This window comes from Sphingobium sp. 22B, assembly GCF_001580035.1.
GTDB classification, from domain to species: Bacteria; Pseudomonadota; Alphaproteobacteria; order Sphingomonadales; family Sphingomonadaceae; genus Sphingobium; species Sphingobium fuliginis.
In genome coordinates this window covers 55,610-99,404 of sequence record NZ_LTAB01000014.1, presented here as the reverse complement: position 1 = coordinate 99,404, position 43,795 = coordinate 55,610, and the positions used below count along the sequence as shown (strand labels likewise).

The following is a 43,795-nucleotide window of genomic DNA, read 5'->3' as shown; positions in this document are numbered from 1 at the left end:
GGGCGGGAAGGGCGGGGCATGGGAAGCGCCTAGGGCAAAATGCCGGGGAAAGTAAGTTTTGTTGGCGGCTGGCGCATATTTGCCGGTCGCGGGGATCACGCGCGCCAGGCTCGTCCCGACGCCGGCGCAGCAACGCGGTTCACCGGGCCGGCCATCGACCTTCGCCATCCCGCCCGACCACCAAAAGAAAAACGCCCCATCCTTCCAGGCGGGGCGCTCATCCTTCTTTCAGGAAAATGCCCTCAGAACGGCACTTCATCGTCCAGGTCATTGTCGAAATTGGGCCCGCCAGCGCCGCCGCGTCCGCCGCCGGAAGAGCGGCCGGAACCGCCGCCAAAGCCGCCGCCGCCGAAATCGTCATAATCGCCGCCGCCAAAGCCGCTCGAACCGCCGCTCCAGTCGCCGCCGCCCTGCGAGCGGCCGCCACCGCCGAAGCCGCCTCCCTGACTGCCGCCGCCCGGCGCGCCGTCCAGCATGGTCAGCACCGCGCCCGGCCCCTGCAGCACCACTTCGGTGGTATAGCGGTCATTGCCCGACTGGTCCTGCCATTTGCGGGTGCGCAGCTGGCCTTCCAGATAGACTTTCGATCCCTTGCGCAGGAAGCGTTCCGCCACGCCCGCCAGCCCCTCGGAGAAGATGGCGACGCTGTGCCATTCGGTGCGTTCCTTGCGCTCGCCCGACATGCGGTCCTTCCAGCTTTCGGAGGTCGCGATCCGCAGGTTGCACACCTTGCCGCCATTCTGAAAGCTCTTCACCTCCGGGTCCGCGCCCAGATTGCCCACCAGAATAACCTTGTTGACCGAACCCGCCATGTTTCCTCCGATACTTTAGCTGGCCCTTATAGCCCTGCTGCGGTGGCGGTCCAGTAGGTAAGGCCCGCCGCGACATAGGCCAGCATGAACAGATAGCCGATCATGAACAGCGGCCATTTCCAGCCGTTGGTCTCGCGTCGCGTCACCGCGATGGTGGAGATGCATTGGGGCGCGAAGACGAACCAGGCGAGGAAGGCGAGCGCAGTCGGCAGCGGCCAATTGTCCTTCAGCCGGTCGCCCAGGCTGCGTTCCAGCTTCGCTTCATCCTCGTCGGCGTCCAGCGAATAGACGGTGGCGAGCGCGGACACGGCCACTTCGCGCGCCGCCATGGCCGGGATCAGCGCGAGCGAGATGTCGCGGTTGAAGCCGATCGGCGCGAGCACCAGGTTGAGCCCGTTGGCGACACGTCCCGCGACCGAATAGTTGACCTGGCTGATGCCGCTATCTTCCGGCGCCTTGGGAAAGCTCAGCAGCACCCAGAGGATCACCGTCGAGGTGAAGATGATCGTGCCCGCGCGCTTGAGGAAGATCACCGCGCGCTGCCAAAGGCCGAGCAATATGTCCTGTGGGCGCGGCCATTGATATTTGGGCATCTCCATCAGGAAGCCGCCGCTCGCGCCCTTGGTGACGGTGCGGCGCAGCATCAGCGCGGCCAGCATCGCGCCGACGATGCCGGAGATGTAGAGGCAGAACAGCACCAGCCCCTGCAAACCGATGCCGAGCGCCACCGTTCGGGCCGGGATGAAGGCGCCGATGATCACCGCATAGACCGGCAGCCGCGCCGAACAGGTCATCAGCGGCGCGATCAATATGGTGGTCAGCCGGTCCTTCGGGTCCGCGATGGTGCGGGTCGCCATGATCCCCGGCACCGCGCAGGCGAAGGAGGAGAGCAGCGGGATGAAGGCCCGCCCAGACAGCCCCACCTTGGCCATCAGCCCGTCCATCAGGAAGGCGGCGCGGACCATATAGCCGGTCGCCTCCAGCATCAGGATGAAGAAGAAGAGGATCAGGATCTGCGGCAGGAACACGATGACCGATCCAACGCCGTTCAGCACCCCGTCGACCAGGAAGGAACGCAGCAGCCCATCGGGCAGCGCGGCCGTCACGGCGTCGCTGGCGCTGGCGACAAAGCCCTCGATCATGGCGATCGGCGCTTCGGACCAGGCATAGACCGCCTGGAACATGATGAAGAGCAGCGCGAGCAGCAGGATCAGCCCCGCCACGGGATGCAGCGCCACCCGGTCGACCGCCGCGGTCAGCCGGCGGGAGGGGGTTTCGCGCACGATGGCCGCGCGGGCAATCCGGCGCGCTTCCCGGCGCAGCCCTTCGAAATCGCGCTGTTCGGCGGAAGCGCGGACCTTGCCTGCGCTGCCGTCGAGCATCGATTCAAGCTCGCCGCGCAGATGATCCAGGCCGCGCTTGCGCACCGCCACGGTGGAGATCACCGGCACGCCCAGTTCACGGGAGAGGATATGGGCGTCCAGTTCCAGCCCGTCGCGGGTGGCGAGGTCGACCATGTTGAGCGCCACGATGGTCGGCAGGCCAAGCGCGATCAGTTCCAGCGCGAAGCGGAGATGATTGTCGAGATTGGACGCGTCGACCACCACGACCAGCGCGTCAGGCAGGCGCTCGCCCGCCTGCCTGCCCAATATGACGTCGCGCGTCACCTGTTCGTCGGGACTGGTGGGGTTGAGGCTGTAGGTGCCGGGCAGGTCGACCAGTTCGATCGGGCGGCCGTCCGACAGGGAAAAGCGGCCCGCCTTGCGCTCCACGGTGACGCCGGGATAATTGCCCAGCTTCTGCCGCGCCCCGGTCAGGGCGTTGAACAGGGCGCTCTTGCCGGCATTGGGATTGCCGACCAGCGCGATCAGCGGCAGGTTCGTCACAGGTCGCTGTCCGAGGGGCCGGTGCGGACCGTGATGGCGGCGGCATGGTTGCGGCGCATGGCGATGGTCATGCGGCCGACCTTGCAGGCGATAGGCCCGCGGCCCAGCAACCCGCCATGGTGCAGCGCTTCCACGCTCGCGCCCTCGCACAGGCCGAATTCACGCAGCCTTTGCCCGTCGGACGCGGACAGCGCGTTCCAGTCGATCAGGTCCACATAAGCGGGTTGGCGCAGCGGCAGGTCGGTCAGGCGCAAGGGTAAGGCACTCGTCATTTACTTCTGCGAGTGACTATCAATACCGATTGGAAAAGGCCAGCGCGAATCGGTGCGGCGGCGCGGCAGATTATATGGCCGGGTAGCGCAGCCGCCCGATGAAGCGGGCGAAGCTCAGCCGTTCGCCGCCGCCAATGCCCTTCCACTGGGCCTTGGCGCGCTCGAAGCGCATCACGCCTTCGATCCGCCGCGCCAGGAAAGCGCGGGTCTCCGCCCAGTCATCGCTCTCATCATCGACGAAGACCAGCAGGGTCGCGGCATAAACCCCCGCCAGCGTCAGGCGCTTGCTGTAATGATTGAGGTCCGTCGACTCGTCGCCCGCGGCGCGCCACATCACGTCCGCCGCGCGCCAGCCGAGTTTGGCGGCGCGGGCCGCGTTGCGGGGCATGGCCATGACCGCCTGCGCCCGGCGCAGCGCTTCCCGGTCGCGCGCGAGCAGGGTCAGGCGGCTTTCCACCAGCCGCGTTATGCGCTGGCGGATCGACAGGGCCGCCAGCTTCTCAGCCGGCAGCGCCTCCAGCATCCGCGCATCGATGCTTTCGAACCAGGCATCGATCATGTCCATCGCGCCCCCTGGAAAGGCCAGCGCGGCGATGTCGGCATCGATGCCGCACTGCTTCGCCGCCATGGCCACCGCTTCCCGGCGCCAGCCGTCGAAGGCGGCATGGCGGGGCAGGATCGGGGCGAGCGCGGCCCGCACTTCGTCGAGCGTCATGTCTTGATGCGTCGGGGTCATGGCCCGCTATTACGCCCCGCCGCGCAGGCGTACAAGCGCGCGGACGCATTAGCCGAGATGAAGGCGGGGAAAGCAAAACTTGGCGGCATGGCGGCGGCCAGGGTCTTGAAGCGGCTCGCCAGGCATCCTAGCTGGCTTTGGCAGGCAAGTCCCGTTGCAATCTGCAACTTTGAAAAGGGAGTATTTCATGGCGAATCTGTTCGAACCGGTACAGCTCGGGGCGATCCATGCCCCCAATCGCGTGCTGATGGCGCCGCTCACGCGCGGCCGCGCGACCCGCGATCATGTGCCGACGCCGATCATGGCGGACTATTATCGCCAGCGCGCTTCGGCGGGCCTCATCATCAGCGAGGCGACGGGCATTTCGCGGCAGGGGCTGGGATGGCCCTTCGCGCCGGGGCTGTGGTCGGAAGAGCAGGTTGAGGCGTGGCGGCCGGTGACGGAGGCCGTGCATGAGGCAGGCGGCCGGATCGTCGCGCAACTCTGGCATATGGGGCGCGTGGTGCACAGCAGCGTGACTGGCGAGCAGCCGGTCTCGGCCAGCGCCACCGCGGGACCGGGCGACGCGCACACCTATGAGGGCAAGAAGCCCTATGAACAGGCGCGGCCTTTGGCCATAGACGAAATTCCGGGCGTGATCGCGGATTATGTCCGCGCTGCCAAAAACGCCATCGCGGCCGGTTTCGACGGTGTGCAGATCCATGCCGCGAACGGCTATCTGATCGACCAGTTCCTGCGCGACGGCAGCAACCATCGCGACGATATTTATGGCGGTTCGATCGAAAATCGCGTGCGCCTGCTGCGGGAGGTGACGCAGGCGGTGGCCGACGGCATCGGTGCGGACCGCGTGTCGGTGCGGCTGTCCCCCAATGGCGAGACGCAGGGCGTCGACGACAGCAATCCTTCCGCCCTGTTCGCGGCGGCCGCGGACGTGCTGCAGCAGATCGGCATCGCCTTCCTTGAACTGCGGGAGCCGGGGCCGGACGGGTCCTTCGGCCGGACCGACGTGCCGCGCCAGTCGCCGGTCATCCGCCGGCATTTTTCCGGGCCGCTGATCCTGAACAGCGATTACGACCTGGAGCGGGCGCAGCGGGATCTGGACAGCGGCCTGGCCGACGGCGTGAGCTTCGGGCGCGCTTTCCTGGCCAATCCGGACCTGCCCAAGCGCCTGCGGATCAATGCGCCGCTCAATGGCGCGAACATGGCGACCTTCTACAGCCAGGGCGAGGAAGGCTATGTCGACTATCCGGCGCTGGAGGAAGCGGCCTGAATAGAGGTCTGGGGGGCGGGTGGAAAGTGGACACTCCCCCCTCACGCCTTAGGGGAGGGGGCTGGATCGGCCAACTTCGGCCTCCCGTCCTGGCCCGCCGCAACCCCGAACCGCATAAAGAAAGGGGCCGCCCGGCAGCAGCCCCTTTGCACACCTAAATCCGGCGTCTCAGGCGCTGAATCTCTCCCGCAGCGCCAGCATGGCAATGGCCGCCTTCGCCGCTTCGCCGCCCTTGTCCTTCTCGTCCCGCCTGGCGCGGGTCAGCGCCTGGGCTTCGTTCTCGACCGTCAATATGCCGTTGCCGATCGGGATGCCGTCCATGCTGAGCGCCATCAGGCCGCGCGCGCTTTCGTTCGACACGACTTCGAAATGATAGGTTTCGCCCCGGATCACCACGCCGATGGCGATGAAGCCGTCATAACGCCCGGTTTCCGCCGCCAGCGCCACCGCGCCGGGAATCTCCAGCGCGCCGGGAACCGTCACCACCTCATATTTATGCCCCTCATCCTCCAGCGCGGCGACCGCGCCCTCGATCAGCAGGTCGTTGAGATGGTCGTAGAAGCGCGCTTCGACGATCAGGAATTTTGCCATGGATAGGTTCCTTAAAGCTCGATCGACCGCTGCCCAACCACGGCCAGGTCATAGCCGTCAAGCGCGATCAGGCTGTGGTGCGTGTTGCTGAGCAGGATCATGTCATGGACGCCGAGTTCGGCCAGAATCTGCGCGCCCACGCCATAGTCGCGCAATTCGTCCATGCCGGAGTCGGGCTGGCCCGCATGATGGCGCAGGCTGCGGCTCATGAAATCGCCCGGCGCCTGGGCGGCGAGGACGACGACGATGCCGGCCCCCTGCCGGGCGATGATCTCCATCGACTTGGCAAGCAGGCCGTTGCGCGGCCCGGTCGATCCATAGACGTCGTCCAGCAGCGAAAGCTGGTGCATGCGCACCAGCGTCGGTTCTTCGGGGGAGACATGGCCCTTCTGCAGCACCAGCTGCTCGGTCTGGGTCGCCTTGTTGTAGAAGCTGATCGCCTTCCAGTCGCCGCCCCACTGGCTGTTGAAGACGGTTTCGGCGCGGCGTTCGACCATATGATCATGCCGCCGGCGATAGGCGATCAGGTCGCGGATCGTGCCGATCTTCATCCTGTGCTTCTGGGCGAAGGGGATGAGGTCGTCCAGCCGCGCCATGGTGCCGTCGTCCTTCATCACCTCGCAGATGACGCCCGACGGATTGAGCCCGGCCAGACGGGCGACGTCCACCGCCGCCTCGGTATGGCCGGTGCGGACCAGCACGCCGCCATCCTTCGCCACCAGCGGGAAGACATGACCGGGCGTCACGATGTCTTCGGGCCCCTTCGACCCGTCGATCGCGACGGAGATGGTGCGGGCGCGGTCGGCGGCGCTGATGCCGGTGGTCACGCCCTCGCGCGCCTCGATCGACACGGTGAAGGCGGTTTCGTGGCGGGTGCCGTTGTTGCGGCTCATCAGTCCCAGGCCCAGATGGTCGACCCGCTCCTTGCTCAACGCCAGGCAGATGAGGCCGCGGCCATGGGTGGCCATGAAGTTGATCGCGTCCGGCGTCGCCATCTGCGCGGGAATGACCAGGTCGCCCTCATTTTCCCGGTCCTCGTCATCGACCAGGATGAACATGCGGCCGTTGCGGGCCTCATTGATGATCTCCTCGGGAGAGGCGAGCGCGGTGCCGCCCTCCCGCTTGGCGAGATAGCTTTCCAGCTTGCCCAGCGTTTCCGCCGTCGGATTCCAGTCCGCCTCGCCCAGCTTGCGCAGGGAATTGGCATGGAGACCCGCCGCGCGGGCAAGGCCGGATCGCGACATGCCGCCCTCCGTAACCAGCGAACGGACCGTATCGATAAGGGCTGACGACATGCTGAAGACTCCTTCCCACGGCGGGATCGAGCGGCATATCACATCAAGATGTGATTATGGCAAGCAATAATCACATTGAGCGAGAGCGAAGGCTCTGCATCCGGTCGAGATAGCGCGCCAGCACATCGATCTCCAGATTGAAGGCGCGGCCCGGCGTCAGGCTGTCCAGCGTCGTCGCGGCGGCCGTGTGCGGGATGATGTTCAGGCCGAAATGGACGGAGCCGTCCGCCTGATCCTCCACCGTGTTGACGGTCAGCGAGATGCCGTCGACGGTGATCGAACCCTTGGCCGCCAATGCGGAGGCCAGCGCGGCGGGCGCGGCGATGACAAGGCGGGTCGAATCGCCCTCATGCGCGGCGGACACCAAAGTGCCGATGCCGTCGACATGGCCAGTGACGATATGGCCGCCCAACTCATCCCCGACCTTGAGTGCGCGTTCCAGGTTGAGGCGGCCGCCCTGGTCCCACAGGCCCGGCGCCGTGCGGGCGACGGTTTCGGCCGACAGGTCGACCGCGAACCAGTCGGCGCCCTTCTCCACCACCGTCAGGCAGGCGCCCGAACAGGCGATGGACGCGCCGATGGCGACCGATTCCATGTCATAGGCGCAGCCGATCACCAGCCGCAGGTCGCCGCGCTGTTCATGGGTACGGATGGTGCCGATGTCGGTGATGATGCCGGTGAACATGAGGAGCGCCTTGCTTGTGTTCCGTTGGCCGCGCCCGGAAGGGGTGGGGCTTTCGGGGTGATCTAGGCGTTCCGGCTGCGGAGGTAAACCTCCAGCCGATCATCGCCCAGCCGCCGCTCGTCGTCGAGCCGCCAGCGGCCATGCGCGCCAGCCAGATCGGTCAGGCCGATGTCGCCCATCCCGGCAAGCCCGGCGCCGATCAGGATCGGCGCGCGATAGAGCAGCAGGCGGTCGACCAGATCGGCGCGCAGGAAGGCGGCGGCGGTCTGTGCCCCCCCCTCGACCAGCAGATGGTCGACATGCGGCAGGGCGGCGATGTCTTCCGGCGCGGCAATGCTATCCCACCCCTCAGGCGCGTCGCCATGGCTGAGCAGCACGCGCCGCGGCGAGCGGTCCTCCAGGCCGGCCAGGCGCACATCCAGCCGGGGCGCGTCGGTGCGCAGCGTGCCGCCGCCAACCAATATGGCGTCATGCCGTGCCCGTTCCACATGGGCATGGGCACGGGCGTCCGGACCGGTGATCCAGCGGCTGGACCCATCGGCCAGCGCGATGCGGCCGTCGAGCGACAGACCCAGCTTGAGCGTCACGGCCGGGCGGCCCAATGTCTGGCGCAGCACGAAACCGCGCATCGCAGCGGCGGCTTCCTGCGCCATCAGCCCCATTTCGACCACGATGCCGCGCTTGCGCAGCCAGGCGGCGCCCTGCCCGTCGGTGCGCGGATCGGGATCGCGCAGGGCGATGACGACGCGGCGGACCCCTGCCCGCGCCATCAGGTCGGCACAGCGCGGACCGCGCGGGGAAAGGTGGAAACAGGGCTCCAGCGTCACATAGGCGGTGGCGCCGCGGGCGCGGTCCATGGCCTCCTCAAGCGCCTGCGCCTCGGCATGGGGGCGACCGCCCTTCTGCGTCCAGCCGCGCCCGACCACATGCCCGTCCTTCACGATCAGGCAGCCGACATTGGGATTGGGCGTGGAAAGGCCGCGTCCCCGTTCGGAAAGTGCGATGGCGGCGGCCATGAAGCGCCGATCCTGAGCGGGATCGGCGGGGGGCAGGACGCTTTTGGATCGGGCGCTCAGGGCTGGGCCGCCCCGCTCTGGGCTGCTCCGGGGACGGATTTCTCCGCAGCCTCGGCCTTGGCCAGCCGGGCGTCGAGCTGGGCGTTGATCTGCTTCAATGCTTCCTTGCGGCGGGCGGTGTTGCGGGCCTCGTCCTTCTTCCAGTCGATGCCGAAAATATCGGCCACGCCCTGCATTTCCTTCTGCTTCTTCTCGATCGCCGCCTCCCGCTTGGCGAGGTCGATCTTCTGCTGGAGGATGATCGCCGCGTCGGACCGGCTGGAGTCCCAGCTCTGGACATAGAAGATCTGGTTGCGCGTCGGCATGGTGTTGGTGTTGGCGTCGACGATGAAGGCCCAGATGATGACCCAGGTGACCGCGACGGACAGGCCGAGCAGCGGCCATTTATGAGGCCGGTTCTCACGAAAATAGCTCCACAGGTCGCTCATCGCGCTCTTGGGAGACACCGGACGGGGGAAGATCGCCATCGCGCCGATATAGGGTAAGGCGGGGCCGGATGCAAAAGCGCTGTTGCTGTCCGTCATGATTTCCGGCCCCTTCCTGTTGGATTTCAGACGTCTGCCAGGCGGAAATGGACGGTCAGCACCTTGGTCGAACTGACCGGCACGCCATCCCGAGTCGCCGGGCGGAAGCGCCATTTGCGCAGGGCATGGCGCTGGGTGGCGATCCAGAAGGCCTCGTCCGCCGCCGACAGCCGCTCTATGTCGGTGACGCGCCCGTCGGGGCCGATGGTGACGCGGACCACCACCTTGCCCTCCATCCCCTGCCGGATCATCGCACCGGGATAGTCGGGCTGGAACGCGGCCAGCGCGCGGGGATCGATGGTGGCATCGGCCAGCACCGGTTCGGGCGTCGGCGGGACTATGGGCGGCATGATCGTGCCCGTGCCGGAATCGCCGGCGGCCATGCCATCATCGGCCTTCGTCGTGAAGCCCGTCGTCGGCGGCGGGACGACGGGCTTGTCCACCACGGTCGGATGGGATTTGGTTCGGGGCAGGGGTTTGGAGTCGTTTTCCGGCTGCTGCTGTTCCGGGGGCGGCGGCGTATCGTCCACCGGATAGGTCAGCAGCGGCGGTGGATCGCGGAAGACATCGACCACTTCCTTGGGCATCAGCAGATAGGCCCCGACCACCAGCGCATGGACGGCGATCGCCCCGCCTATGCCGAAGGAAGATCGGTTGCCGCCGCTATAGCCGGAAACCTGAGCCTGCCCACCTGCTGTCCGCAACGTCATCAGTCGCATATCGCACCCTCCTGTCATGCGATCCTTCCCGGATCGACATGTCATGTTACAACATATTTCCATGATATGTTGCAACATTAATTTTTGGGCATTCTCAATGCTGACCGCCCAAGGTGCTGCTTCAAATTGCCCGAGAGCGCTTGCCGGATTTTGGTAATTGGCGAGAAGAGGCGAATTGGGCGGATTGACCCAACCCGCCCCGCGCTGCAGATCAGAAGGAAAAGTTCAGCGAGAAGGACGCGACATTGTCATTGCTGTCGTCGGCGTCCGGGCGGAAGCCGTGCTGGTGCAGATAGCCGATCTCCGCATTCACATTCTTCGCCACGGGGGTGGTGATGGCGATCAGGTTGCGCATCCGCTCCTCTCCCTGAACCCGCTGGAAATTGGTGGTGTTGAAGTCGATGAAGCTCTCATGGCTGAGGAGCAGCGCGGTCCTGCCGCCTTCCCTGAACGGCAGCACATATTTGACATAGGGACGCAGCCGCCAGGCGGTGCCGTCGATCCCCTCGCGCCAGCGCTCCTCCAGCCGGAGGCGCGCGCTGAGCTGGCCGGGTCCGATCTTCACGATATTGTCGAAGGTGACCTGCTGGCGCCCGCGATGCTCCATCACGGAAAAATGGCCGGCGTCATATTGCGGGTCATGGGTATAGCCCGCCCAGACCGTCACCTTCTTGCCGATCCTGTAGCCGACCAGCGAATTCATCTCGACCTCGTACAGCCCGTCGCGATCGTTGCTGAACCGGGCGACGACCTCTTGCGAAAAGCGCCAATGATCGCTCAGCTTTACCGTCGCGTTCGCCGTGGTCCAGAGCTGTTCGTCCTCGCTGGCATGCGCCACGGCCGGGACGGCCAGCAGGGCAAGCGCGGGCAGCAGCTTGTGGGTCAGTCGCATGAAGTCAATCTCCCCTCGCCATCGTGGCGGACGCGGGCGAACTATGACCGATGCGTTACATTCATGTGACTATCTCATTTCTAATTTATGACAATCTCGCCCGACGCCGAACCGTTCGGCCCGCTATAGCGCGCGGTTCGACGTCGCAGGCCCGGTTTCAGGCCGGATTATGGTCCTTCAAAAAGGCGTCGAGCCGTTGGAGGAATTCCAGCCGATCGGCCTGGCGGGAAAAGAAATGGTCGGCCAAAGGCTGTTCGACATAAATATAGTCGCGTCCGGCGACCTTGCCTGCCGCCTTCAGCTTCTCCGCCATTTCGCGCGACTGATTCACCTGCACCCGCCGGTCCTTCCTGCCATGCATCAGCAGGATCGGCGTTGAGAATTGCGCGGCGAAATTGATCGGAGAAACGGCGGCGAAATCGGGCGCCTGCTCCTTCATCCAGTCCTTGCGCGAACCATGATTGAGGAAGCGGCGGTCATAGCGCATCATGGCCGAGAGGTCCGACACGCCGGCATAGGAGACCGCGCAGCGATAGCGCGCGCCGTCGCGCTGTGCGCCGCGCATCGCCGCATAGCCGCCATAGGAGGCGCCGACGATGCAGACGCGCTTCGCATCGGCAATCCCTTCCTTCACCGCCCAGTCGACCGCGTCGTTGAGGTCGTCCTGCATGGCAAGGCCCCACTGCCCCTCGCCCTTGTCCGCAAAGGCGGTGCCATAGCCGGAGGAGCCGCGATAATTGGGTTGCAGCACCGCATAGCCGCGATAGGCCAGGAACTGCACCCACCAGTCCCATTCCTCGCTGTCCCGGGCGAAGGGGCCGCCATGCGGCATCAGGATCAACGGCAGACCCTTGGGGTCCTTGCCCGCCGGCACGGTCAGCACCGCCGCGATCTCCAGCCCGTCGCGCGCCTTGTAACGGATCGTCCTGACCGGGGAGAGATGGACGCCGGGCCCGAAATTTTCGCTGATCTTCGACAGGATGCTCATCGCGCCGGCGGCGGTGTCGTAATAATAATAGGTGCCCGGCTGGTCCGCGCTGCCGACATGAACGATCATGCGCTGATGATCCCGGCTGGTGGACACGATCCGGGCGCGGCGATGGGCGCCCACCGCCTTGTCGATGTCGGCCTGGATCTTCGCCAACCCCTCGTCGAACCAGTGCACCCCCGGTCCTTCGGCGGTATAGCGCACCCCGGCGAGGCCGGTGCCGGCGGTGTCGCGTTCGATCCCGTCTATGTCGAAGCCGGGCGCGGCGAAAATCTTCTTGCCCAGTTCCAGCCTTGTCAGGTCATATTCGTACAGCGCGTCAGTACCCTCATGATCGTCGCTGGCAATCGCCTTGCCCGGATCGGCCGTGAACAGCAGCGGCACGACCATGGATTCGTCGCGGCGGCGATTCGCCCGGTCGATCGTGCGGAAACCGGACCGGCCGTCGACGCGATAGAGCAGCTTCGACATGCGCGTCGCATCGTCATAGCCCACACCCATGCGCACCGTGCCGGTCGCATCGGCATACCAGGACATGACATTCTGGCGCGACTGCACCACCGGGCGCATCTTGCCGGTGGCGACATCCACCTCGTCCACCTGCGGCCAGAAGCCGAGTTCACTGCCGAAGATGGACGATTGATAGGCGAGCAGGATGCGCGGCGTGCCATCGCGGGCGACCCAGATGACGTCATCGCCATTCTGCGCCGCCACATTCTTGGCCAGCAGGTTGATCTTCGACCCGTCGCGCTTGATGCTGACGACGCGGCTGATCGACCAGGGCATCCCCTGGACGTTGGCTTCGCTGCCTATGCCCGCGATCAGCCAGTCGTCATTGACCCAACGCCACCAGTTGAGATCGTTTTCCCCCAGTTGCAGGGTGCGGATACGGTTGGGCTCTTCGATGATGGAGGCGATCATCAGCAGCAGTTCGCCATTGCGCGACACCCTGGCGGCGAGGCGCATCCCATCGGGCGAGAGTTGCGGTTCCACCATCATCGGCAGTTCGGCAAAGGCCTCGATCGGCCATTCCTTGCGCGGTACAGGCGCCGTTTGCGCACTGGCCGACACGCAAAGCTGCGCGAGCGCCATGCCCGCGACGACAGAAAGCCCCCTCAATCTTACCCCCATAATATAATGGCCCCGCCTTTCTATAGGGCGGAGCCATTTTCCTGTCTTTCCCTTTTTTAACGGGGCATTACGCGCCGTGCGCCAGGGCGGCCAGCAGCAGCAGGGCGACGATGTTGGTGATCTTGATCATCGGATTGACCGCGGGGCCAGCCGTGTCCTTGTAGGGATCGCCCACCGTATCGCCGGTCACGGCCGCCTTATGGGCTTCGCTGCCCTTGCCGCCATGATGGCCGTCCTCGATATATTTCTTCGCATTGTCCCAGGCCCCGCCGCCGGAGGTCATGGACAGCGCGACGAACAGGCCGGAGACGATGACGCCCAGCAGCAACGCGCCCAGCGCCGCGAAGCCGTTGGGCGTGCCAGCCACCGCGGAGATCGCGAAATAGACGAAAATCGGCGCCAGCACCGGCAGCAGGCTGGGCACGATCATCTCCTTGATCGCGGCGCGGGTGACGAGGTCCACCGTACGGGCATAATCGGGACGCGAGGTGCCCTCCATGATCCCCTTGTTGGTGGCGAACTGGTCGCGCACGTCCTTGACCACGTCGCCCGCCGCGCGGCCCACCGCCGTCATGCCCATCGCGCCGAACAGATAGGGCAGCAGCGCGCCCAGCAGCAGGCCGACGATGACATAGGGGTTGGAGAGGCTGAAATCGACCGGCTCGGTCAGGCCGAGAGCCGAGTTGTAGAATTTCAGATCCTCCGTATAGGCGCCGAACAGCACCAGCGCGGCCAGGCCCGCCGATCCGATGGCATAGCCCTTCGTCACCGCCTTCGTGGTGTTGCCCACGGCGTCGAGCGCATCGGTCTTGACCCGCACGCTGTCGTCGAGATGCGACATTTCCGCGATGCCGCCCGCATTGTCGGTGACGGGGCCATAGGCATCCAGCGCCACCACCATCCCGGCAAGCGCCAGCATCGCGGTCGCGGCGAAGGCGATGCCGATCAGGCCCGCAAGCTGATAGGCGACGATGATGCCGACGACGATCACCAGCGTCGGCAGGGCCGTCGCCTCCAGACTGACGGCCAGCCCCTGGATGACGTTGGTGCCATGGCCGGTTTCCGACGCGCGGGCGATGCTGCGCACCGGGCGGTAGTTGGTGCCGGTATAATATTCGGTGATCCAGACGATCAGGCCCGTGACCGCGAGGCCGACCATCATCGCCCAGAACAGCGCGATGCCGGTGTACCCCCCCGCGCCGTCCAGATCGGCGCCGAAACGGGCGTTGAGGTCGCCCAGCGCGAACTGCGTCACGGCATAGAGCGCCGGGATGGACAGGATCGCGGTGGTCCAGAACCCCTTGTAGAGCGCGCCCATGATCGACTGGCTCGCGCCCAGCCGCACCATATAGGTGCCGATGATCGAGGTGATGATGCATACCCCGCCGACGATCAGCGGCAATGACATCAGGCGCATCAGGAAGGCGTTGTCGACGCCCGTCACCAGCAGCGCGGTCAGCACCATGGTCGCGCCCACCGTCACCACATAGGTTTCGAACAGGTCGGCCGCCATGCCCGCGCAGTCGCCGACATTGTCGCCGACATTGTCGGCGATGACGGCGGGGTTGCGGGGATCGTCCTCCGGAATGCCCGCTTCCACCTTGCCGACCAGGTCCGCGCCGACATCGGCCGCCTTGGTGAAGATGCCGCCGCCAAGCCGCGCGAAGATGGAGATGAGGCTGGCGCCGAAGGCCAGCGCGACGAGGGAGTCGATCACGATCCGGTCGTCGGGCGCATGGCCCGCCGGTCCGGTCAGATACCAGAAGAAGACGCTGATCGCGAGCAGGGCCAGCCCCGCCACCAGCATGCCGGTGATGGCGCCCGCCCGGAAGGCGACGGTCAACCCGCTTTGCAGCGTGCCGCGCGCGGCCTCCGCCGTGCGGACATTGGCGCGGACCGAGATGTTCATGCCGATGAAGCCCGCCGCCCCCGACAGGATCGCGCCGATCAGGAAGCCGACCGCCGATGTCACGCCAAGGAAGAAGAAGACCAGCGCCGCGACGACGACGCCGACCATGGCGATGGTCGTATATTGGCGGCCGAGATAGGCCTTCGCCCCCTCCTGAATCGCGCCCGCAATCTGTTGCATGGTTTCATTGCCGGCGGACGCCGCCAGCACCTGTCGACTGGTGATGAGGCCGTAGAGCACGGCCAGCAGGCCGCACCCTATGGCAATCGTGACAATCTGCATGGATGTTCCTCTCCCCCTGTTATGCCTGTCATCGGCCGCTCCGCAGGGAATGACGGGCGGGCGAAGGGCGTAAGGGCGGGCGGCCGGAACATGCGCTTCCGGCGTCGGGCACCGCGTCAATCAGCATCGTAGCTCACGCACATCATGCGGTCCTACCGGGCTGAGAAAGGTCGGGGGTGAAGCTACAGGGCGGACGGCGTGCGTCAACCCGTTACGATATTAAGGCAAATCAGCCATGTTCCCAGCCGAGCCGGTCCGGCAGCGGGATCGCCACGCCGTCTATCGTCAGCGTCAGTCCCCCGCCCTTGGCGAAGCGGCCGACGGGTATGGCGCGCACGGGCGGCTTCACCGCGGCGGGAAGGGCGAAGAGCAGTTCATAATCGTCCCCCGCCCGAGCCGCGGCGATCTGGACGGCGTTGCTGGCCCCGCGCGTCGCCTCCAGCGCGGGGGAGAGCGGGATATGGTCGATGGTGACGGCAAGGCCGCTCGCCTCCGCCATGCGGGCGGCGTCGATCAGCAGGCCGTCGGACACGTCCATCATCGCATGGACATGGCGGGCGAGCAGCGCGCCCTCCGCCAGACGCGGACGCGGGCGGCGATAGGCCTCCACCAGCGGCCCCGAAGCGCCGGGCATGTTCCTGAGCAGGTCGAGGCCCACGCCCGCATCCCCGACAGGACCGGTCAGATAGAGCCGGTCGCCGACCTTCGCGCCGCTCCGCGCCGGGATCGGGCCTGTCGCTTCGCCCAGCGCGGTCAGGCTGTAGCTGCGCGGGGCGCCCCTGGGCATCTGCACCGTGTCGCCGCCCAGCAAGGGCATGGCATGGCGGCCAAGCGCCTCGCCCAATCCTTCAAGGAAAGCCGCGTCCCAGGCGTCGTCGCCGGACAGCGCATAGTTGAGCAGGCAGCCGACCGGCTTCGCGCCCTTGGCAGCGAGGTCGGACAGGTTCACGGCGGCCAGTTTCCAGCCGATGTCCGCGGGCGGATCGGCCGGCAGATAATGCACCCCCTCCACCATCGTGTCGCTGGTGAGGATCAGGCGGGCGCTGCCGATTTCGAGGACCGCCACATCGTCCCGCAAGCCCTGGGCGGCAGGATCGTTCGCCAGCAGGCGGAGAAGGGTCAGGAAACGGGATTCAGCGGACATTGAAATGAAATCCGTTCACCCTGAGCTTGTCGAGCCGAAGGCCGGCGAAGCCAACGGCTTTTTCTTCTTTTTAAGGAAGTGAAGGGCTTCGACAAGCTCAGCCCGAACGGATATTTTCTGTTCCTATTTCCGCACATCCTTCGCCACGGCGTCCAGCAGCCCGTTCACGAAACCCGCCTCGCGCTTGTCGTAGAAGGCATGGGCGACATCGACATATTCGCTGATCGCCGTGCCGGTCGCCACATCCTTGCGGGCGAGCAATTCATAGGTGCCGGCGCGCAGGATCTGCCGCATCGGCTTGTCGAGCCGCTCCAGGCTCCAGCCCTTGGAGAGCCGCGCCACGATCAGTCCGTCAATCTCCTCGCGCCGCCGGTCCACGCCCTGCACGACATCGTCGAAGAAGCTTTCCTCCGCCTGCGCATAGGTGACATCCTCTATGGTCGCGCCCAGGCGGTGCTGGTGGAATTCATGCAGCAGCAGGTGGAGCGGCGTGCCCTCCATCTCAAGCTGGTAGAGCGCCTGCACCGCGGCGAGGCGCGCGGCGGAGCGGGATTTGGAGCGGTCGTTCATAGTCTTTCCATAACCGTTCGGGCCGAGCCTGTCGAAGCCCTTTGCCGAACGCAGCGAGGGGGGAAATTATTTCAAACGCAGCGCCACCGATGCAGCATGGGCCGGAAGCCCCTCCGCCTCCGCCAGCGCGACGGCGGCCGGGCCGATGGCGTCGATAGCGTTCTGATCGAGGCTGAGGAAGCTGGTGCGCTTCATGAAGTCCAGCACCGAAAGGCCGGAGGAGAATCGCGCCCGGCGGCCGGTCGGCAGCACATGGTTCGGCCCGGCGACATAATCGCCCACCGCTTCCGGCGTCATCCGGCCCAGGAAGACGGAACCGGCATGGCGCACCTGCTTGAAGAGCGCGTCGGGATCGTCCACGGCCAGTTCCAGATGCTCGGCGGCGAGGCGGTCGACCAGCGGCATGGCTTCCTCGAAGTCGCGCACGACGATGATCGCGCCATTGGCGTTCCAGCTCGCGGTCGCGACCGCGTGCGTGGCGAGCAGGGGCAGGCGCTTTTCCACCGCCGCCGCGACCGCATCGGCAAAGGCCGCATCGTCGGTGAACAGGATCGACTGGCTGGTCGGGTCATGCTCCGACTGGCTGAGCAGGTCGGCGGCGATCCAGTCGGCATCGTTCTTCCCATCGGCCACCACGACGATCTCGGACGGGCCCGCGACCATGTCGATGCCGACCACGCCGTAAAGCTGGCGCTTCGCCTCCGCCACCCAGGCGTTGCCGGGGCCAGTGATGACGTCGACCGGCCTGATCCGGTCCGTGCCATAGGCCAGCGCCGCCACCGCCTGCGCCCCACCGACGCGCCAGATCTCCTCGATCCCGGCGATGGCGGCGGCGGCCAGCACCAGCGGGTTGATCTCGCCATGGGGGGTGGGCGTGACCATGGCGATGCGCTCGACGCCCGCGACCCTGGCGGGGATGACGTTCATCAGCAGCGAACTGGGATAGGCCGCCCGCCCGCCCGGCACGTACAGTCCAGCCGCATCCACCGCATTCCAGCGCGCGCCGAGACGGACGCCCGCCGCATCGACGCCGTCGCTGTCCTGCGGCTTCTGCTTCTCATGATAGGCCGCGATCCGCGCCGCTGCGAGTTCCAGCGCGTCGCGCAATTCGGTCGAAAGGCCGTCCAGCGCCTTGCGGCATTCGGCGGGTTCGACCGCCCAGCCGCTGACGTTCAAATCATGCCGGTCGAAACGGCTGGTATAGTCGGCCAGCGCCGCGTCGCCCTCGGCGCGCACGCGCTTCAGGATCGCGGTGACGTCGCGCGACACATCCTCATCGGCCTCGCGCCGGGCATCGACCAGGGCGGCGAAGGCGGCTGCGAAATCGCTGTCGGCGGTGGAAAGGCGGAAGGTCATCGGCCCCATCCTCCTTCCGTCATCCCCGTGGAGGCGGGGGTCCATCTCCCATAAGAAGCGCCAGGCACAACGCTGGGGAGGTGGGTTTCCACCTGCGCGGGAATGACGGTGAGGGAATCACGCCGCATCCTTCGCCCCCACGGCCTTGCGGAACGCCTCCACCAGCGGCACCAGTTCGGCCGAGCGCATCTTATAAGCGGCGCGGTTGACGATCAGACGCGCCGACACCTGCATGATGATATTGGTCTCGACCAGGCCATTGGCCTTGAGCGTCGCGCCCGAGGACACCAGGTCGACGATGCGGCGGGACAGGCCCAGCGAGGGCGCCAATTCCATCGCACCGTTGAGCTTCACGCACTCCGCCTGAATGCCCCGCGCCTCATAATATTTGCGCGTGAGATAAGGATATTTGGTCGCGACCCGCACATGGCTGAGCGCTGCCTCATCCTCGTCCGCCAGGCCGACGGGTTCGGCCACCGACAGGCGGCAATGCCCCATGTCGAGGTCGACCGGCGCGTAAATCTCCGAATAATCAAACTCTTCCAGCACGTCCGATCCGACGATGCCGATCTGCGCCGCGCCATGCGCGACGAAGGTCGCCACGTCGAAGGCGCGCACGCGGATGATCGCCACGTCCGGCCGGTTGGTGGCGAAGCGCAGCGCGCGGCTCTTCTTGTCATGGAACTCCGCCTCCGGCTCGATACCGGCCTGGGCGAGCAGGGGCAGCGCCTCATCGAGAATGCGGCCCTTGGGGATGGCGAAGGTGAGCGGACGAGTCATGACGCGCGGGCCTTACTTGCGAAAGCCTGAAAGAACAAGGTCGCGCAGGCCCACCCCCAACCCCTCCCGCCTGCGGGAGGGGAGCGAGACTTGCCATGCCGCAGGCGTAGCTTAGTCGCAGCGGGGAGGGGCTTACGCTGCCTCCGCCAGCGCCGCTTCCGTCGCGGCGATCCAGCCGCCGCCCAGCACCCGGTCCCCGGCATAGAGCACCGCCGCCTGCCCGGGCGCGACGCCATATTCGGGCGCGTCGAAGACCAGCCGCTCGCCCTCCAGCCGGGCCGGGACGGGTTTGGCCATGGAGCGCACCTTGGCCGTCAAGGGCCCGGAAAAATCCCCGCCCAGCCAGTTGATGTCGCTCAGCCTTGCCGCCGAAACCGCGAGCGCCGCCTTCGGTCCGACGATCACCCGCCGCGCCTGCGCATCCAGCCGCACGACATAGAGCGGTTCGGCCTGGCCGCCGATCTCCAGCCCTTTGCGCTGGCCGACGGTATAGTGGATCATCCCCTTGTGCGTGCCCATCACGCGGCCGTCGATATGGACGATGTCGCCGCCCTCATCGGCATCCGGCCGCAGCTTGCGCACGATCTTCGCATAGTCGCCGTCCGGCACGAAGCAGATGTCCTGGCTGTCGGGCTTCATCGCCACCGACAGGCCCAGTTCGGCCGCGATTTCCCGCACCTGCGGCTTGGGCAGGCCACCCAGCGGGAAGCGCAGATAGTCGAGCTGCACCTGAGTCGTGGCGAAGAGGAAATAGCTCTGGTCCCGCGCCGGATCGGCGGCGCGATGCAGTTCGGCGCCCTGCGCTCCCTCCACCCGACGCACATAATGGCCGGTGGCGAGACAGTCGGCGCCCAGATCGCGGGCTATTGCAAACAGATCGGTGAACTTCACCCCCATATTGCATTTCACGCAGGGGATGGGCGTGCGCCCGGCCATATATTCGTCGGCAAAATCAGCGATCACCGAATCCCGGAACCGGCTTTCATAATCAAAGACATAATGGGCGATGCCGATGCGGTCCGCGACCGCCCGCGCGTCGCGTATGTCCTGCCCGGCGCAGCAGCTTCCCGTCCGCCCCACCGCCGCGCCATGATCGTAGAGCTGGAGCGTGACGCCGATGGTCTCCGCCCCCGTGCGCGCGGCGAGCGCTGCGACGACGCTGCTGTCCACGCCGCCGGACATGGCGACGACGATGCGCCGCGCATCGAGCGGCTCGTTGAGCTGGAACTGGGGCTGCATGCGCGCGCATATAGTCGCCCGCCCTTCGGGGTGCCAGACGAATTCAACGTTTCGTCGCATTCCATACCCCATTTTGGGGGCAAATTTACCGGACCTTATCCTTTGCTCCGTAAACCGCTCTCCCATGGATCTGGGATTCCTCAGGACGGGCGGGCTCAAGGCCGGCTTCGTCAAGCCTTCGGGCCGGCGGCGCGTGCCGGTCTGGCCGTCCTTGCGGGCCGCTTCGGCGGCGGCGCAGGCGGCCAGCCCCACCGCGCAGGCGGTCGCAGGCGTCCTGCGGGGGCAGGAGATCGAGGGAGACTGGGTTCAGGAACTGGCCGATATTCTCGCGCCACGTTCCGGCGGCAAGATCGAGGCCGTGGGGCTCGCGGGCAGCTTTAACCCGTTGATCGCGAACCGTTTAAAGGTGGGGAAAGGATGATGAAGGGGGCGTTTACCGTGGCGCTTTAGGGCCTGTTCAGGGCTTGAAGCGCAAACAGGCAAGCACTGCTGAAATCGGCAACGCCAGTGCCGCTTATTGAGGGTGATAATGATCGAAAACCAGAAAATCAGACCTGCACAGGTCGTCGGGCCGCTTGGAGAACCCCTGACTCTGGAAAGCCTGCCGCCCGTCGATACGACTCGCTGGGTCGTGCGCCGCAAGGCTGAAGTCGTGGCGGCCGTGAACGGCGGCCTGCTGACCGTGGACGAAGCCTGCGCGCGCTATTCGCTGACGCTGGAGGAATTTGCGAGCTGGCAGCGCGCCGTCGACCGTTCGGGCATGCACGGCCTGCGCGTGACGCGCATCCAATATTACAAGTCCCTCTACGAACGGCAGCAGAAATACTGATCATCCGTTTCAGCAATGAAGGGTCGCACAGGAAGGCCGCCGGATATGTCATCCGGCGGCCTTCTTCTTTGTCAAGTGCGAAAGGGAACGTAACGCCGACTTCTCCGTTGAACAGATCAGCCCACCCGAAAGGGGCTATGGTCCAAGGAGAGTGAGAAATGGGCATCATCTTGTGGCTCGTTGTCGGCGGCATCATCGGCTGGCTTGCCAGCATGGTCATGCGGACCGACGCACAACAGGGCATCCTGCTGAACATCGTCGTCGGCATCGTCGGCGCGTTCATCGGCGGCCTGATCTTCAGCGGCGGTTCGATCAATGACGGCCTGACGCTTTACAGCTTCCTCGTGTCGCTGGTCGGCGCCATCATCCTGCTCGCGATCGTCAATCTGGTCCGTCGCGGTTCGGTCCGCTAAACAGCGCCGGAGAGGATCAAAAGGGCCGTGCCCCGAAAGGGCGCGGCCCTTTTTTGCGTTCAGCCCCGCCCGGAGAAGAAGCGATAGAGCGCCAGCACGCCGATCGCCCCCAGCACCGCCGCGATGAAGCTCGCCTGCTCGCCGGGCGCATAGACGCCCAGCAGCCGCCCGACATAGCCCGCCAGCAGCGCGCCGGCGATGCCCAGCAATATGGTGACGACGCAGCCGCCCGGATCGCGCCCGGGCATGACCAGCCGCGCGATGGCACCCGCGAACAGGCCGACCATGATCCATCCGAGCAATTCCATCGCCGCCCTCCAGCCGCCATACAGGGCATAGCGCCATAGTCGTGCCGCTTTGGCAAGGGCCCGCAGGCGCGGCGGAAGGGCTTTGCCGTCCTCCGCACCGCCGTGATAATGGGGGCTTGAGCCGGGTGATGTATTCATATAATACAGCAACCCGAACGGCGCCTATGGCCGAAAGATGGGTTCAGGATGAATTACGAAACTTCATTGGTCGGCGACGCTCCGGCAAATGTCCTTGGCGAGCAGGAGGAACGCTCCGTCTGGCGCCGTCGGCTGACGATCGGCGCCGTGATCGCGATCATCCTGATCGCCGCCGCCACCTGGGTCAGCATGCACGGCAAAGGGGCGGAGGCGCCCGCCGGCGCCGTGCAGGCGCCGGTCGTGACGGTGATCAGCCCGGGCCGGTCGACCGTATCGAACACCGTCAGCGCCACCGGATCGCTCGCGGCGCGGGTGGAGATGCCGGTGGGCGTGGTCGGGGAAGGCGGCGCGGTGACGCGCGTGCTGGTCCAGCCGGGCGACTGGGTGCGCGCCGGCCAGGTGCTGGCGACGGTCGAACGCTCCGTCCAGACCGAGCAGATCCGCTCCCTCGCCGCGCAGGTGGAGGTCAACCGCGCCGACGCCAAGCTGGCGCAGGCGCAGCTCGACCGCGCCCGGGCGCTGGTGTCGCGCGGCTTCATCAGCCAGGCCGACATCGACCAGCGCACCGCCACCCGCGACGCCGCCAATGCCCGCGTCAGCGTCGCCGTCGCGCAGCTGGCCGAACAGCGCGCCCGCACTGGCCGCCTCGACATCCGCGCGCCCGCCGCGGGCCTGGTGCTGACCCGCGCGGTGGAACCTGGCCAGATCGTGAGTTCGGGCAGCGCCGTGCTGTTCCGCATGGCGAAGGGCGGGGAGATGGAGATGCTGGCCCAGGTCAGCGAGGGCGATCTGGCCGCGATCCGTCCGGGCAACAGCGCCACCGTGACCCCGGTCGGCGGCACGGCGCAATTTGCCGGGCGCGTCTGGCAGGTGTCGCCGGTGGTCGACAATCAGACCCGGCAGGGCATCGCCCGCATCGCCATCCCCTATAATCCGGCGATCCGTCCGGGCGGCTTCGCGTCCGCCGCGATCGTCAGCGGCACCGGCTCCGCGCCGATGCTGCCGGAATCGGCGGTGCAGAGCGACGAGAAGGGCAATTTCGTCTATGTCGTCAACGGCCGGGACGAGGTGCAGCGGCGCGACGTCAAGATCGGTCAGGTGACCGATGCGGGCGTGTCGATCCTGAACGGCCTCAACGGCGACGAACGCATCGTGGCTTCGGCCGGCGCGTTCCTGACGCCGGGGCAGAAGGTGAAGCCGGAAGCCGGCAAGTCGAAATGAAGCGGCGGGATGCGTCTGACCGGCGCATCCACCGGCAGGCGAGGAAGCCGTCATGAGTTTTCGTAATATCTCCGCCTGGGCCATCCGCAACCCGGTGTCGCCGATCGTCCTGTTCGTCGCGCTGCTGCTGGCCGGTCTGGTCAGCTTCAGCCGGATGGACGTCAACCAGAATCCCGACGTCAGCTTCCCCATGGCCAGCGTCGTCGTGCGCCAGCCCGGCGCCGCGCCGACGGAGCTGGAGACGCAGGTGACGCAGCGCGTCGAGGCCGCCGTGCGCGGCATCAGCGGCGTGGACGAGATCACATCCTGGGTGTCGGAGGGCGAATCCAACACCAATGTGCAATTCCAGATCGGCACGCCCGTCGACCGCGCCGTCAACGATGTGAAGAACGCCGTCGACCAGATCCGCAGCGACCTGCCCGAAGGGATATTGGAGCCGCAGGTCAGCCGGGTGGACATCGACGGCGGGCCTATCGCCTATTTCAGCGCCGAAGCGACCGACATGACGCTGGAGGAGCTGTCCTGGTATGTCGACAATACGGTGGCGAAGCGGCTGCTGGCCGTGCCGGGCATGGCGGCGGTCAAGCGCGGCGGCGGCGTGTCCCGCGAAATCCGCGTCATATTGGACCCGGCCAAGCTGCAGTCGCATGGCATCACGGCGTCCCAGGTCAACCAGCAGCTTCAGCAGGTGAACCTCAACGCGGCGGGCGGCCGCACCGAAATCGCGGGCGCCGAACAGGCGATCCGCGTGCTCGGCAACGCCCGCGACGCCTATGCCCTGGGCCAGACCCAGATCGCCATTTCCGGCGGCCGCACCGTCAAGCTGGCCGATCTGGCCGACGTGCGCGACATGTATGCCGAACAGCGTTCGCTGTCCCTGATGAACGGGCGGCAGGTGACCAGCTTCAGCATGGAAAAGGCCAAGGGATCGTCCGACGTCACCGTCTTCGACGAGGCGATGAAGGTGCTGGACCAGCTCCGGAAGGAAAATCCGAAGGTCCAGTACAAGCAGCTCTACACCAGCGTCGAATATACCAAGGGCCAGTATCACAGCGCCATGCAGGCGATGATCGAGGGCGCTGTGCTGGCCGTCGTCATCGTCTTCCTGTTCCTGCGCGACTGGCGCGCGACCATGATCTCCGCGCTCGCCATTCCGCTGTCCGCGATCCCGGCCTTCTGGTTCATGGACATGATGGGCTTCACGCTGAACGGCATCTCGCTGCTGGCGCTCAGCCTGGTGGCGGGCGTGCTGGTCGACGACGCCATTGTCGAGATCGAGAATATCGTGCGCCACATGCGCATGGGCAAAAGCGCTTATCAGGCCTCCATCGACGCCGCCGACGAAATCGGCCTCGCGGTGCTGGCGACCACCATGGCGATCGTCGCGGTGTTTCTGCCCGTCGCGTTGATGCCGGGCATTTCGGGACAGTTCTTCATTCAGTTCGGCATGACCGTGGTGGTCGCGGTGCTGCTCAGCCTGGCGGTCGCGCGCCTGATCACGCCGATGATCGCGGCCTATTTCCTGAAGGCGCATGGCCAGGAAAGCCATGGCGAGGGCTGGCTGATGGACGCCTATATGGCCGTGCTGCGCTGGTCGCTGGACGAGCGCAAGGCCGTCGCCCATCGCGCCCGGGGCGGCATGGCCCGCTTCACCGCCTGGATTCGCGACCACCGCATCTGGACGCTGGGCATGGGTTTCCTTGCCTTTGTCGCCACGATCTTCGCCTTCGGCACGCTGCCCATGTCGTTCCAGCCAACGATCGACACCGATTTCAGCCAGGTGAAGATCGAAACCGTGCCCGGCAGCACCCTGCAACAGACGACGGCGATCACGCGCAAGGTCGCGGACATGCTCGCCGCCGACAAGGATATGGTAGAGGCCGCCTTTGCCGACATCCAGACGACGGGCGCCGACATCTTCCTGACATTGAGGAAGGACCGGCCCATCTCCTCCGTCGAATGGGAACGCAAGGTCGCGCCCAAATTCCAGCAGGTGGCCGACGCCCGCGTCAATTTCCAGTCGCAGTCGGGCGGCGGCTTCGGCCGCGACATCATCATCATGTTCGGCAGCGACGATCCGGTGAAGCTGGAGGAAACCGCCAACAGGCTGGTGGCGGAAATGGCGGGCATCCATGAAATCCGTGCGCCGCGGGTGGCGGGCGACATGAACCGGCCGGAAATCGTCATCAAGCCGCGCTTCGATCTGGCCGCCAGCCTGGGCGTCACCACCGCCGCGCTCAGCCAGACGATCCGCGTCGCGACGATCGGCGACATCGACCAGAACAGCGCCAAATTCTCGCTGTCCGACCGGCAGATTCCGATCCGCGTGGCGGTCGCGGAAAACAGCCGTCGCGACCTCGCGACGATCCAGAACATGCCGGTGCCCACGGTCAGCGGCGGGTCCGTACCGCTGAAGGTCGTGGCCGACATAGAATTCGGCGCGGGCCCGACGCAGATCCGCCGCTACAACCAGATCCGCCGCATCGTCGTCGGCGCGGACCTGGCGCCGGGCATCGTGACCAGCCAGGCCATGGCCAAGATCGACGCCCTGCCGACCATGAAGGCCATCGCCGCCGGCAAGATACTGGGCGTGCAGAAGCTGAATACCGGCGACAGCAAGTGGCAGGCGGAGATGATCCAGAATTTCGTCATCGCCGTCATTTCCGGCATCATGCTGGTGCTGGCGGTGCTGACGCTGCTCTACAAGCGGCTGATGCCTCCGTTCGTCAACCTGGGGTCGCTGCTGCTGGCGCCGCTGGGCGGGGCGGTGGCGCTGCACCTGACCGGCAATCCGGTGTCCATGCCGGTGCTGATCGGCCTGCTGATGCTGCTGGGCATCGTCGCCAAGAACTCGATCCTCGTCATCGACTTCGCGCTGGAGGAGATGGGCAAGGGCGTGCCGAAGCTGGAGGCGATCATCGACGCCGGGCACAAGCGCGCCCAGCCCATCGTCATGACCACCGTGGCGATGGTGGCGGGGATGGTGCCCACCGCGCTGTCGCTGGGCGGCGACGGCGCATGGCGCGCGCCCATGGGCATCACCGTGATCGGTGGGCTCATCCTCTCGACCGTGCTGACGCTGGTGATCGTGCCCGCGACATTCAGCCTGGCGCTGGGGATCGAGGAATGGGTCGGCCCGCGCCTGGGCCGCCGCCTGCTGACCTACAAGCCCGGCGACAACCGCGCTGCGACGGCGCAACCGGCGGGATAGGGTGGTTTCTGCCTTTCAGCTTTTCTCATAATGCGCCGTGCTCCCGCGAAGGCAGGAGCACGGTTCACCTGAACCGAACGCGAACGCCCGCTATCCGCCCTACCGTGCCAAAGCCGGACGGCGGATCGGCGGTCGGGCTTGCCCGCTCCCGCTCCGCGGGCCTATAGGCCGCGCCATGACCAGCGAACCCTTCCGTTCGCAGCTCGCCGCGCTGGAAAAGCGCGGCCGCCTGCGCAGCCTGACGCCTCGCGCCGGGCGCGACTTCGCTTCCAACGACTATCTCGGCCTGGCGGGCGATCCGATCATCGGTCAGGCCGTGGCCGATGCCGTGGCGCGCGGGGTGCCGGTGGGGTCCGGCGGATCGCGCCTGCTGCGCGGCAACGCGCCCGAACATGAAGGGCTGGAGGCGAAGGCCGCCGCTTTCTTCCGCACCCAGGCGGCGCTGTTCATGGCCAACGGCTTTGCCGCCAATCTGGCGCTGTTCTCCACCCTGCCGCAGCGCGGCGACCTGATCGTCGCGGACGAGCTGATTCACGCCAGCGTCCATGACGGCATCCGCATGTCGAAGGCCGCGGCCGTCTTCGCCCGCCACAATGATGTGCAAAGCTTTGCCGACCTGATCGCCGCCTGGCGGCAGGAGGGCGGCAAGGGGCGGGTGTGGATCGCGGTCGAAACGCTCTATTCGATGGACGGCGACATGGCGCCGCTCGGCGACCTCGCGACGCTGGCGGCCAGGCATGACGCCATGCTGATCCTGGACGAGGCCCATGGCACCGGCGTCTTCGGCCCTTCCGGACGGGGCCTGTCGGCAGGGCTGGACGGGCTGCACAATGTCGTGACGCTGCACACCTGCGGCAAGGCGATGGGCGTGGAGGGCGCGCTGATCTGCGGGCCGCGCATTCTGATCGATTACCTCATCAACCGGGCGCGCGCCTTCATCTTCTCGACCGCGCCGTCGCCGCTGATGGCGGTGGCGGTCTCCGCCGCGCTGGACCGGATCGAGCAGGCGGGCGACCTGCGCGAGCGGCTGAAGACGCTGATGGTCGATGCGGGCGAGAATATCTGCGCGCCGCTCGGCCTGCCAAGCCCGCGCAGCCAGATCGTGCCGGTGATATTGGGCGAGGACCGCCGCGCCATGGCCACCGCCGCCGCCTTGCAGGAGGCCGGCTTCGACGTGCGCGGCATCCGTCCGCCGACGGTGCCGCCGGGCACCAGCCGGCTGCGCATCTCGCTGACGCTGAACGTGGGGCGCGCCGACATCGCCGCCCTGGGGGACATTTTGCGGCGGGTGGCGGCGTGAGCGGCTTCATCGTCACGGGCACCGATACGGACATCGGCAAGACGGTCTTTGCCGCCGGCCTGGCGGGTGCCCTTGGCGCCCATTATTGGAAGCCGGTGCAGGCGGGCGTCGATCCGGAGGGCGACAGGGAGCGGGTCGCCACGCTGTCGGGCCTGCCTCCGGCGCATATCCTGCCCGAGGCCTATCGCCTCACCACGCCCGCCTCCCCCCATCTGGCGGCGCGGATCGACGGGGTGGAGATCGCGCTTGACCGGCTTGCCCTGCCGAAGGTGAACGGCCCGCTGGTGGTCGAGGGCGCCGGCGGCCTGATGGTGCCGGTCAGCGACAGGATGCTGATGATCGATCTGTTCGCGCATTGGGGCCTGCCCGCGATCCTTTGCGCGCGGACGGGGCTTGGCACCATCAACCACAGCCTGCTCAGTCTGGAGGCCCTGCGGGCGCGGGCCATCCCCATCGCCGGCATCGTCTTCATCGGCGAACCGCATGAGGAAAATGAACGGATCGTTCCGCTGCTGGGCAAGGTTCCCAGCCTTGGCCGCCTGCCCTATCTCGATCCGCTGGATGCGGGGCAGTTGCGGACGGCTTTCGCAGCATCGATCCGTCTGCCCGGCTAAAGACCGGTGAGGCAAAGCGGAAAGCGTCCAAGTTTTTCGACAAACGACATGGACATCCTCGCTTCGAAGCGCTCAATTCCCTGCATCGCATAAAGCAAGGGAAAGCTTTGATGAAATATCTCCTCCTCGGCGCGGCGGCAGTTGCGCTGGCCGCAGGCGCGTCCGTGGCCCAGACCGGTCAGACGACCGACCCCGCCGCAAAGCCCACCTATGGCAGCTACGGCTTCGACAGCGCCGGCATGGACAGGTCGGTGAAGCCCGGCGACGATTTCTACGACTACGCCAACGGTAGCTGGGCGAAGAACACGCCCATCCCCGCCGACAAGTCCAATTACGGCGCTTTCAACACGCTGGACGATCTGTCCCGCGAACGGACCAAGGCCATTCTCGACGCCGCGCAGGGCGATCCGAACAGCAAGATCGGCAATGCCTATGCCAGCTATCTCGATGCCGCGACGGTGGAGAAGAAGGGCCTGACCCCCGCCAAGCCGTGGCTCGCGAAGATCGGGGCGGTGAAGGACAAGGCGTCCTATGCCCGGCTCGCCGCCGAAGCCGCCCGCGCCGGCATCGACGGCCCCTTCGGCTTCTACGTCAATCAGGACGACAAGGACCCGGAAACCTACATCCTCGTCCTGCACCAGTCGGGCCTGGGCCTGCCCGACCGCGACTTCTACCTGGAACCCGACGCCAAGATGGCGGCGATCCGCACCGCCTATGTCGCGCATCTGGAAAAGATGCTGATCCTCGCGGGGGAAAGTGATGCCAAGGCCCGCGCCGCCGCGCTGATGGCGTTCGAAACGGAAGTGGCCAAGGTCCACTGGACCCAGGTCGACAGCCGCGACGCCGACAAGACCTATAACAAGATGACGCTGGCTGATCTGCAAAAGGCCGCGCCGGGCTTCGACTTCGCCGCCTTTTTCGCCGCCAACAGGCTCGCGCCCAAGGATCTGCTGGTGTCGCAGCCCAGCGCCGTGGCCGGGGAAGCCGCGCTGATCGCCAGGGCGCCGGTCGGCGTGCTCAAGGACGCGCTGCTGCTGCGCACGCTGCACGGCTTTGCCGACCAGTTGCCGGACGCGGTCGCCAATGAGAATTTCGCCTTCTACGGCACCACCCTCTCAGGCACGCCGGAGCGCGAGGCGCGCTGGAAGCGGGCGGTGGACTTCCTCAAATCCTCCATGGGAGAGGAAGTGGGCAAGGTCTATGTCGCCAAATATTTTCCGCCCGAAACCAAGGCGGCGATGGACCAGCTCGTCAAGAATGTGATCGCCGCCATGGGCCGCCGCATCGACGGTCTCACCTGGATGAGCGACGCCGCCAAGGCCCGCGCCCACAAGAAGCTGGCGGCCTTCACGCCCAAGATCGGCTATCCGGACAAATGGCGCGACTATAGCGGCCTGACGATGCAGCGCGGCGACCTGTTCGGCAATGCGCTGCGGTCGAACCAGTATGAGTTCGACTATCAGATGGGCAAGCTCGGCAAGCCCATCTACCGCTGGGAATGGGGCATGACCCCGATGGAGATCAACGCCTACGCCAATTTCGGCATGGTGGAGATCGTCTTCCCTGCCGCCATCCTGCAGCCGCCCTTCTTCGACCCCCATGCCGATCCGGCGGTCAATTATGGCGGCATCGGCGCGGTGATCGGCCATGAACTCAGCCATCATTTCGACGATCAGGGCGCGAAATATGATGAGACCGGCAAGCTCAACCAATGGTGGAGCGATCAGGACGTCGCCAATTTCAAGGCGCTGACCGACAGGCTGGTCAAGCAATATGACGCCTATGAACCCTTCCCGGGCGCGCATGTGAAGGGCGCCTTCACGCTGGGCGAGAATATCGGGGACCTGGCCGGAGTCGCGGTGGCGCTCGACGCCTATCATGCGTCGTTGGGCGGCAAGCCCGCGCCGGTGATCGACGGCACCACCGGCGACGAGCGCTTCTTCCTGGGCTGGGCGCAGGTGTGGCGGCGCAATTATCGCGAACCCAATCTGCGCCAGCGGCTCGTCACCGATCCGCATTCGCCGTCGCAATATCGTACCGACACCGTACGCAACTTCGATCAGTGGTATGCGGCTTTCAAGCCTGATGCGGGCGGCAAGATCTATCTTGCACCGCAAGATCGCGTGAAGATCTGGTAAGGATATGGAGCGGGGGCCGGAAGTGATTCCGGCCCCATTTTCGTTCTTGTTACGTAATGATTTCATCGGACGATGAATCGTGAGTTACAGACGATTAACCGCATTTTCTTTGTTGACCGTCTCTTAAATGCAACATTTTGTCGGATCGCCCTTTAATCGGTTCAACCTCTTCCTCAGCTTGGCGTTCAAAGTCTGTGCAAGTTTGAGGAGAAGCATTTTGACGGGTCTGAAATCAATCATTCTGAAAAGCGGCATGGCTTCGATCGCGCTGGCGGTCGCAGGCCCGGCGCTGGCGCAGGGCGCTGCCGCTCCCGCCGCCCCGGCTGCTCCAGCGGCGGCGGGCGCGAGCACGTTCAGCGATGCGGAGATCAAGCAGTTCGCCGCCGCTGCGGTCGAGGTGACGAAGATCCAGCAGGATACGTCCATCGCGGAAGCCGACAAGCAGCCCAAGATGCTGGCCGCGCTTCAGGCGTCCGGCATTCCGCCGGAAAAGTTCAACCAGATCGGCCAGGCGGCTGCGGCTGACCCCGCGCTCCAGCAGAAGATCCAGGCGGCGGCTCCGTCCGCGCCCGCCGCTCCGGCGGCGCCTGCGGCCGGTGCGGCTCCGGCTTCGCCGGCCACGCCGCCCGCCCAGTAAACGCGGCGTTGGAAGCATCATTGCATTGGGGGAGGTCATCGGCCTAAGCAGCGGCCATGACCTCTCCCGTCTGGCACCCTTTTTTCCAGCATGGCTTGAACGAGCCGATCCCCCTTGTCCGCCGGGCCGAGGGAGCTTTGCTGCATCTGGCCGACGGCAGCACGCTGATCGACTGCATTTCAAGCTGGTGGGTCACGACCCACGGCCATTGCCATCCCCGGATCGCCGCGGCGATCGCCGGGCAGGCCGGGCGGCTCGACCAGCTGATCTTCGCCGGCTACACCCATGAACCAGCGGAGGAGGTGGCGCGCGGGCTGATCGAACTGGCCCCCAGGGCCGCGGATCGCGACCCCCTCGCTCATGTCTTCTTCTCGGACAGCGGCTCCACGGCGGTCGAAGTGGCGCTGAAAATGGCGCTTGGCTACTGGCACAACCGGGCGCTGGACGGCCTTTCCGACCCGCGCCACCGCATCCTCGTCCTCCAGCACAGCTATCATGGCGACACCATCGGCGCCATGTCGGTGGGGGAACGCGGAGTCTATAACGCCGCCTGGTCGCCGCTGCTGTTCGATGTGGACACGATCCCCTTTCCCCATGAGGGCAAGGAACAGGCGACGCTCGACGCGCTGGAGGCCGCCTGCGCGCAAAGGCCGGCCGCCTTCATCGTCGAACCGCTGATCCTGGGGGCAGGGGGGATGCTGATCTACCCGCCTTCCGTCCTGCGGGACATGGCGGCGATCTGCGCGCGCCACGACGTCCTTTTCATCGCGGACGAGGTGATGACCGGCTGGGGCCGCACCGGCGCCCTTTTCGCCTGCGATCAGGCCGGCGTGGTGCCGGACATCATGGCCGTGGCGAAGGGCATTACCGGCGGCGCGATCCCGCTCGCCGCGACGCTCGCCACGCCGCGCATCTTCGACGCGCACAGGTCCACCGACCGCGCCCGCCTTTTCTACCATTCCAGCAGCTACACGGCCAACGCCATCGCCTGCGCCGCCGCCGCCGCCAATCTCGCCATCTGGCGGGAGGAGGATGTGCTTGGCCGCATCGCGACTCTCGGCCAGGCCATGGCGGATCGACTCGAAGAACTCGACGCGCATCCCGCCTTTGCCAAGGCTCGCCGGCTGGGCGCCATCGCCGCCATCGACCTGATCACGCCGGACGCCGGCTATCTGTCCGACGTCGCGCCGCGCCTGCGCGCCTTTGCCCATGAAAACGGCCTCTTGCTGCGGCCGCTGGGAAACACCATCTATCTGATGCCGCCCTATTGCCTTGACGCAGATCAGCTCGATCACGTCTTCGCGGTGCTTCAAAAAGCCGGTGAAAAGTTCGGACGTCCCGCCTGACTTTCTTTTTCCGCATTTTGGCGCTATGGCGGCGCGATTTTTCGGCTTTCCAGGATATTATGGCAAAAGAAGAACTGCTTGAAATGCGCGGACAGGTTGTGGAGCTCCTCCCCAACGCCATGTTCCGCGTGCGGCTTGAAAATGATCACGAGATCCTCGGCCACACTGCCGGCAAGATGCGCAAGAATCGCATCCGCGTGCTGGTGGGCGACGAAGTGCTGGTCGAACTGACCCCCTACGACCTGACCAAGGGTCGGATCACCTACCGCTTCAAATAAGCCGCCTCACGCATGCGGCTCATCCTTGCTTCGGCTTCTCCCAGACGGTGTGAACTTCTGGGTCAGATCGGCGCGTCTCCGGACGCGGTGGACCCGGCCGACCTCGACGAAACACCCCGGAAGGGCGAACTTCCCGCCGCCTACGCCGCTCGCGTCGCCGCCGAAAAGGGCGCGCTGGTGGCAGGGCGTCACCCCGGCGCCTTGATCCTGTCTGGCGACACGGTGGTCGCCGCCGGTCGCCGCATCCTGCCCAAGACGGAAACGGAAGCCGAAGCGCGCGAGTGCCTCCAACTCCTGTCCGGCCGCCGCCATCGCGTCTTCAGCGCAATCGCCCTGATCGAGGCGGAGGGCAAGGCCCGCCACCGCCTCTCGACCAATATCGTCACGTTCAAACGGCTCGATCGCGCTGAAATCGAAGCCTATATCGCTTCTGAAGAATGGCGCGGCAAGGCGGGCGGCTATGCGATACAGGGCCGCGCCGCCGGACTCATCCGCGCCATCCAGGGCAGCCACAGCGCGATCATGGGTCTGCCCCTCTACGAAACCCGCGCGCTGCTCAAGGCAGCGGGCTATCCACTGGACTAACCGCACATGGCCGAATGGCTCTACGAAGAAGGCATTGGCGAGGCCCGCGCCGCGCTGATCGAAAAGGGCCGGCTGGTCGAAGCGCAGATCGAACGGGAAAGCGACGCCGCCCGTGCCGGTGCGGTGATGCAGGGCAAGCTGATCCGCACCGTCATCCCGAAGAAGCGCGGCATCGCCCGCCTGATCTCCGGCGAAGAGGTTCTGGTCGAACCCATCCCGCCGAAGATCGCGGAGGGCGCGACAATCCTCCTCGAAATCCTGCGCGAAGCCATCCCGGAGGAAGGGCGCGCCAAGCTCGCCAAGGCGCGCATCGCCCAGCCCGGCTCCAAGGCGCATCCTGCCCCCAGCCTGCTCCAGCGCCTGCGCGCCACCGGGCTGCCCATCGTCCCTTGCCCCGCGCATGAGGAAGACCGCTTCGAAGCCCATGGCTGGAGCGAACTGATGGAAGAGGCGATCTCCGGCGAGATCGGCACGGAGGAAGCGGCGCTGCGCATCTTCCCCACGCCCGCGATGATCCTGATCGACGTCGACGGCTCCCTGCCCCCGGCCAAGCTCGGCCCCAAGGGCGCGAAGCTGGCGGCGCAGGCGATCCGCCGCATGGGCCTGACCGGATCGATCGGCATCGACCTGCCGACGATGAACAACAAGGACGAGCGCGCCGTCGCCTCCGCTCAGATCGACAAATATCTGCCGCTCCCCTTCGAGCGCACGGCGGTCAACGGCTTCGGCTTCGTCCAGATCATCCGCCGCCGGGAACGCATGAACCTCATGGAACTGCTCCGCGCCGACCCGGTCGAGACGGCGGCCCTGGCGCTGCTGCGCCGCGCCGAGCGCCACGGCAATGGCGGTCCGGCGACGATCACGGCAGCGCCTGCGATCATCGACCGCCTGCACAAGGCGACCGACTGGATCGAACAGCTCGCCAAACGCCGCGGCGGCGTGATCGGCTTGAAGGCGGACGCGGCACTGACCATATCGGCCGGCCATGTCTCCTAAAGCCTCCTCCTGCCCGATCTGCGGCCAGCCCTCGCACCCCGAAACCCGCCCTTTCTGCGGAAAGGCCTGCCGCGATCGCGACCTTCTGCAATGGCTGGGCGAGGGCTACCGCGTCCCCGGCGCACCCGCTTCGGACGAGATGAAAAAAAGTGACGAAGATGGGGTAGACAGCACCCCGGCCTGATGCCTATAGGCACGCCTCACCAAACGACAGGTGGTCCTCACCGTCGCCCGTGCCCGGGTAGCTCAGTTGGTAGAGCATGCGACTGAAAATCGCAGTGTCGGCGGTTCGACTCCGTCCCCGGGCACCATTTACCTGTATGATTGCGTTTGTCTCCGTCTTTACAAATGGCGGATTTCTGCGGTAAATCAGGCATCCTCCGTTTGCTTGCGTCAGTTGGCGTATGCCTGCAACGCAATCCAAATGGGGGCCAAATTGGGGGCTGAAATCAGTTGGCCCCCTGCCGCAGGAAGGGTGGCCCCCAATGGCGCTGACGGATACCGCGATCAGAAACGCGAAAGCGAAGGATAAGCCATATAAGCTGGGCGACTCAGGTGGTCTGTTTCTCTTAGTGCAACCGGCCGGCGGAAAGCTCTGGCGCCTCAAGTACCGGGTTGAGGGCAAAGAGAAGAAGCTGGGCTTCGGCACCTATCCCGATGTGAGCCTTGCCGAAGCCCGAAAGCGGCGGGATGCCGCAAAGGCAGAGCTTGCCAATGGGAAAGACCCTAGCGTCGAGAAGGCCCGCCGGAAGGCTCAAAGCCAGATTTTGGCAGGCAACACCTTCGCCACAGTGGCGGCCGAGTTCATCAACAAGCGCACGAAAGAAGGCTGGTCGCTCTCAACTCAGGAAAAGGCCGGTTATCTCCTTGGGCATCTCAACCCGACGTTGGGCAAGATGCCGGTGTCCGAGATTGTCCCCGCCGACTTGCTGCCCATCCTCAGACGGGCCGAATCCAAGGGCAAACTGGAGACGGCGCGGCGGCTGCTCCAGTTCTCTAGCCAGGTTTTCCGTTATGCCGTTGCCACGACGCGCCTGGCATCCGATCCCACCCGCGACCTGAAAGGGGCGCTGATCGCACCAAAGGCCAAGCATCACGGCGCGATTATCGATCCGGTCCAAGTGGGCGCCCTGCTGCGCGCGATTGATGGCTATGAGGGCCATTTCGTGACCCTCTATGCCTTGAAGCTGTCCCCGCATGTGTTCGTCCGCCCGGGCGAACTGCGCGCGGCGGTGTGGGCTGAGTTCGATTTCGAGGGTGCGGTGTGGACCATCCCTGCCGAAAAGATGAAGATGCGCAAGCCGCATCACGTTCCGCTTTCTCTTCAGGCGCTGGAGTTGCTGAGGGCGCTTCGCGACCTGACCGGCGGCGGCCCGCTCGGGCTTGCATTCCCTTCGATCCGATCCACCGCCCGCCCTATGTCCGAAAACACGGTCAATGCGGCCCTGCGCCGGCTGGGCTTCACCGGTGACGAAATGACCGCACACGGCTTCCGCGCCATGGCGTCGACGCTGCTAAATGAGAGCGGCAGATGGCATCCCGACGCGATCGAACGCGCCTTAGCCCATCAGGACGCCGACAATGTGCGCGCCGCCTATCATCGCGGCGCGCATTGGAAAGAGCGTGTCGAAATGGCCCAGTGGTGGAGCGATCATCTCGACCTACTTCGAAGGGGCGCGAATGTCGTTCCGTTTCCTAGCAGTGGGGAAGTTGCGTGACGCAGGAAATCGAGCACGCACTGTTGCGTCAATTCATCCGCTTTGGGATTCCACCTACGCCGCGTGACTGTACGGTCAGGAGCTATATACATGAGAGTGACTTGGCCGCTCTTCACAAACGGCGAGCGCAGCCGCAAGGTACCCACGGGGCGATCACTGAGAGCGTATTCCAGCGCGAACTGAAGCGATTGGAGGATGAATTTCAGGCCGATATAGAAAAGCTGCGTAGCGCCCCGCACAGTTATCGATATTGGCGCCCCACCGCAGACGATTGGCGCCGCCTGGCTATTTGCCAGGCCATGTACGCGCATGAGTCTGATAGGGCTGAATCCGCACTGCTTGCCCCTTTGCCAAAGAAGAGCCGCGGTCGACCGAAGGCCGATATGTGGAGCCGGGCTCACTTTGTTTATTCCGCCCGCGCCTTAATCGCGAAGCAACAGGGCATATCTGCAAGGGACGTTCCGCAAAAGGCCGCGTCAGAAAAAGCGGCCGCGTTGATCGCAATGGCTGCCCGGAATGGCGATTGGTTGGGATGTGTTCCCAGTGCTGCCACCATCGAGGAAGCATGGGCTAGCCTCCATATCGACGAGTACGACGAAGACGGTGAACCGAAATCACCCGAATTTCCGGCGTGGATGCGCACTAGGTTCGATATCCACGATCACTTATCCGCAATCGAAAGAGCCGCTGATCGGCTTGGTTTGCAGAACCAACTCCCGGCCGATGTGAATGATTTCCTGAGTTGGGCCGATGGGCGCATACACAGCAGCGAACGCTTTGCTTCAATGCCGCGAAGCTGGGCCGACTATCATCAGCAGCTTGCCGAGTTGCCATCAAAGACGCAGGAGAAATATCGGACTGCAATGGACGATTACCTTAAACTCGGCAGTTAGGAATAATCATCAGGATCAGCATATTTTAGCCTAACCGCGAATCGCGGAAACCGATCTCCGAAGCAAAGGAGGTCAAATGGTTGAACAACCTTGGAAATCGATACCCGCAACGGGGCCACTGCTACGCCCGGCGCAGGCCGCTGAGTATCTCGGTTATAAGAGTCGGAGTCATTATTACACGTTGGCGCAGCAGGGCCGCGTGCCAACTCCAATCCACATAGGCGGCAGCGCCGCTGGCGTGCCGAAGCCCTGGCTTGATGCCATTATCGCGGCGGCCGCAGCATGACGACGGCTGCTATCGAAGAGGCCAAACGGGCCAGCGCCGATATAAAGAGCGCCAATGCCGTTGCAGAAGCTGAACGCGGCAAGCTGCTCACTTTGCGACGCCAGAAAACGGACGAAGCGGAGGAGCGACTCCAGCTTCGTGAGGCTGAAGACGCCGATGCGGCGAAGCGGTTATTGGATGGCGACGGCGCCGCGCCAGATAAACCGCGGCGACGAAACCGGCTGGCGAAACTAGACGAAAACGCGCCGGTCCTTTCTGCGGCGATCAAGTTGCAGGAAAGTCGCGTTGCTGAGGCTGAAGCGGCAATAGCGCCGCTACAGGTCCCGCTTGTAGCCGCATCGCTGCGTATTGTCGCCGATGTGCAAGGCGATGCCATAGCCGGAATCCGCGAAGTGTTGGGCCAGTTGGCGCCCCTTGCCGCCCACCTGCTGGCTGCTGATCAGATCATGGCCGCCACAGTGGGCACAGGCAGTTTTCCCGTGCCGCGCGGTGCCCCCATGCCAATCAAAGGCTCGCAGCTACTCAGCAGCTTTCTCAAAGGCATACCAGAGCCGCTGAGGCCGGACTCGCTGAAAACCGACGAACTTGGCGCTGCTGCCCATGCGATTTCGCAACCGATCATTTCAGAGGTGAAAGGAAACCAGAATGACTGACATGCTTTATGCAATTCATCGGCTTGGAGTCAGCGATCCTGACGTGGAACTAGTCGCAACCGGCGACTGGAATCCCGACGGCTCGCCCATTATGAAAAAAGCCACCAAGAGCATCCTCGCGGGCAGTTTGTTTCCCGCCAGCCTTTTGGAAGGCGGCGCGGCGGAAGTGCAGCGTCTGATCGATCTTGGCGCCATCCGGTATCCGGACGCTGCTGAACTGGCTCTTTTCGAACGCAACCGTGGGGAGACTTGAGTAATGGCTGATCGTAACCAAGTGGCCGCGATCACGGCAGCAGCCCGGCAAATGCGCCAACCCAATGCCAATGCCAATGCCAACGCGGATGATGCTGAGGTGATTCGGTCTCTCAAATCCATGGGCCTCATCAACGGAGAAACCAGCGTTCCCGAACATGAGACGGCCAAACAGACAGAAAGCCGCCGCGCGACCGATGCGGAAATCATCGAATCGCTCAAAGCCATGGGCATGATCGGAGATGATAAATGAGCTGGCGCTGGACGTCGGATTCTTGGGTGTCGCCCTCACGGGCGGCGGCTAAACGACGCCACTTCACTCATTTACATCCTCAGCAGCCTAGCGGCGAAAAAGCCTGTCTGGCGTTGAAGATACGCCAACGGGAGGAAGCGTTTGAAAACTTGGCCGTCGTGGGGGCACGGATGGCAGAAAGGTTATTGCCCCGGTGAATCAACGTGTCGACCTCACAGGATGGAAGCTGTGGCAGCGACGCAGACGGAAGGAATTACGTGCTGCATCCGTGATGGATCTTTCCGGCTGCACCAGGCTGGCACTCAATGAGACGCGATGCAGGGCGAAAATCGCTGAGGTGTTGGGTAAGCCGGCAGCCATAGCCATGAACCTCCAGCCTTGCCTCGCAGAACATACCAGCGACCTCGAATTCGGCTTCGTGCTGCTTGACCCAGTCGACCGGGCAACTTGGTTGGCGCTGGCCGGTGTCCCCGGTCTTCTGCGTCCGCTGGAGCGAGCCTAACGCTCATCATCAAACACGGGGAACCCCATAAACAACGCCGACCGGGATGCGGTCCCAGTCGGCGCGTGCTTTCAAGGTAATGGAGACAGGTATCCTGATACCACTTTGAAGGCCGTTTTGCAAGGCCATCGAGATGAAGCTTCTCACCGACGATTTCGATATTTTTCTGACGCCAGCGCATTCTCAAATGCTCGACACCGTCAGGCCATTCGTTACCGCAGGGTTCGCCCTGCATTGGCTACACAACAAATCAAAGCGACCGATCGGCGATAACTGGCAGGAACGTCCGGTCGCCACATTCGACACACTGCGGCGCCGCTACCATGCCGACAACAATGTCGGCGTGCGACTCGGTGAATTCTCACGTGTCGGCGGCGGCTACCTCCATGTGCTCGACCTGGATATCCGCAAACCCGAGATGGCGAGCGTGGCGTGGGCGGAACTGCGCTCTCTGTTGCCAGGTATTCCGCTGGATACCTTCCCGACGGTCATTTCCGGCTCCGGCGGCGAGTCGCGACACATCTATTTCATCACCGAGCGCCCGTTCCGCTCCAAAAAACTGGCGAGAAGTGAGGGTTGGGAGATTGTTTTCGACCTCAAAAAGGGTCGCGAAGTCCGCAAGCATGACTGGGAAATCGAGTTCTTCGGTACCGGCAAACAGGTTGCCATGCCGCCGTCGATCCACCCGGTTACCGGTCAACCGTACCGCTGGGAGCGCGAATTCGATTTCGCCGGGCTGGATTTCGGTGACGCGCCGACCATTTCCAGCGACGTGCTCGACGCCGCCGGCGCAGCCACCGACCCGGATGACGATTTCGAGGTCAACGACAACCACCTGGAACTGAGCGAGGACGAAGCGCGCGTTATTCTGACCCTGCTGCCGCTCGACTATTGGTGCGAAGACCGTGACGGGTGGCGCAGCGTCGGCATGGCCCTGAAACATGAGTTCGGGGACGCCGGTTACGACCTGTGGGAGGAATTCTCGAAGCAGTCGACCAAGTTCGACGCTAAAAATCAGCGCGCTGTCTGGAAATCGTTCAAGGGTAAGACGAAGCGGCCCATTCGCATGGCTACGCTAAAGGCGGCTGCGAATGAGGCACGGTGGAAAACAGACCCCGACGAATTCGATGATGTGGACGATCTTCCAAAGCCGCCGAATTCCCGGAAATCGAACGACATTGACGCGCTAAGCGAAGCGGAGAACCGAACAACGAGGCGGCTCAATCGTCGTCATGCTGTCGTCGCCGTCCGTGGGCGCACGCTGATTACGACCGAACGAGAGGATGGCAGCGTCGATTTCGGTACGGTTCGGGATATCCACGCCTATTACGAAAACGATCGGGTTGCGGCCGGTGATGGGAAAACCGAACCTGCATCTCGAAAGTGGATGCGAGATCCTGAACGCCGGACCTATCCCGGCGGCGTGACCTTCGCCCCCGGCGGCTGTCCCAAAACGACTCTGAACCTGTGGCGAGGGTGGGCGGTCGAACCGGACGAAACCGCATCGTGCAGCCTGTTCCTGAGCCACATCCATCACGTGGTCTGCGACGGCAACCGGGAACACGCAGAATGGGTGATCGGCTGGCTCGCTCACATGGTGCAGCGGCCGGAAGAAAAACCAGGTGTGGCACTGGTGCTCCGCGGGGCGAAGGGGGCCGGTAAGGACACGGTTGCCGATTACGTCGCATGTATGATCGGTCGTCGGCACGCGCCTACTGTGGCGGAATCCGACCACATCGTCGGCAAGTTCAATGCCCGACTTGAAAACGCGCTGCTGCTGCATGTGCAGGAAGGTAGCTGGGCTGGAGACCGTAAGGCCGAAGGGGTGCTGAAATACCTTGTCACGTCCGACAGGATCGAAATCGAGCGGAAGGGCATCGACTCCATCAATCTGCCCAGCGTCCTGCGGCTGTTTATCTCGGCAAACGCCGAATGGGTTGTCCCCGCTAGCGCCGACGAACGCCGGTGGGCTGTTTTTGAGGTTTCGGAGCGGCGGCGCGGCGATGAAGCCTATTTCGGCGCATTGCGTGCCGAGATGAACGGTCACGGCCCTGCCGCTCTGCTGCATTACCTTCGCAATTACGACCTTTCGGGCTTCAGCGTCCGCAAGGCGCCGGAAACGGAAGGGCTGCGCAACCAGAAGCTGGCGAGCCTCCGGAGTGTCGAATTGTGGTGGTTCGAGATCCTGAACCGCAGCGCGTTTCCTGGTGAATGGGACGACGGTGAGGGCTGGGAATCATCCACGCAGACCGTCGGTCGCGACTCCTTGCGCCGCAACTATGTCGAGTGGATGAAGGGGCGGCGGTACGACGGCGAAGCGGTGGAAGAGAGGTATTTCGGCCGGCGACTTCGTGACATGCTGCCGGAATTGCAGGATCGCCGGCCGGCTGCCAAGGCTGGCGTTACCCGGTCACGGCAATACGAGTTCCCGCCGTTAGATGTTTGCCGGGCTGCCTTTGAGCGGTGGATGGGGCAGGCGGTGGACTGGGATTTGGAGGGCTGATGGTGCAGGCCGCATTTACCCTGCACGTCCCAACCTTCCTAAGCAGACCAGATCCTTCGCTTCCAATCTAAATATAACTAGTGGTTGTATTCCGTATTGGAATATGCCATATAGGCATCACGGACGCTCTGACGTTCGCGCCATAGTCAGTAAATGAAGCAATCGAAACGAAACGAACCGAGATAGTCCAACCGGGCGAAACGAAACGAAGCGAACCCAACAGGAGACAGAAAATGGCGAACAGAACCATATGCCTGCCTAGCAGGCCATCAATCGTTGGAGCTCGACAGCCATGGATGCTGCCTTTGAAATAGATGTAACTGACCACCTTGCTGCTGATGCAGAGGGGTGGACCGCTGAAGATTATGACAAGCTGGTCGCACTGATCGAATTGATCGAGGAAAGTGGATTCGAGAGCATCGCTGGTACGCTGCTGTCGCCCGTCGATTGGTTCACGCTGGAGTTCATCGAGCCGGGAGAAACCCCGGAGATGCTTTGGGCCAAGGTGTTCATTCACGGCGAAGGCGCAGACCACGCCGTGCAGATCAGACATAAGAATGGGAAGATCGAAGTCGACAGCGGCTGAAGATCGGAGTGATTACAATGTCGAATGAAACCGTTGGAGCCGGGGGCTGGAGGCAAAAGTTGCAGCCGCGCGATCGCGGCCGTGTGGATGCGCTGAAGGCGCAGTTGGCGCCCGGTGCTTCCATGTTCCGCGCCATGCGTGAAAAGCTGGGCCTGACGCAGGTCCAGGCAGCACTGCGCCTGCAGACAAGTCAGGCGAATGTGTCGAAGATGGAAAAGCGCCCAACTGCGGATCTATCGCAGATCCAGAAGCTGGCCGGCGATGATTATGAAGTCGTTGTCGTATTGCGCCCCAAGCACCATAAGGAAAAGGAGCTAGAGTTCGCGGTTTGACAGCGTGCTTCAGATTACTGTGCGTTTCTGCGTTCGGTGGAAGCAGGTCCCTTATCTCCGTTAAAGAATTGTACGGCCGGGACTGCAGAGAAATTCGACCGGGAACTGAGCATAGCCGCTTATAATAGTCGTTCTTCCCGCCGTTTTCGCGCACGATAACCGTGTACACGCGCTCGCAGTTGATCGATCCAACCTGGCCGATGTTCGATCCGGTCATAGCTGTCACGATCGCCGGCCAGCAAATCGATTCGGCTCTTTTGGCTAAGTGCCTCCCATCCGTCATACATGATGTAAAGCGCATTGCCGTATCGTGCGTTTTCAAATGCGACAAAATCGTCACCGAACTTGGCACCGAAATAGCGCAGAAAACCGTCCGTTCCGGTGATGTAAGCCTCGGGTTTAAGCCGCTGCATCACGGTCACACGCTCCTTCATCACGGCCTCCTGTATTGAGGTCACCGGCCGTTTGCCACGGAGCATCGCAGCGACCACCTCGTCAATCGTGAGGGAGCCTGGAGGCAGCAATTGCCAATCCACCTTCACACTCAGCGCGTAATCGGCAAGTGACGTGCCACTCTCGAAGATGTCTGCAGCGCCGACATTCTCTTGAAGAAGGTTCAGATTGTACAGGAGTTCCTGTTCGAAATTCGGCGTGCGGCGGCTCAGGACCTGATCGATGGCAAACTTGAGCAAAAACCCGTCGCCGCGTTGCTCAACCAGAGCGATCGACAGGTTGACCTGCTTAGGTGGATACACTTCGCGAATGTATACTTCCCGATCGTGAGAAATATAGTGGTAGCTGCCAGATCCCCAGGATGGCGCCCAAAAGCCATATGACTTCGTGACCTTTGGCAGATCTCTTCGAACCTTCTCCATGCCGTACAAGTTGGCGTTTGAATAGCGGCCGGCAGAGGGAGCGGGCGGTTGTGGCTCGGGAAGGTTAAGGATGCCTTCTTCGATGGAGATACCCAAAGGCGCGAAACGCGCTACATCTGCCGGCGAGATAAGTTTGACAGTCGCTGCGACGACATCGTCCTGGTCGAAGGTAGCCAATCGCTGAAGAACGCTTCCGGGAATTCTCAGGAGGTTTTTGGGCATCGAGATGTCAGGCCTGTGTCGCTACGAATGTCTTTGTAGCTGATAACACACCCGAAATGAGTTTCGCCAACTCAGATTGACGAGCGGGCACCATGCACTCGTCCAACGGCAAGTCATTTAACTTCCACTCGACCGGCGGCGCATCTCCCGAGCCGATCCCCACATATATGCGACGGCCGGGCGCAGCGCGGTGCGTCAGCACATTCCTCATATCGCGCCAGCGTTGGTAGCTTGGATCATCGAAGATGCTAGCAAATGCAGCCAATATGGGATCACCGGGAAACGCTCGCTTATACGCATCATTCGTGTGTGACGGCGAGACGCGCTGCTGCTCCCGTGGGCTTGTCAGAGGAAAGGCCGATGAATCGATGAAAGAGCCAATCGCGAATAGGCCATAGAATAGCGACTCGAAGGCGGAGAAGCCGTTACTGAAAAAATTGAACAGCGCCTCTTCCTGCTGGTAACGTTGTTGTGGAGCTGGGTGCGATCCAAATTTTGCTAAAGATCTCTGGAATGCATCGCCCGCATCAACCGCGCCGTGAAATCGGT

At 64.5% G+C, this 43,795-nt stretch carries 44 protein-coding genes and 1 tRNA gene (1 of these 45 only partly in view); 24 read left to right on the top strand and 21 right to left on the bottom strand.

Going from position 1 to position 43,795, the window contains the following annotated elements; translation table 11 throughout:
- Positions 1-242 precede the first annotated feature (242 nt).
- From ssb to A0J57_RS14200, 4 genes are all read right to left on the bottom strand, one after another.
- The gene (gene ssb, locus A0J57_RS14215) at positions 243-812 is read right to left on the bottom strand and encodes a single-stranded DNA-binding protein (protein WP_061938678.1); all 570 of its coding nucleotides are present in this window, start codon (positions 810-812) and stop codon (positions 243-245) included.
- A gap of 26 nt (positions 813-838) precedes the next feature.
- Positions 839-2,698, bottom strand: a complete 1,860-nt coding sequence (locus A0J57_RS14210) for a ferrous iron transporter B (protein WP_061938675.1) — start codon at positions 2,696-2,698, stop codon at positions 839-841.
- Positions 2,695-2,952 carry a FeoA family protein gene (locus tag A0J57_RS14205; protein WP_025548285.1) on the bottom strand — a complete coding sequence of 86 codons (258 nt, stop codon included), beginning with the start codon at positions 2,950-2,952 and terminating at the stop codon, positions 2,695-2,697. The genes A0J57_RS14210 and A0J57_RS14205 overlap by 4 nt, the downstream gene beginning before the upstream one ends.
- An 88-nt stretch (positions 2,953-3,040) precedes the next feature.
- A complete protein-coding gene (locus A0J57_RS14200) occupies positions 3,041-3,706 on the bottom strand; it encodes a COQ9 family protein (RefSeq protein WP_061938672.1) in 666 nt (221 codons plus the stop codon).
- A 187-nt stretch (positions 3,707-3,893) separates the two neighbouring features.
- Here A0J57_RS14200 and A0J57_RS14195 point away from each other — a divergent pair, with 187 nt between their 5' ends.
- Positions 3,894-4,976: an alkene reductase gene (locus A0J57_RS14195; RefSeq protein ID WP_061938669.1), complete on the top strand. Its 1,083-nt coding sequence runs from the start codon at positions 3,894-3,896 to the stop codon at positions 4,974-4,976.
- 168 nt (positions 4,977-5,144) lie between these two features.
- Here the strand turns inward: A0J57_RS14195 and ribH are convergent, their stop codons facing one another.
- The 14 genes from ribH to mnmA all read right to left on the bottom strand — a co-directional run bounded on the left by ribH (position 5,145) and on the right by mnmA (position 20,157).
- Complete coding sequence (gene ribH / locus A0J57_RS14190) at positions 5,145-5,567, bottom strand: 6,7-dimethyl-8-ribityllumazine synthase (RefSeq protein ID WP_044661210.1); 423 nt, start codon at positions 5,565-5,567, stop codon at positions 5,145-5,147.
- 11 nt (positions 5,568-5,578) lie between these two features.
- Complete coding sequence (ribB, locus tag A0J57_RS14185) at positions 5,579-6,862, bottom strand: 3,4-dihydroxy-2-butanone-4-phosphate synthase (RefSeq protein ID WP_061938666.1); 1,284 nt, start codon at positions 6,860-6,862, stop codon at positions 5,579-5,581.
- A gap of 70 nt (positions 6,863-6,932) precedes the next feature.
- Entirely contained in the window at positions 6,933-7,547 is a 615-nt protein-coding gene (locus tag A0J57_RS14180) for a riboflavin synthase (RefSeq protein WP_061938665.1), read from the bottom strand.
- Between the two features lie 62 nt (positions 7,548-7,609).
- Positions 7,610-8,599, bottom strand: a complete 990-nt coding sequence (gene ribD, locus A0J57_RS14175; RefSeq protein WP_268236559.1) for a bifunctional diaminohydroxyphosphoribosylaminopyrimidine deaminase/5-amino-6-(5-phosphoribosylamino)uracil reductase RibD — start codon at positions 8,597-8,599, stop codon at positions 7,610-7,612.
- 20 nt (positions 8,600-8,619) lie between these two features.
- On the bottom strand, positions 8,620-9,147 hold the full coding sequence (locus A0J57_RS14170; protein ID WP_044661207.1) for a hypothetical protein: 528 nt from the start codon (positions 9,145-9,147) through the stop codon (positions 8,620-8,622).
- 26 nt (positions 9,148-9,173) lie between these two features.
- Positions 9,174-9,866, bottom strand: coding sequence for an energy transducer TonB (locus A0J57_RS14165; protein WP_061938662.1), 693 nt, complete (start codon positions 9,864-9,866; stop codon positions 9,174-9,176).
- A 211-nt stretch (positions 9,867-10,077) separates the two neighbouring features.
- The gene (locus A0J57_RS14160; RefSeq protein WP_048576397.1) at positions 10,078-10,758 is read right to left on the bottom strand and encodes a DUF2490 domain-containing protein; all 681 of its coding nucleotides are present in this window, start codon (positions 10,756-10,758) and stop codon (positions 10,078-10,080) included.
- 157 nt (positions 10,759-10,915) lie between these two features.
- On the bottom strand, positions 10,916-12,838 hold the full coding sequence (locus A0J57_RS14155) for a S9 family peptidase (RefSeq protein ID WP_173664362.1): 1,923 nt from the start codon (positions 12,836-12,838) through the stop codon (positions 10,916-10,918).
- Between the two features lie 106 nt (positions 12,839-12,944).
- Positions 12,945-15,068, bottom strand: a complete 2,124-nt coding sequence (locus A0J57_RS14150; RefSeq protein WP_061938656.1) for a sodium-translocating pyrophosphatase — start codon at positions 15,066-15,068, stop codon at positions 12,945-12,947.
- A gap of 229 nt (positions 15,069-15,297) precedes the next feature.
- Positions 15,298-16,212 carry a thiamine-phosphate kinase gene (thiL, locus tag A0J57_RS14145; protein ID WP_061938653.1) on the bottom strand — a complete coding sequence of 305 codons (915 nt, stop codon included), beginning with the start codon at positions 16,210-16,212 and terminating at the stop codon, positions 15,298-15,300.
- 123 nt (positions 16,213-16,335) lie between these two features.
- Positions 16,336-16,782, bottom strand: a complete 447-nt coding sequence (gene nusB, locus A0J57_RS14140; protein WP_048576400.1) for a transcription antitermination factor NusB — start codon at positions 16,780-16,782, stop codon at positions 16,336-16,338.
- 66 nt (positions 16,783-16,848) lie between these two features.
- On the bottom strand, positions 16,849-18,138 hold the full coding sequence (gene hisD, locus A0J57_RS14135) for a histidinol dehydrogenase (protein WP_061938650.1): 1,290 nt from the start codon (positions 18,136-18,138) through the stop codon (positions 16,849-16,851).
- 117 nt (positions 18,139-18,255) lie between these two features.
- Complete coding sequence (gene hisG / locus A0J57_RS14130; RefSeq protein ID WP_061938647.1) at positions 18,256-18,918, bottom strand: ATP phosphoribosyltransferase; 663 nt, start codon at positions 18,916-18,918, stop codon at positions 18,256-18,258.
- 132 nt (positions 18,919-19,050) lie between these two features.
- Entirely contained in the window at positions 19,051-20,157 is a 1,107-nt protein-coding gene (gene mnmA, locus A0J57_RS14125; protein WP_061938644.1) for a tRNA 2-thiouridine(34) synthase MnmA, read from the bottom strand.
- 124 nt (positions 20,158-20,281) lie between these two features.
- On the opposite strand from mnmA, the gene A0J57_RS14120 reads away from it, so the two are divergent.
- The 3 genes from A0J57_RS14120 to A0J57_RS14110 all read left to right on the top strand — a co-directional run bounded on the left by A0J57_RS14120 (position 20,282) and on the right by A0J57_RS14110 (position 21,399).
- Positions 20,282-20,578, top strand: a complete 297-nt coding sequence (locus A0J57_RS14120; protein WP_025549749.1) for a hypothetical protein — start codon at positions 20,282-20,284, stop codon at positions 20,576-20,578.
- Positions 20,579-20,686: 108 nt separating this feature from the next.
- Positions 20,687-20,986, top strand: coding sequence for a DUF1153 domain-containing protein (locus A0J57_RS14115; RefSeq protein WP_007687284.1), 300 nt, complete (start codon positions 20,687-20,689; stop codon positions 20,984-20,986).
- A 158-nt stretch (positions 20,987-21,144) separates the two neighbouring features.
- Positions 21,145-21,399, top strand: coding sequence for a GlsB/YeaQ/YmgE family stress response membrane protein (locus A0J57_RS14110; RefSeq protein WP_025549750.1), 255 nt, complete (start codon positions 21,145-21,147; stop codon positions 21,397-21,399).
- A gap of 59 nt (positions 21,400-21,458) precedes the next feature.
- Here the strand turns inward: A0J57_RS14110 and A0J57_RS14105 are convergent, their stop codons facing one another.
- On the bottom strand, positions 21,459-21,707 hold the full coding sequence (locus tag A0J57_RS14105) for a GlsB/YeaQ/YmgE family stress response membrane protein (RefSeq protein WP_025549751.1): 249 nt from the start codon (positions 21,705-21,707) through the stop codon (positions 21,459-21,461).
- A 186-nt stretch (positions 21,708-21,893) separates the two neighbouring features.
- On the opposite strand from A0J57_RS14105, the gene A0J57_RS14100 reads away from it, so the two are divergent.
- From A0J57_RS14100 to A0J57_RS14005, 20 genes are all read left to right on the top strand, one after another.
- Positions 21,894-23,066, top strand: a complete 1,173-nt coding sequence (locus tag A0J57_RS14100; RefSeq protein ID WP_025549752.1) for an efflux RND transporter periplasmic adaptor subunit — start codon at positions 21,894-21,896, stop codon at positions 23,064-23,066.
- A 52-nt stretch (positions 23,067-23,118) separates the two neighbouring features.
- Positions 23,119-26,277 (top strand): efflux RND transporter permease subunit, encoded by a 3,159-nt coding sequence (locus A0J57_RS14095; protein WP_061938641.1) that lies wholly within the window; start codon positions 23,119-23,121, stop codon positions 26,275-26,277.
- 175 nt (positions 26,278-26,452) lie between these two features.
- Positions 26,453-27,577: an 8-amino-7-oxononanoate synthase gene (locus tag A0J57_RS14090; protein ID WP_061938638.1), complete on the top strand. Its 1,125-nt coding sequence runs from the start codon at positions 26,453-26,455 to the stop codon at positions 27,575-27,577.
- Positions 27,574-28,191, top strand: a complete 618-nt coding sequence (gene bioD / locus A0J57_RS14085; RefSeq protein WP_061938635.1) for a dethiobiotin synthase — start codon at positions 27,574-27,576, stop codon at positions 28,189-28,191. The genes A0J57_RS14090 and bioD overlap by 4 nt, the downstream gene beginning before the upstream one ends.
- A 110-nt stretch (positions 28,192-28,301) precedes the next feature.
- Entirely contained in the window at positions 28,302-30,329 is a 2,028-nt protein-coding gene (locus tag A0J57_RS14080; RefSeq protein ID WP_061938632.1) for a M13 family metallopeptidase, read from the top strand.
- A 217-nt stretch (positions 30,330-30,546) separates the two neighbouring features.
- Positions 30,547-30,966, top strand: coding sequence for a DUF4168 domain-containing protein (locus A0J57_RS14075; RefSeq protein WP_061938629.1), 420 nt, complete (start codon positions 30,547-30,549; stop codon positions 30,964-30,966).
- A 56-nt stretch (positions 30,967-31,022) separates the two neighbouring features.
- Positions 31,023-32,312, top strand: coding sequence for an adenosylmethionine--8-amino-7-oxononanoate transaminase (locus A0J57_RS14070; RefSeq protein ID WP_061938624.1), 1,290 nt, complete (start codon positions 31,023-31,025; stop codon positions 32,310-32,312).
- Positions 32,313-32,371: 59 nt separating this feature from the next.
- Positions 32,372-32,590, top strand: a complete 219-nt coding sequence (gene infA, locus A0J57_RS14065) for a translation initiation factor IF-1 (RefSeq protein ID WP_003049127.1) — start codon at positions 32,372-32,374, stop codon at positions 32,588-32,590.
- 12 nt (positions 32,591-32,602) lie between these two features.
- Positions 32,603-33,175, top strand: a complete 573-nt coding sequence (locus A0J57_RS14060; RefSeq protein WP_061938621.1) for a nucleoside triphosphate pyrophosphatase — start codon at positions 32,603-32,605, stop codon at positions 33,173-33,175.
- Between the two features lie 6 nt (positions 33,176-33,181).
- Positions 33,182-34,171 carry a hypothetical protein gene (locus A0J57_RS14055; RefSeq protein ID WP_061938618.1) on the top strand — a complete coding sequence of 330 codons (990 nt, stop codon included), beginning with the start codon at positions 33,182-33,184 and terminating at the stop codon, positions 34,169-34,171.
- Positions 34,161-34,355 (top strand): DNA gyrase inhibitor YacG, encoded by a 195-nt coding sequence (locus A0J57_RS25345; RefSeq protein WP_076605773.1) that lies wholly within the window; start codon positions 34,161-34,163, stop codon positions 34,353-34,355. The genes A0J57_RS14055 and A0J57_RS25345 overlap by 11 nt, the downstream gene beginning before the upstream one ends.
- 51 nt (positions 34,356-34,406) lie before the next feature.
- A tRNA-Phe gene (locus tag A0J57_RS14050) sits at positions 34,407-34,482 on the top strand.
- Between the two features lie 174 nt (positions 34,483-34,656).
- A complete protein-coding gene (locus A0J57_RS14045; protein ID WP_061938615.1) occupies positions 34,657-35,889 on the top strand; it encodes an integrase arm-type DNA-binding domain-containing protein in 1,233 nt (410 codons plus the stop codon).
- Positions 35,886-36,782 carry a hypothetical protein gene (locus A0J57_RS14040; protein ID WP_153017853.1) on the top strand — a complete coding sequence of 299 codons (897 nt, stop codon included), beginning with the start codon at positions 35,886-35,888 and terminating at the stop codon, positions 36,780-36,782. The genes A0J57_RS14045 and A0J57_RS14040 overlap by 4 nt, the downstream gene beginning before the upstream one ends.
- 282 nt (positions 36,783-37,064) lie before the next feature.
- On the top strand, positions 37,065-37,721 hold the full coding sequence (locus A0J57_RS14035; RefSeq protein ID WP_061938610.1) for a hypothetical protein: 657 nt from the start codon (positions 37,065-37,067) through the stop codon (positions 37,719-37,721).
- A complete protein-coding gene (locus A0J57_RS14030; protein ID WP_153017852.1) occupies positions 37,714-37,974 on the top strand; it encodes a hypothetical protein in 261 nt (86 codons plus the stop codon). Before A0J57_RS14035 ends, A0J57_RS14030 begins: the two co-directional genes overlap by 8 nt.
- Before the next feature lie 3 nt (positions 37,975-37,977).
- Positions 37,978-38,226: a hypothetical protein gene (locus tag A0J57_RS14025; RefSeq protein ID WP_153017851.1), complete on the top strand. Its 249-nt coding sequence runs from the start codon at positions 37,978-37,980 to the stop codon at positions 38,224-38,226.
- Between the two features lie 635 nt (positions 38,227-38,861).
- A complete protein-coding gene (locus A0J57_RS14015; protein ID WP_061938597.1) occupies positions 38,862-41,231 on the top strand; it encodes a PriCT-2 domain-containing protein in 2,370 nt (789 codons plus the stop codon).
- 292 nt (positions 41,232-41,523) lie between these two features.
- Positions 41,524-41,817 carry a hypothetical protein gene (locus A0J57_RS14010; protein WP_061938594.1) on the top strand — a complete coding sequence of 98 codons (294 nt, stop codon included), beginning with the start codon at positions 41,524-41,526 and terminating at the stop codon, positions 41,815-41,817.
- Between the two features lie 17 nt (positions 41,818-41,834).
- The gene (locus A0J57_RS14005; RefSeq protein WP_082718741.1) at positions 41,835-42,149 is read left to right on the top strand and encodes a helix-turn-helix transcriptional regulator; all 315 of its coding nucleotides are present in this window, start codon (positions 41,835-41,837) and stop codon (positions 42,147-42,149) included.
- A gap of 119 nt (positions 42,150-42,268) precedes the next feature.
- On the opposite strand, the gene A0J57_RS14000 is transcribed toward A0J57_RS14005, so the two are convergent.
- Together A0J57_RS14000 and A0J57_RS13995 are read right to left on the bottom strand one after the other, a co-directional pair.
- Entirely contained in the window at positions 42,269-43,246 is a 978-nt protein-coding gene (locus A0J57_RS14000; RefSeq protein ID WP_061938587.1) for a hypothetical protein, read from the bottom strand.
- Between the two features lie 7 nt (positions 43,247-43,253).
- On the bottom strand, positions 43,254-43,795 hold the 3' portion of the coding sequence (locus tag A0J57_RS13995) for a hypothetical protein (RefSeq protein ID WP_153017850.1). The gene runs 154 nt beyond the window's last position; 542 of the gene's 696 nt are visible here — the last part of the coding sequence; its start codon lies off the right edge, out of view — the gene reads right to left on this strand; its stop codon occupies positions 43,254-43,256.

Coding starts and splice junctions, on each gene's coding strand:
- ssb (WP_061938678.1), bottom strand. CDS start 812: ATGGCGGGTTCGGTCAACAAGGTTATTCTGGTGGGCAATCTGGGCGCG.
- A0J57_RS14200 (WP_061938672.1), bottom strand. CDS start 3,706: ATGACCCCGACGCATCAAGACATGACGCTCGACGAAGTGCGGGCCGCG.
- A0J57_RS14195 (WP_061938669.1), top strand. CDS start 3,894: ATGGCGAATCTGTTCGAACCGGTACAGCTCGGGGCGATCCATGCCCCC.
- ribH (WP_044661210.1), bottom strand. CDS start 5,567: ATGGCAAAATTCCTGATCGTCGAAGCGCGCTTCTACGACCATCTCAAC.
- ribB (WP_061938666.1), bottom strand. CDS start 6,862: ATGTCGTCAGCCCTTATCGATACGGTCCGTTCGCTGGTTACGGAGGGC.
- A0J57_RS14180 (WP_061938665.1), bottom strand. CDS start 7,547: ATGTTCACCGGCATCATCACCGACATCGGCACCATCCGTACCCATGAA.
- A0J57_RS14170 (WP_044661207.1), bottom strand. CDS start 9,147: ATGACGGACAGCAACAGCGCTTTTGCATCCGGCCCCGCCTTACCCTAT.
- A0J57_RS14165 (WP_061938662.1), bottom strand. CDS start 9,866: ATGCGACTGATGACGTTGCGGACAGCAGGTGGGCAGGCTCAGGTTTCC.
- A0J57_RS14160 (WP_048576397.1), bottom strand. CDS start 10,758: ATGCGACTGACCCACAAGCTGCTGCCCGCGCTTGCCCTGCTGGCCGTC.
- A0J57_RS14155 (WP_173664362.1), bottom strand. CDS start 12,838: ATGGCGCTCGCGCAGCTTTGCGTGTCGGCCAGTGCGCAAACGGCGCCT.
- A0J57_RS14150 (WP_061938656.1), bottom strand. CDS start 15,068: ATGCAGATTGTCACGATTGCCATAGGGTGCGGCCTGCTGGCCGTGCTC.
- thiL (WP_061938653.1), bottom strand. CDS start 16,212: ATGTCCGCTGAATCCCGTTTCCTGACCCTTCTCCGCCTGCTGGCGAAC.
- nusB (WP_048576400.1), bottom strand. CDS start 16,782: ATGAACGACCGCTCCAAATCCCGCTCCGCCGCGCGCCTCGCCGCGGTG.
- hisD (WP_061938650.1), bottom strand. CDS start 18,138: ATGACCTTCCGCCTTTCCACCGCCGACAGCGATTTCGCAGCCGCCTTC.
- hisG (WP_061938647.1), bottom strand. CDS start 18,918: ATGACTCGTCCGCTCACCTTCGCCATCCCCAAGGGCCGCATTCTCGAT.
- mnmA (WP_061938644.1), bottom strand. CDS start 20,157: ATGCAGCCCCAGTTCCAGCTCAACGAGCCGCTCGATGCGCGGCGCATC.
- A0J57_RS14120 (WP_025549749.1), top strand. CDS start 20,282: ATGGATCTGGGATTCCTCAGGACGGGCGGGCTCAAGGCCGGCTTCGTC.
- A0J57_RS14115 (WP_007687284.1), top strand. CDS start 20,687: ATGATCGAAAACCAGAAAATCAGACCTGCACAGGTCGTCGGGCCGCTT.
- A0J57_RS14110 (WP_025549750.1), top strand. CDS start 21,145: ATGGGCATCATCTTGTGGCTCGTTGTCGGCGGCATCATCGGCTGGCTT.
- A0J57_RS14105 (WP_025549751.1), bottom strand. CDS start 21,707: ATGGAATTGCTCGGATGGATCATGGTCGGCCTGTTCGCGGGTGCCATC.
- A0J57_RS14100 (WP_025549752.1), top strand. CDS start 21,894: ATGAATTACGAAACTTCATTGGTCGGCGACGCTCCGGCAAATGTCCTT.
- A0J57_RS14095 (WP_061938641.1), top strand. CDS start 23,119: ATGAGTTTTCGTAATATCTCCGCCTGGGCCATCCGCAACCCGGTGTCG.
- A0J57_RS14090 (WP_061938638.1), top strand. CDS start 26,453: ATGACCAGCGAACCCTTCCGTTCGCAGCTCGCCGCGCTGGAAAAGCGC.
- A0J57_RS14080 (WP_061938632.1), top strand. CDS start 28,302: ATGAAATATCTCCTCCTCGGCGCGGCGGCAGTTGCGCTGGCCGCAGGC.
- A0J57_RS14070 (WP_061938624.1), top strand. CDS start 31,023: ATGACCTCTCCCGTCTGGCACCCTTTTTTCCAGCATGGCTTGAACGAG.
- infA (WP_003049127.1), top strand. CDS start 32,372: ATGGCAAAAGAAGAACTGCTTGAAATGCGCGGACAGGTTGTGGAGCTC.
- A0J57_RS14060 (WP_061938621.1), top strand. CDS start 32,603: ATGCGGCTCATCCTTGCTTCGGCTTCTCCCAGACGGTGTGAACTTCTG.
- A0J57_RS14055 (WP_061938618.1), top strand. CDS start 33,182: ATGGCCGAATGGCTCTACGAAGAAGGCATTGGCGAGGCCCGCGCCGCG.
- A0J57_RS25345 (WP_076605773.1), top strand. CDS start 34,161: ATGTCTCCTAAAGCCTCCTCCTGCCCGATCTGCGGCCAGCCCTCGCAC.
- A0J57_RS14045 (WP_061938615.1), top strand. CDS start 34,657: ATGGCGCTGACGGATACCGCGATCAGAAACGCGAAAGCGAAGGATAAG.
- A0J57_RS14035 (WP_061938610.1), top strand. CDS start 37,065: ATGACGACGGCTGCTATCGAAGAGGCCAAACGGGCCAGCGCCGATATA.
- A0J57_RS14030 (WP_153017852.1), top strand. CDS start 37,714: ATGACTGACATGCTTTATGCAATTCATCGGCTTGGAGTCAGCGATCCT.
- A0J57_RS14025 (WP_153017851.1), top strand. CDS start 37,978: ATGGCTGATCGTAACCAAGTGGCCGCGATCACGGCAGCAGCCCGGCAA.
- A0J57_RS14015 (WP_061938597.1), top strand. CDS start 38,862: ATGAAGCTTCTCACCGACGATTTCGATATTTTTCTGACGCCAGCGCAT.
- A0J57_RS14010 (WP_061938594.1), top strand. CDS start 41,524: ATGGATGCTGCCTTTGAAATAGATGTAACTGACCACCTTGCTGCTGAT.
- A0J57_RS14005 (WP_082718741.1), top strand. CDS start 41,835: ATGTCGAATGAAACCGTTGGAGCCGGGGGCTGGAGGCAAAAGTTGCAG.
- A0J57_RS14000 (WP_061938587.1), bottom strand. CDS start 43,246: ATGCCCAAAAACCTCCTGAGAATTCCCGGAAGCGTTCTTCAGCGATTG.